Annotated in this window: 44 protein-coding genes, 1 tRNA gene, 3 rRNA genes and 1 pseudogene (2 of these 49 running past the window's edge); 12 read left to right on the top strand and 37 right to left on the bottom strand. The window is 62.7% G+C overall.

Features of this window, described 5'->3' with window-relative positions; genetic code table 11:
- From rrf to pheS, 18 genes are all read right to left on the bottom strand, one after another.
- Positions 1 to 63, bottom strand: a 5S ribosomal RNA gene (gene rrf, locus CFOUR_RS05460); it reaches 55 nt to the left of the window's first position.
- A 165-nt stretch (positions 64 to 228) separates the two neighbouring features.
- Positions 229 to 3,316: ribosomal RNA gene (locus CFOUR_RS05455) — 23S ribosomal RNA — on the bottom strand.
- A gap of 402 nt (positions 3,317 to 3,718) precedes the next feature.
- Positions 3,719 to 5,236, bottom strand: a 16S ribosomal RNA gene (locus CFOUR_RS05450).
- The 16S, 23S and 5S rRNA genes sit together here, the layout of an rRNA operon.
- Before the next feature lie 624 nt (positions 5,237 to 5,860).
- Entirely contained in the window at positions 5,861 to 7,123 is a 1,263-nt protein-coding gene (gene tyrS, locus CFOUR_RS05445) for a tyrosine--tRNA ligase (protein WP_085957915.1), read from the bottom strand.
- A 9-nt stretch (positions 7,124 to 7,132) separates the two neighbouring features.
- On the bottom strand, positions 7,133 to 7,312 hold the full coding sequence (locus tag CFOUR_RS05440; RefSeq protein ID WP_085957914.1) for a Trm112 family protein: 180 nt from the start codon (positions 7,310 to 7,312) through the stop codon (positions 7,133 to 7,135).
- Positions 7,309 to 7,947, bottom strand: coding sequence for a hypothetical protein (locus CFOUR_RS05435; RefSeq protein WP_230471836.1), 639 nt, complete (start codon positions 7,945 to 7,947; stop codon positions 7,309 to 7,311). The genes CFOUR_RS05440 and CFOUR_RS05435 overlap by 4 nt, the downstream gene beginning before the upstream one ends.
- Positions 7,934 to 9,520, bottom strand: coding sequence for a VWA domain-containing protein (locus tag CFOUR_RS05430; protein WP_085957912.1), 1,587 nt, complete (start codon positions 9,518 to 9,520; stop codon positions 7,934 to 7,936). The genes CFOUR_RS05435 and CFOUR_RS05430 overlap by 14 nt, the downstream gene beginning before the upstream one ends.
- Positions 9,517 to 10,695: a hypothetical protein gene (locus CFOUR_RS05425; RefSeq protein ID WP_085957911.1), complete on the bottom strand. Its 1,179-nt coding sequence runs from the start codon at positions 10,693 to 10,695 to the stop codon at positions 9,517 to 9,519. Before CFOUR_RS05425 ends, CFOUR_RS05430 begins: the two co-directional genes overlap by 4 nt.
- Before the next feature lie 49 nt (positions 10,696 to 10,744).
- Positions 10,745 to 12,181: an argininosuccinate lyase gene (gene argH / locus CFOUR_RS05420; RefSeq protein ID WP_085957910.1), complete on the bottom strand. Its 1,437-nt coding sequence runs from the start codon at positions 12,179 to 12,181 to the stop codon at positions 10,745 to 10,747.
- Positions 12,182 to 12,183: 2 nt separating this feature from the next.
- Entirely contained in the window at positions 12,184 to 13,398 is a 1,215-nt protein-coding gene (locus tag CFOUR_RS05415; RefSeq protein ID WP_085957909.1) for an argininosuccinate synthase, read from the bottom strand.
- Positions 13,399 to 13,449: 51 nt separating this feature from the next.
- On the bottom strand, positions 13,450 to 13,947 hold the full coding sequence (locus tag CFOUR_RS05410) for an arginine repressor (RefSeq protein ID WP_085957908.1): 498 nt from the start codon (positions 13,945 to 13,947) through the stop codon (positions 13,450 to 13,452).
- Positions 13,944 to 14,885: an ornithine carbamoyltransferase gene (argF, locus tag CFOUR_RS05405; protein ID WP_085957907.1), complete on the bottom strand. Its 942-nt coding sequence runs from the start codon at positions 14,883 to 14,885 to the stop codon at positions 13,944 to 13,946. The genes CFOUR_RS05410 and argF overlap by 4 nt, the downstream gene beginning before the upstream one ends.
- Positions 14,886 to 14,889: 4 nt before the next feature.
- Positions 14,890 to 16,068: an acetylornithine transaminase gene (locus CFOUR_RS05400; protein ID WP_085957906.1), complete on the bottom strand. Its 1,179-nt coding sequence runs from the start codon at positions 16,066 to 16,068 to the stop codon at positions 14,890 to 14,892.
- Positions 16,065 to 16,997: an acetylglutamate kinase gene (gene argB, locus CFOUR_RS05395; RefSeq protein WP_101706400.1), complete on the bottom strand. Its 933-nt coding sequence runs from the start codon at positions 16,995 to 16,997 to the stop codon at positions 16,065 to 16,067. Before argB ends, CFOUR_RS05400 begins: the two co-directional genes overlap by 4 nt.
- An 18-nt stretch (positions 16,998 to 17,015) precedes the next feature.
- Positions 17,016 to 18,176 carry a bifunctional glutamate N-acetyltransferase/amino-acid acetyltransferase ArgJ gene (argJ, locus tag CFOUR_RS05390; RefSeq protein WP_085957904.1) on the bottom strand — a complete coding sequence of 387 codons (1,161 nt, stop codon included), beginning with the start codon at positions 18,174 to 18,176 and terminating at the stop codon, positions 17,016 to 17,018.
- Positions 18,177 to 18,230: 54 nt separating this feature from the next.
- Positions 18,231 to 19,286, bottom strand: coding sequence for an N-acetyl-gamma-glutamyl-phosphate reductase (gene argC, locus CFOUR_RS05385; RefSeq protein ID WP_085957903.1), 1,056 nt, complete (start codon positions 19,284 to 19,286; stop codon positions 18,231 to 18,233).
- Between the two features lie 54 nt (positions 19,287 to 19,340).
- The gene (gene pheT / locus CFOUR_RS05380) at positions 19,341 to 21,848 is read right to left on the bottom strand and encodes a phenylalanine--tRNA ligase subunit beta (RefSeq protein WP_290180202.1); all 2,508 of its coding nucleotides are present in this window, start codon (positions 21,846 to 21,848) and stop codon (positions 19,341 to 19,343) included.
- 12 nt (positions 21,849 to 21,860) lie between these two features.
- On the bottom strand, positions 21,861 to 22,901 hold the full coding sequence (gene pheS / locus CFOUR_RS05375; RefSeq protein WP_085957901.1) for a phenylalanine--tRNA ligase subunit alpha: 1,041 nt from the start codon (positions 22,899 to 22,901) through the stop codon (positions 21,861 to 21,863).
- 371 nt (positions 22,902 to 23,272) lie between these two features.
- Between pheS and CFOUR_RS05370 the strand changes: the two are divergent.
- A pseudogene (locus tag CFOUR_RS05370) lies at positions 23,273 to 24,134 on the top strand (dioxygenase family protein).
- Here CFOUR_RS05370 and CFOUR_RS05365 read toward each other — a convergent pair.
- Entirely contained in the window at positions 24,131 to 24,943 is an 813-nt protein-coding gene (locus CFOUR_RS05365) for a TrmH family RNA methyltransferase (RefSeq protein ID WP_085957900.1), read from the bottom strand. The pseudogene CFOUR_RS05370 and the gene CFOUR_RS05365 overlap by 4 nt on opposite strands.
- Before the next feature lie 39 nt (positions 24,944 to 24,982).
- Here CFOUR_RS05365 and CFOUR_RS05360 point away from each other — a divergent pair, with 39 nt between their 5' ends.
- From CFOUR_RS05360 to CFOUR_RS05345, 4 genes are all read left to right on the top strand, one after another.
- Entirely contained in the window at positions 24,983 to 26,128 is a 1,146-nt protein-coding gene (locus tag CFOUR_RS05360; protein ID WP_085957899.1) for a histidine kinase, read from the top strand.
- 133 nt (positions 26,129 to 26,261) lie between these two features.
- A complete protein-coding gene (locus CFOUR_RS05355) occupies positions 26,262 to 26,426 on the top strand; it encodes a hypothetical protein (RefSeq protein ID WP_179154842.1) in 165 nt (54 codons plus the stop codon).
- Between the two features lie 26 nt (positions 26,427 to 26,452).
- Entirely contained in the window at positions 26,453 to 27,154 is a 702-nt protein-coding gene (locus CFOUR_RS05350) for a response regulator (protein ID WP_085957898.1), read from the top strand.
- Positions 27,155 to 27,325: 171 nt separating this feature from the next.
- The gene (locus CFOUR_RS05345) at positions 27,326 to 28,786 is read left to right on the top strand and encodes a hypothetical protein (protein ID WP_085957897.1); all 1,461 of its coding nucleotides are present in this window, start codon (positions 27,326 to 27,328) and stop codon (positions 28,784 to 28,786) included.
- An 83-nt stretch (positions 28,787 to 28,869) separates the two neighbouring features.
- On the opposite strand, the gene CFOUR_RS05340 is transcribed toward CFOUR_RS05345, so the two are convergent.
- From CFOUR_RS05340 to uvrA, 6 genes are all read right to left on the bottom strand, one after another.
- Positions 28,870 to 29,097: a hypothetical protein gene (locus CFOUR_RS05340; protein WP_290180197.1), complete on the bottom strand. Its 228-nt coding sequence runs from the start codon at positions 29,095 to 29,097 to the stop codon at positions 28,870 to 28,872.
- Positions 29,098 to 29,176: 79 nt separating this feature from the next.
- Positions 29,177 to 29,560: a 50S ribosomal protein L20 gene (gene rplT / locus CFOUR_RS05335; protein ID WP_085957895.1), complete on the bottom strand. Its 384-nt coding sequence runs from the start codon at positions 29,558 to 29,560 to the stop codon at positions 29,177 to 29,179.
- A gap of 51 nt (positions 29,561 to 29,611) precedes the next feature.
- Positions 29,612 to 29,806 carry a 50S ribosomal protein L35 gene (gene rpmI, locus CFOUR_RS05330; protein WP_085957894.1) on the bottom strand — a complete coding sequence of 65 codons (195 nt, stop codon included), beginning with the start codon at positions 29,804 to 29,806 and terminating at the stop codon, positions 29,612 to 29,614.
- 33 nt (positions 29,807 to 29,839) lie between these two features.
- On the bottom strand, positions 29,840 to 30,388 hold the full coding sequence (infC, locus tag CFOUR_RS05325; RefSeq protein ID WP_179154841.1) for a translation initiation factor IF-3: 549 nt from the start codon (positions 30,386 to 30,388) through the stop codon (positions 29,840 to 29,842).
- A gap of 112 nt (positions 30,389 to 30,500) precedes the next feature.
- A complete protein-coding gene (locus CFOUR_RS11390; RefSeq protein WP_435383891.1) occupies positions 30,501 to 30,587 on the bottom strand; it encodes a hypothetical protein in 87 nt (28 codons plus the stop codon).
- Positions 30,588 to 30,653: 66 nt separating this feature from the next.
- Positions 30,654 to 33,512 (bottom strand): excinuclease ABC subunit UvrA, encoded by a 2,859-nt coding sequence (gene uvrA, locus CFOUR_RS05320; protein WP_085957892.1) that lies wholly within the window; start codon positions 33,510 to 33,512, stop codon positions 30,654 to 30,656.
- Positions 33,513 to 33,597: 85 nt separating this feature from the next.
- Here uvrA and CFOUR_RS05315 point away from each other — a divergent pair, with 85 nt between their 5' ends.
- From CFOUR_RS05315 to CFOUR_RS05305, 3 genes are all read left to right on the top strand, one after another.
- The gene (locus tag CFOUR_RS05315) at positions 33,598 to 34,191 is read left to right on the top strand and encodes an MBL fold metallo-hydrolase (protein WP_101706449.1); all 594 of its coding nucleotides are present in this window, start codon (positions 33,598 to 33,600) and stop codon (positions 34,189 to 34,191) included.
- An 87-nt stretch (positions 34,192 to 34,278) separates the two neighbouring features.
- Complete coding sequence (locus CFOUR_RS05310; RefSeq protein WP_085957891.1) at positions 34,279 to 35,319, top strand: DoxX family membrane protein; 1,041 nt, start codon at positions 34,279 to 34,281, stop codon at positions 35,317 to 35,319.
- Positions 35,320 to 35,386: 67 nt separating this feature from the next.
- Positions 35,387 to 37,540: a HelD family protein gene (locus tag CFOUR_RS05305; protein WP_085957890.1), complete on the top strand. Its 2,154-nt coding sequence runs from the start codon at positions 35,387 to 35,389 to the stop codon at positions 37,538 to 37,540.
- Here CFOUR_RS05305 and CFOUR_RS05300 read toward each other — a convergent pair whose 3' ends face one another.
- From CFOUR_RS05300 to rpsA, 6 genes are all read right to left on the bottom strand, one after another.
- Positions 37,541 to 37,987: a universal stress protein gene (locus tag CFOUR_RS05300; RefSeq protein ID WP_085957889.1), complete on the bottom strand. Its 447-nt coding sequence runs from the start codon at positions 37,985 to 37,987 to the stop codon at positions 37,541 to 37,543. It abuts the gene before it with no gap.
- Between the two features lie 52 nt (positions 37,988 to 38,039).
- Positions 38,040 to 38,498 (bottom strand): universal stress protein, encoded by a 459-nt coding sequence (locus CFOUR_RS05295; protein ID WP_085957888.1) that lies wholly within the window; start codon positions 38,496 to 38,498, stop codon positions 38,040 to 38,042.
- A 13-nt stretch (positions 38,499 to 38,511) separates the two neighbouring features.
- Positions 38,512 to 40,611: an excinuclease ABC subunit UvrB gene (uvrB, locus tag CFOUR_RS05290; protein ID WP_085957887.1), complete on the bottom strand. Its 2,100-nt coding sequence runs from the start codon at positions 40,609 to 40,611 to the stop codon at positions 38,512 to 38,514.
- Positions 40,612 to 40,621: 10 nt separating this feature from the next.
- Entirely contained in the window at positions 40,622 to 41,002 is a 381-nt protein-coding gene (locus CFOUR_RS05285; RefSeq protein ID WP_085957886.1) for a DUF4259 domain-containing protein, read from the bottom strand.
- A 68-nt stretch (positions 41,003 to 41,070) separates the two neighbouring features.
- A complete protein-coding gene (coaE, locus tag CFOUR_RS05280; protein WP_085958471.1) occupies positions 41,071 to 41,664 on the bottom strand; it encodes a dephospho-CoA kinase in 594 nt (197 codons plus the stop codon).
- Between the two features lie 88 nt (positions 41,665 to 41,752).
- Positions 41,753 to 43,216 carry a 30S ribosomal protein S1 gene (rpsA, locus tag CFOUR_RS05275; RefSeq protein WP_085957885.1) on the bottom strand — a complete coding sequence of 488 codons (1,464 nt, stop codon included), beginning with the start codon at positions 43,214 to 43,216 and terminating at the stop codon, positions 41,753 to 41,755.
- A gap of 434 nt (positions 43,217 to 43,650) precedes the next feature.
- On the opposite strand from rpsA, the gene CFOUR_RS05270 reads away from it, so the two are divergent.
- Positions 43,651 to 44,883 carry a YkvI family membrane protein gene (locus CFOUR_RS05270; RefSeq protein WP_085957884.1) on the top strand — a complete coding sequence of 411 codons (1,233 nt, stop codon included), beginning with the start codon at positions 43,651 to 43,653 and terminating at the stop codon, positions 44,881 to 44,883.
- Positions 44,884 to 45,300: 417 nt separating this feature from the next.
- On the opposite strand, the gene polA is transcribed toward CFOUR_RS05270, so the two are convergent.
- Positions 45,301 to 47,904, bottom strand: coding sequence for a DNA polymerase I (gene polA / locus CFOUR_RS05265; protein ID WP_230471906.1), 2,604 nt, complete (start codon positions 47,902 to 47,904; stop codon positions 45,301 to 45,303).
- A 152-nt stretch (positions 47,905 to 48,056) separates the two neighbouring features.
- Here polA and CFOUR_RS05260 point away from each other — a divergent pair.
- The 3 genes from CFOUR_RS05260 (at position 48,057) to CFOUR_RS05250 (ending at position 50,346) form a co-directional block, all read left to right on the top strand.
- Positions 48,057 to 48,130 (top strand) — tRNA-Leu (locus CFOUR_RS05260).
- A gap of 1,510 nt (positions 48,131 to 49,640) precedes the next feature.
- Positions 49,641 to 49,850, top strand: coding sequence for a helix-turn-helix transcriptional regulator (locus CFOUR_RS05255; RefSeq protein ID WP_101706398.1), 210 nt, complete (start codon positions 49,641 to 49,643; stop codon positions 49,848 to 49,850).
- A complete protein-coding gene (locus tag CFOUR_RS05250; RefSeq protein WP_085957879.1) occupies positions 49,843 to 50,346 on the top strand; it encodes a hypothetical protein in 504 nt (167 codons plus the stop codon). The genes CFOUR_RS05255 and CFOUR_RS05250 overlap by 8 nt, the downstream gene beginning before the upstream one ends.
- A gap of 8 nt (positions 50,347 to 50,354) precedes the next feature.
- Here CFOUR_RS05250 and CFOUR_RS05245 read toward each other — a convergent pair whose 3' ends face one another.
- The 5 genes in view from CFOUR_RS05245 to kdpA are tightly spaced (at most 5 nt apart) and all read right to left on the bottom strand, a layout consistent with a single transcriptional unit that may run on beyond the window.
- Positions 50,355 to 51,041 (bottom strand): response regulator transcription factor, encoded by a 687-nt coding sequence (locus tag CFOUR_RS05245; RefSeq protein WP_085957878.1) that lies wholly within the window; start codon positions 51,039 to 51,041, stop codon positions 50,355 to 50,357.
- Positions 51,038 to 53,554, bottom strand: coding sequence for a DUF4118 domain-containing protein (locus CFOUR_RS05240; RefSeq protein WP_085957877.1), 2,517 nt, complete (start codon positions 53,552 to 53,554; stop codon positions 51,038 to 51,040). Before CFOUR_RS05240 ends, CFOUR_RS05245 begins: the two co-directional genes overlap by 4 nt.
- 4 nt (positions 53,555 to 53,558) lie before the next feature.
- Complete coding sequence (kdpC, locus tag CFOUR_RS05235; protein WP_085958470.1) at positions 53,559 to 54,122, bottom strand: potassium-transporting ATPase subunit KdpC; 564 nt, start codon at positions 54,120 to 54,122, stop codon at positions 53,559 to 53,561.
- A 5-nt stretch (positions 54,123 to 54,127) separates the two neighbouring features.
- Positions 54,128 to 56,209: a potassium-transporting ATPase subunit KdpB gene (gene kdpB, locus CFOUR_RS05230; protein ID WP_085957876.1), complete on the bottom strand. Its 2,082-nt coding sequence runs from the start codon at positions 56,207 to 56,209 to the stop codon at positions 54,128 to 54,130.
- Positions 56,206 to 57,671: the 3' portion of a potassium-transporting ATPase subunit KdpA gene (kdpA, locus tag CFOUR_RS05225; RefSeq protein WP_085957875.1), read on the bottom strand. The gene runs 172 nt beyond the window's last position; only the last 1,466 of its 1,638 coding nucleotides appear in the window; the start codon falls outside the window, past its right edge; it ends in the stop codon at positions 56,206 to 56,208. The genes kdpB and kdpA overlap by 4 nt, the downstream gene beginning before the upstream one ends.

The raw sequence follows: 57,671 nt of genomic DNA, 5'->3' as shown, positions 1-57,671 counted from the left end.
GCGGGCTTAGCTTCCGGGTTCGGAATGGGACCGGGCGTTTCCCCGCCGCTATCAACCACCGACACACCTTGGGGGGCATGCCTGGGTCGCGTGTGCGACTGGTGTATGCAGTTGTTCGGCCAACCAGCGTGGTGGTTGGTGTGTTGTGTCAGTGACTGCACAGTGGACGCGAGCACAACATTTGTGTTGTGTTTCGTGCGGTGTTTACAACCCTATGTTGGTTGTTTGGTGTTGGTGTTTATTGGTGTATTAGTACCGGTCGCCTCCACACATTGCTGTGCTTCCAGGTCCGGCCTATCAACCCAGTCGTCTTCTGGGAACCTCAAATGAAACCTCATCTTAAAACAGGCTTCCCGCTTAGATGCTTTCAGCGGTTATCCCTCCCGTACGTAGCCAACCAGCCGTGCTCCTGGCGGAACAACTGGCACACTAGAGGTACGTCCGTCCCGGTCCTCTCGTACTAGGGACAGCCTTCTTCAAGTTTCAACGCGCGCGGCGGATAGAGACCGAACTGTCTCACGACGTTCTGAACCCAGCTCGCGTGCCGCTTTAATGGGCGAACAGCCCAACCCTTGGGACCTACTCCAGCCCCAGGATGCGACGAGCCGACATCGAGGTGCCAAACCATCCCGTCGATATGGACTCTTGGGGAAGATCAGCCTGTTATCCCCGGGGTACCTTTTATCCGTTGAGCGACACCACATCCACAAGTAGGTGCCGGATCACTAGTCCCGACTTTCGTCCCTGCTCGACTTGTAAGTCTCGCAGTCAAGCTCCCTTGTGCACTTACACTCTAAACACCTGATTGCCAACCAGGCTGAGGGAACCTTTGGGCGCCTCCGTTACATTTTGGGAGGCAACCGCCCCAGTTAAACTACCCACCAGGCACTGTCCCCAACCCAGATCATGGGCCAAGGTTAGATATCCACTACGGTCAGAGTGGTATTTCAACAACGACTCCACACACACTGGCGTGCATGCTTCCAAGTCTCCCACCTATCCTACACAAACCGCACCGAATGCCAATACCAAGCTATAGTGAAGGTCCCGGGGTCTTTTCGTCCTGCCGCGCGAAACGAGCATCTTTACTCGTACTGCAATTTCACCGGGCCTGTGGTTGAGACAGCAGGGGAGTCGTTACGCCATTCGTGCAGGTCGGAACTTACCCGACAAGGAATTTCGCTACCTTAGGATGGTTATAGTTACCACCGCCGTTTACTGGGGCTTAAATTCTCCGCTTCGGACAAAAGTCCTAACGGGTCCTCTTAACCTTCCAGCACCGGGCAGGCGTCAGTCCGTATACATCAACTTAACCGTCTTCGCACGGACCTGTGTTTTTGATAAACAGTCGCTCCCCTCTCTTCTCTGCGACCCCAACACGCACACCAACCGTATGGAAGGCAACGCGTTGAGGTCCCCCTTCTCCCGAAGTTACGGGGGCATTTTGCCGAGTTCCTTAACCACAGTTCACCCGCTCGCCTGAGTATTTTCTACCTGACCACCTGTGTCGGTTATGGGTACGGGCCGTACACACACATCGCTAGAGGCTTTTCTCGGCAGTCCAGGATCACCAACTTCACCCATTCGGGTTTACGCATCACGCCTCACACTTATGACAGCCGGATTTGACCTAGCTGTCGTGCCACACGCTTGCACCGCAATCCAATCAGCGGCATAGGCTACCTCACTGCGTCACCCCATCACTGACCTACAACGGATCAGGCCCCACGCATCACCACCAACCATCCCACCACAAGGGTGGAACAACGTCGGCGGGTCAGGGTGGTTAGTATCACCGCTTCGATACTGGGCGCGTGCATACGGGTACGGGAATATCAACCCGTTGACCATCGACTACGCCTGTCGGCCTCGCCTTAGGACCCGACTCACCCTGGGAAGACGAACTTGACCCAGGAACCCTTAGTCATCCGGCGGGCAAGATTCTCACTTGCCATTCGTTACTCATGCCTGCATTCTCACTCGCATGCAGTCCACCGCTCCTTCCGGTACGGCTTCACCCCACACACGACGCTCCCCTACCCAAACAAAAAATGTTTGCCGCGGCTTCGGCGGTGTGCTTGAGCCCCACTACATTGTCGGCGCGGAACCACTCGACCAGTGAGCTATTACGCACTCTTTCAAGGATGGCTGCTTCTAAGCCAACCTCCTGGCTGTCTTCGCGATCCCACATCCTTTTCCACTTAGCACACCCTTAGGGGCCTTAACCGGCGATCTGGGCTGTTTCCCTCTCGACTATGAAGCTTATCCCCCACAGTCTCACTGCAATGCAACACTATAAACCGGTATTCGGAGTTTGGCTGACGTCGCTAAGATGATAGTCCCGCTCAACCAACCAGTAGCTCTACCTCCGGCAAGCTCACATCACGCTGCACCTAAATGCATTTCGGGGAGAACCAGCTATCACGGAGTTTGATTGGCCTTTCACCCCTACCCACAGCTCATCCCCTCAGTTTTCAACCTAAGTGGGTTCGCGCCTCCACAACCTCTTACAGCTGCTTCACACTGGCCATGGGTAGATCACCCCGCTTCGGGTCCAGGACATGCCACTTGCCACCCTCTTCGGATTCGCTTTCGCTACGGCTCCCCCACAGGCGGGTTAACCTCGCGACATGCCGCTGACTCGCAGGCTCATTCTTCAAAAGGCACGCCATCACACACGAAAAGGTGCTCTGACGGATTGTAAGCGCATGGTTTCAGGAACTCTTTCACTCCCCTCCCGGGGTACTTTTCACCATTCCCTCACGGTACTTAATTCACTATCGGTCACACTGAGTATTTAGGCTTACCGGGTGGTCCCGGCAGATTCACAGCAGATTCCACGAGCCCGCTGCTACTCGGGGAAAACATAAACAACACAACCACACATGCCTTCACGTACAGGACTCATCACCTACTCCGGTGCACCATCCCAGATGCTTCCGCTGACACGTATAAATCATGCTCACAGTCGACAGCCTGCAAACGTCTACGCCCCACAACACCGCACACGCAACCCCTGTCAGGTATCACACGCACACGGTTTAGCCTCATCCGCTATCGCTCGCCACTACACACGGAATCACAATTGTTTTCTTCTCCTACGGGTACTGAGATGTTTCACTTCCCCGCGTCAACCCCCACACAGACTATGTATTCACCTGCGGGTAACACCACACAACTGATGCTGGGTTTCCCCATTCGGACATCCTCGGATCAACGCTTTGTTGGCAACTCCCCGAGGCATAACGCAGCCTCACACGTCCTTCATCGGCTCAGCATGCCAAGGCATCCACCATACGCCCGTAACAAAACACACGGACACACAAACAATCAAGGTATAAACACCAAAACACAAAAAAGAAAGATACTCGCGTCCACTATACAGTTCTCACACAACACAACCCCACCCCACCAGCGCAAACACAAACATTCACACCAGCAGAAAAGCAGGGCCCAAAAGGACAAACCAATGCTGCCCCAGACACCCAACAGTGCACCAACTACATACTCTCATCACGCAAGCAATCAAGCCCACCAACACCATGCAGCACACACCCACAACCAGGCAGTCCAACCACCAACCACATTCTCGGCCGGCAACCAACCACCCACAGGTGCATGTCCACCCAGTGAACAATATTTAAAACAGTGGCAGTCACACACTCGGCGACTCAACCACCACACACCCACAACTGCGGGCAAACAAAAAACTCCTTAGAAAGGAGGTGATCCAGCCGCACCTTCCGGTACGGCTACCTTGTTACGACTTCGTCCCAATCGCCGATCCCACCTTCGACAGCTCCCATGACAGGCCACTGGCTTCGGGTGTTACCAACTTTCATGACGTGACGGGCGGTGTGTACAAGGCCCGGGAACGTATTCACCGCAGCGTTGCTGATCTGCGATTACTAGCGACTCCGACTTCATGGGGTCGAGTTGCAGACCCCAATCCGAACTACGACCGGCTTTCAGCGATTCGCTCACCCTCACAGGCTCGCACGCGCATTGTACCGACCATTGTAGCATGTGTGAAGCCCTGGACATAAGGGGCATGATGATTTGACGTCATCCCCACCTTCCTCCGAGTTAACCCCGGCAGTCTCTCACGAGTCCCCACCATAACGTGCTGGCAACATAAGACAAGGGTTGCGCTCGTTGCGGGACTTAACCCAACATCTCACGACACGAGCTGACGACAACCATGCACCACCTGTACACCAACCACAAAGGGAAACTACATCTCTGTAGCGATCTGGTGCATGTCAAGCCCAGGTAAGGTTCTTCGCGTTGCATCGAATTAATCCACATGCTCCGCCGCTTGTGCGGGCCCCCGTCAATTCCTTTGAGTTTTAGCCTTGCGGCCGTACTCCCCAGGCGGGGCGCTTAATGCGTTAGCTACGGCACGAACCCCGTGGAAGGGACTCACACCTAGCGCCCACCGTTTACGGCATGGACTACCAGGGTATCTAATCCTGTTCGCTACCCATGCTTTCGCTCCTCAGCGTCAGTTACTGCCCAGAGACCTGCCTTCGCCATCGGTGTTCCTCCTGATATCTGCGCATTCCACCGCTACACCAGGAATTCCAGTCTCCCCTACAGCACTCAAGTTATGCCCGTATCGCCTGCAGTCCCGCAGTTAAGCTGCGGGCTTACACAAACGACGCGACAAACCACCTACGAGCTCTTTACGCCCAGTAATTCCGGACAACGCTCGCACCCTACGTATTACCGCGGCTGCTGGCACGTAGTTAGCCGGTGCTTCTTCTCCAGGTACCGTCACAAAAACGCTTCGTCCCTAGCGAAAGGAGTTTACAACCCGAAGGCCGTCATCCCCCACGCGGCGTCGCTGCATCAGGCTTGCGCCCATTGTGCAATATTCCCCACTGCTGCCTCCCGTAGGAGTCTGGGCCGTATCTCAGTCCCAATGTGGCCGTACACCCTCTCAGGCCGGCTACCCGTCGACGCCTTGGTAGGCCATTACCCCACCAACAAGCTGATAGGCCGCGAGCTCATCCCACACCGAAAAAACTTTCCACCACACCATCCAAGAAGTGGTCCTATCCGGTATTAGACCCAGTTTCCCAGGCTTATCCCGAAGTGCAGGGCAGATCACCCACGTGTTACTCACCCGTTCGCCACTCGAGTACCCAAGCAAGCTTGGGCCTTTCCGTTCGACTTGCATGTGTTAAGCACGCCGCCAGCGTTCATCCTGAGCCAGGATCAAACTCTCCACAAAATATGTTTCAGCAGAAACAGGCCGTGAAAAGCCCAATACCCAACCAAAAACAAACCAAACCAACACCACAAAAAACGCAGCATCAGACTGGCACAATCCAAAAATTACAAAGGTTCAAACCACCGACCCCAACCCGACGGGGCAAAACAGGGCCGATGAAAACATACGTGAAACATGAAAACCACACCCCACGCACACCGAACCAAAACAATGACGCGATCCATCAATGGAATTCAACCACGCCACCACCGGCACACACCCAAACAGGCACACACCACACAGTGCACGAAAAGGCAGGCAAACACACCCACGCAACAAAAGTACATTGGCACACTATCGAGTTCTCAAACAACACCAGCACACCCACCAGCCAGAACCACAACACGATCCCAACCGAACAAGCGGCTTCACAAGAAGCTACACACCGAAGCAACCAAAAGTCAAACCCAAATTCAACTCCCGTTCACCTCAACGGCAACCCCTATTCACTTAAACCATTCCCCCTGACCGACCAAAGCCACTCAGAAGCAACGGATGGATATATAACCACGAACCATAAACCAACACAAACACCCAGGCAGGAAGGGGTTTCCGGCCTGGGTGTAGACGTCGTAAAGCGAATAGCTACACGCGTTTCGCCCCCGCGAAGTTCTTCTTGCCGCGGCGCAGCACGAGCCACTTGCCGTGCAGGAAGTCCTGCTCCGCCGGCGCCCATGCCTCGTCTTGGATGCGAACGTTGTTCACGTAGGCACCACCTTCCTTGATCGAGCGGCGGGCAGCGCCCTTGGAATCGGACAGACCAGCGCCGACCAGCAAATCCACGATGGTTTCCTCGCCGGAGAACTCGTACACCTCGGTCTCTGATACAGCACCAGCCAGGGTCGCCTCGTCCAGGTCCGCGAGTTCTGCGCGACCGAACAACGCCTGGGACGCGAGCTCGACGGCCTCGCGGGCCTCGCCACCGTGCACCAGATCGGTCATCTCCTGCGCCAGGCGGCGTTGCGCCTCTCGCTTGAACGGACGCTCTTCAACCTCAACCGCCAGGCGGTCCAGTTCTTCCTGGTCAAGGAAGGTGAACCAGCGCAGGTAGCGAATCACGTCTGCATCCGCAGTGTTTACGAAGTACTGGTACCAGGTGTACGGGCTGGTCATCTCCGGGTCGAGCCACAGCGAACCGCCGCCGGTGGATTTGCCGAACTTCTTGCCCTCAGAATCCGTCACCAAGGGCACGGTCAACGCGTGGGTCTGCGCCCCGTCGATGCGGCGGTTCAGGTCGACGCCGGCGACGAGGTTGCCCCACTGGTCGCCGCCGCCGATCTGCAGGATGCAGTCGTGTTCGCGACGAAGCTGCACAAAGTCGTTCGCCTGCAGCAGCATGTAGGAAAACTCGGTGTAGGAAATGCCGTCGTTTTCCAGTCGGCGCTTCACGGTCTCGCGGCCCAACATGGTGGACAGCGAGAAGTGCTTGCCAATGTCGCGAAGGAACTCGATGGCGGAGAGGTCCTTCGTCCAGTCGTTGTTGTTGACCAGCTTCGCAGCGTTGTCGCCGTCGAAGTGAACGAAGCGCTTGAGCTGCCCGGAGATGCGCTCCGCCCAGTCCTTGACGGTATCCGCGGAGTTCATGGAGCGCTCCCCCACGTCACGGGGGTCGCCGATCATGCCAGTGGCCCCGCCGGCAAGGACGATCGGGGTGTGGCCCGCCTCCTGGAAGCGGCGCAGCATCAACAGCGGCACGAGGTGTCCGGCGTGCAGCGAAGGGCCGGTCGGGTCGAAACCGCAGTACAAGGTGATCGTGTTTTGCGTTGCCTCGCGGAGGTTGTCCAGGTCGGTGGACTGGTTGATCAGTCCGCGCCAGGTCAGCTCGTCGATGATGTTGGGGGTAGTCATGGTCACTTTCTACTTCGCCGGGGTGTAGGGCTCTGCTTCGTCGATGAGCAGGACCGGGATGCCGTCGTCAATGCGATAGGCGATGCCGAGGCGCTCGTTGACCAGCAGCTGCCGCTCCTGGTCGTACTCCAGCGGGCCCTTGTCCTTGGGGCACGCGAGAACTGCGAGAAGCTTCGGATCAAGACTCATGGTTTCGGATCGTACCCGTTTCCGTCGCGGTAACTGTCGTCGAGTCCGGGCAAGTCCCCCAGCTCCTGGCGCAAGAACTGGGCCTGGGAGTCCATTGCGCGCAGATTGTCGTCGAGAATGCCTTGCCGCACTCGACCGGCCGCGCGCGTGAGCGTGCTCAGCGAATCCACGACCACACGCACCGCGGCGTCGTCGCGGTACTGCGGCGCGTCAAGATACGTATCGACGACCTCCGGGTAGTACACCTGGACCAGGTTCCAAATGGTCTGCCGGTGTTCCGGCGTGGGTTCGAGGTGGTCCCACTCGGCGAGCACGAACCGGACGTTTTCCTCCATCGCCCACGCCTGCGACGAAACCTCTCGCGGGGGCCGAGCCTTGCTGAGTTTGACGGAGGTTTGCCGCAGCGCTTTATCCAGCACCACCTGGGTCGGCTCAGCTGGCGCCGGCGGCAGTTGCTCCGCCTTGCGCGCAGGGGTCAGTGCCGCTCCGGCGCCGTACGCCGCCAGCGCTGCCACCGGCCAGTACAGGCCCAGGCCGACAATGATGTGCAGCACCACCACGAGGATGGCAAGCACTAGCCCCACCTGGTTCTTGCGCGAGGCGAAATACCTGCTCACGGGGTTATTGGAATCCACGGATCTCCTTAAACGCCTGGTCCAAGTCGCCGCCGAGGGCATCGAAGACCTCGCCGCCGGTAAGTTCCGCCAGCTCGCGCATCTCGCTTTCGCTCGCGTCGCCGTACAAGATCACGAACACTGGGATGGACCGTTGCGCGGCCGGCAGCTGCTCGTACTGCTCGCGGAACTGGGAAAAGCGGGGGCCGGCGGTATCTTGCCCGTCGCTGAGCAGGACTATCGACGGGATTCCTCCGGCGGGATCCGTGCTCTTCAACGCCTCAAGCAGTGTCTGGTACATCGCAGTTGAACCGCTCGCGCGCAGCTCATCCACGTACGCGTTCAATTCCGCGGCGCTGGATGGGTCTTCGCGGGAAAAGCGCACTGTGACGGGGTCGTTGGGTCTGCTGTCGAAGGATTGCAGCGAGACGTTTTCCCTGTCACGCAGTGAGACGTCTCCGGTGAGGGTGGACGCGGAGCCGTCGATAAGCGAATGCATGATGGCTTTAAGCGATGCCAGACGCTCGCCTTCCATCGAGCCGGAAGTGTCCAGCACAAACGTCGTGGTGCCGGGCTGGCGGTAGGAGTTGTCGTAGGCGTAAAGCAGCTCGTTGACCACGCCCTCGTTCGCGGGAAACGGCAGCTCGATGACGTGCTGGGCGGCAATTTCCGCAGGCAGGTTGTCCACCGGCGCCACTGGCCTGCGGAACGTTTGCGCAAGCTCTTCTTGGTGCCCGAGCAGCCAGTCTGCAAGCTTTGCGACGCGATCCCGTGCCTGCGCATCGGCCGGCTGCGCGAGAGCGGACAGCGGGTAGTCAGCGGAGATCACGCCGTCGGCGGGCACCACAACCTCAATGGGTTTGCCCTGGTCCCGCAGCTGGTGCAAGGTGGATTCGTAGTTGATAATCGCGTCCGCACGCCCCGGGTCGTTGACAAATGCCTCCGCGAGCCAGCCCGATGATCCGGAGACCATAGACTGCGCCTGGAACAGCTGTGCCAGGCGCGGGCCAACGAGTTCCAAGTCCTGGGCGCTGATGGCGTTGCCTGTGTCCGCCAGCGCAGTGGCAACCGAGACGAGCGCAGAGAACCCGGAGTTTGACGCCTGCGGGTTGGTCATGCCGAAGGTGAACTCGCCCGCTTCCGCGGCCTGGGCGAACTCTGCCCACGTGGGCTGCTTTGAGTCCCAACCGAGGCGCTTCGCGCTTTCCTCCCAGACGCCGAACGCGACGGGGCTGGTGGCTATTTTCGTCTCCCCGTCGAGCTTGTCCGTCGCCCCGATCAGGTTGACGTAGCGATTGGTGGCAAACCAGGTGGCGTCTACTTCCCCGTCGAACTCGCCGCGTTTGAGCGCTTGCGAATTGTCCAAGGTGCCGCCGGGAAACTGCATGTCGATGGAAAACCCGAGGTCCTGCGCCGCGCGTTCGACGAGGCCTTCAAGGTCCTTGAGCTCGGTGGCAGCGACGATGGTCAAATCGGCCTGCTCACCGGGTGCTGCAGTCGAACCTGTGGCATCTTTATCGTCGCTGCCCAGCGAGACGCAGGATGCGAGCGCCAACGTTAAAAGAGCGGCGAGCGCCGCGAAGAGCCGCTTCACTGTTCGTCCCCTTTCGCCGGAGCGGGTGCGCCGGCGTAGCGTTGCCCGACGCTATCGATGAGTTGTTCAAGCCTGTCGTAGGAAGGCGGGTCGATGGAATTGACATAGTCCGCGGGCGCGTCCAGCCCATGGTCTTGCATCTCCTGCGCCAGGCTGCCGGAGTTGGCAGGGCGGAATCCGTGGCGGGCGGCGAGTTGCTGCAGCTGCTCGTCGTTGGCCAGCAGGCGGGCCAGTTCCTTGCCGTTATCGCTGATGCCGACGACACCATGGTTCGCCAGCACGGTCGGGCTCAGGTGCAGCAGGACCATGTCGTCGCGGATGCGCGAGTTTGGTCGCATCTGCTCGCCCAGAAACTGCGACTCGTAGATCATCACCATCGGCGCTGCGCCCATGCCCTGGCTGAGGTAGTCCGCAAACGGCCCGGACGAGGAGGACTCGCTGTAGCCCTGGTTGGTGAAAAACGGGGCGAGTTCGTCGACGAGGAATCCAGTGTCGTTGCCCCGGTCGGGTTCGCGCTGCGCCACCTCCCACGCCAGCAGCGACAGGTACATCGCTGCGGAGTTCGAGGTGCGGATGTCGGTGGAGCGGATTTGCACATTGCGTGGCGACGGGTAGGCCTCGCTCAGGTCGCGCCACCGCTTGCCGGAGCGCGCCAGGTCCATGTACGCGTTCACATCCAGGGTGTATGCGCCGTTTTGTTCGGTCACAACCCCCTCTGCGGCGAGGATATCGGCGATCGGCTTCCAGCTCGCCACCGCCATCGGGGTGAAAAACGGGTACTCCACCGAGTAGCCGCTGCCCTGTTCGCGCACTTTTTGGGTCGCCGGCGCCGAGGACGGGAAGACGAAGTCCTGCTCCGCGGTATCTGTGGTGGTGGCAATCTGGCGGGAACCGGCTGTAGTCACATCCACGCGGTAGCCGAGCTCCGCTAACCGGGCGGTGACGTCCGGGTCCTCGAAGTAGCCGCGTTTTTCGGAGCCGATCACCCCGTGCAGCTGCGTCAGTCTCCCACCGGCGGCGAAATCGGATCCGTCACTGTCCTCGCCGCCGAACGGCAGCAGCATGCCCCGTCCGATGGCCACGGCGGCGAGAACCACCCCAACAAGAATGACGCCAAGCACCACGGAGAGTTTCCGTCCCCGGGGCTTGGCGTCGTGGCTGCTTGGCACGCTCATATCTCACATGCTAAACGGTGGAGCCGACATGCGCGCCGCAAATGCGCAACTACTCCCCGCGCACCGGCGTTTGAGCCCACTTCCGGTACGCCGCGTTCGCCTCGCGCACCCGCTCGCGCTGCTCTTCCACGCGCGGTCGAGCGGTGCCGCCGCGGGTGTCGCGGGAGGCGACTGCGCCGTCGACGGTGAGCACTTCGCGCACTTCCGGGCGCAGGCGCTTATCGACGCTTGCCAGTTCCTCATCCGTCAAGTCAACGAGATCTACGCCACGGGATTCTGCGATGCGGACACAGGCGCCGGATGCCTCGTGCGCCTCACGGAACGGCACGCCTTCGCGCACCATCCACTCCGCGAGGTCGGTCGCCAGCGTGAAGCCGGCCGGGGCGAGCTCGCGCATCCGGTCCTCGTGGAATGAAAGCGTCGAGACGAGGCCGGTGAAGGCCGGCAGCAGGATGGACAGCTGAGTGACGGAGTCCACCAGCGGCTCCTTGTCCTCCTGCAGGTCGCGGTTGTACGCCAGCGGCATCGCCTTGAGCGTGGCCAACAGGCCGGTGAGGTTACCGATGAGGCGCCCGGCCTTGCCGCGAGCGAGCTCGGGCACGTCCGGGTTCTTCTTCTGCGGCATAATTGACGACCCTGTGGACCACGCATCGTGCAAAGTGACGTAGCCGAATTCCGGGGTGGACCAGGCGATGATCTCCTCAGCGAAACGGGACACGTCGATGGCGATCTGCGCCAGCACGTAGGCCGCCTCGGCGGCGAAATCCCGCGAGGCGGTGCCGTCGAGGGAGTTGTCCGTGGCGGAGTCGAAACCGAGCTCCTCCGCGATCGCCTCCGGGTCTAAGTGCAGCGACGAGCCTGCCAGCGCACCGGAGCCGTACGGCGAGACCGCGAGGCGCTTGTCCGCGTCCTGGATGCGCTCGAGGTCGCGCAGCAGCGGCTGGGCGTGAGCCAGCAGCGAGTGCGCCAGCAGGATCGGCTGCGCCGCCTGGAAGTGGGTCTTGCCCGGCATGATCGCGTCCGGGTGCGCCTCGGCCTGCTCCACAATCGCGTCGACCAGGTCGGACACGTCCTGCGCAACACCGCGAAGTGCATCGCGAAGCCACATGCGGAACATCGCGGCGACCTGGTCGTTGCGGGAGCGTCCCGCGCGCAGACGACCGCCGACTTCCGGGCCGACGCGGTCGATCAGGCCGCGTTCCATCGCGCCGTGGACGTCCTCGTCGGTGGGCTCGGGGCGAAACGTGCCGTCGGCGACGTCGCGGCCCAGCTGGTCCAGGCCGTCGAGCATGACCGTCAGGTCTTCGTCGCTAAGCAGCCCTGCCCTATTGAGCACCTTGGCGTGCGCCTTGGAAGCGAGCACGTCGTAGGGGGCGAGCACCCAGTCGAAGTGGGTGGAGACCGAAAGGGCGAACATGGCTTCGGACGGCCCGCCCGCAAACCGGCCGCCCCACAGCGCGCCCTCGTTGGTTTTGTGCTGTTGCATTCCTACTTCTCCTGGTCGGTGGCAGCCGCCCGGTCGCGCTTGTTGGCGATCTGAGAGGACAGGCCGTGCAGGCGCACAAAGCCCTTGGCCAGGGTCTGGTCGAAGGAATCGCCGGTGTCGTAGGTGGCCAGGTTGAAGTCGTAGAGCGAGTGGTTGGAACGACGCCCGTTGACGGTGCACGTACCCGCGTGCAGCACCATGCGGATGTCGCCGGTGACGTGCTCCTGGGTGGATTCGATGAACGCGTCCAGGGAGCGCTTCAGCGGACCGAACCACAGGCCGTCGTAGACCTCCTCGGACCAGCGTGCATCGATGAGGCGCTTGTAGCGGGCCAGCTCGCGCTCGACAGTGACGTCCTCCAGAGCCTTGTGCGCGGTGATCAGCGCGACCGCGCCCGGGGCCTCGTACACCTCGCGGGACTTGATGCCCACGAGGCGGTCCTCCACCATGTCCAGGCGGCCGATGCCCTGGGCGCCGGCGCGGCGGTTCATCTCCTCGATTGCTTCCAGGACGCTGACCTTGCGGCCGTCGATGGCCACCGGCTTGCCCGCCTCAAACGAGATGATCACCTCGTCCGGCGCGTTGCCCAGCGCCGGATCCTCGGTGTAGGCGTAGAGGTCCTTTGTCGGCGGGTTCCACAGGTCCTCCAAGAAGCCGGTCTCAACCGCGCGGCCCCAGACGTTCTGGTCGATGGAAAACGGCGACGCCGCAGACTGCTCGATGGGCAGGTCCTTGCCCTCGGCGTACTCGATGGCCTTGTCGCGGGTCCAGGCGTAATCGCGCGCCGGGGCGATGATCTCCAGATCCGGGTCCTGGTTGAGGAAGCCGACCTCGAAGCGCACCTGGTCGTTGCCCTTGCCGGTGCAGCCGTGGGCGACGTGGGTGCCGCCGTACTTGTGGCCGGCCTCCACCAGGTGCTTGACAATCAACGGGCGGGAAATCGCGGAGACCAGCGGGTATTCACCCTGGTACATGCCGTTGGCCTTGATGGTGGGCAGGCAGTAGTCCTCGGCGAACTCGTCCTTGGCGTCCACCACGATGGACTCCACGGCGCCGCAGTCCAGGGCGCGCTGACGCACGGACTCCATGTCCTCGCCGCCCTGCCCCAGGTCGAGCGAGACGGCGATAACCTCGCCGCCGGTCATCTCGCCGAGGTAAGGGATAGCCACGGAGGTGTCCAGGCCGCCCGAGTACGCGAGCACAACGCGGTTAGTCATGAGAAAAACTCCTTCAAAATTTCGTTTGAGTTATTTGGGGGTGTTCAACGGCTATTCGCCGAGGGATTCCTTCAGACCGAACAGCTGGTGCGCCAGGTCCTTGCCCGTGAGCGGCTCGCGTGCAAGCACGAACACGGTGTCGTCGCCGGCGATGCAGCCGACAACCTGGTCGAGGCCTACTCGGTCAATGTAGCTGGCCAAGTATTGCGCCGCCCCTGGCGGAGTGCGCAGCACTACGGTGTTGCCGGAGTGGTCCACCGACACAACCAGCTCCTCAATCATCCGGCGCAGCTTCTCGCGCGGGCCCGAGTGCGCCGCTTCGAGCGATTCCGCCTCGCCGCCGACGGTGTAGTAGGCGCGTCCGCCGGCGCGAGGCCGGACCTTCTTCGCGCCGAGTTCGTCCAGGTCGCGCGAAAGCGTGGCCTGGGTGATGTCGATGCCCTCGTCCAACAGGAGCTCTGAGAGCTGCACCTGGGAGGACACGCGGGTGTGTTCGAGCAGCTCGAGGATTCTCGCCTGCCGCGCGGTGCGGGATACAGGTTGGGTCATGCTTGGTGCTCCAAAAGCCAGGCCAGCAACGCTTTTTGGGCGTGCAGGCGGTTTTCCGCTTCGTCGAAGACGCGTGAGCGCGGGCCGTCGATGACCTCCGCTGCGACTTCGTTCCCGCGGTACGCGGGAAGGCAATGCAAGAATATGGCATCCTCCGCCGCGCGCGACATCAGGTCCGCGTCCACCTGGTACGGCAGAAATGGCGTCCGACGGTCCTTGCCGTCTTCCTCCATGCCCATCGAAACCCAGGTGTCCGTAATGACCACGTGCGCGCCTTCCGCGGCCGAAACGTCGGCCGTCACCTCAACCGTCGCCCCAGTTTCTTCGGCGCGGCTGCGGGCGCGGGCGACGAACTCTTCGCGCGGCTGGAAGCCCTCCGGCGCGATGACGGTGATGTCCACCCCGGCGGTTGCAAAGCCGATCAGGTAGGAGTTGGCCATGTTGTTGTCGCCGTCGCCGAGGTAGACGGCTTTCAGCCCCTTCAGCCCGTCCGGGCCCTGCTCCGGGCAGAAGTTCTCCACCACGGTTTGCAGGTCAGCCAGGATCTGGCAGGGGTGCAAATCGTCCGAAAGCGCGTTGATGATCGGCACCGTGGCGGTCTGCGCCATGTCCAGAAAGTTCTGGTGTTCGTAGGTGCGCCACACGATCGCTTCGACGAAGCGCGACAGCACCGCCCCGGTGTCCTGGTAGCTCTCCTTCGCTCCCATCTGCGAGTTGCCGCTTTCCGTGACAATCGCGTGTCCGCCGAGCTGGGCGATGCCCGCGTCGAAGGAATAGCGGGTGCGGGTGGAGGTTTTGTCGAACAAGACGGCCACCGATTTCGGCCCCTCCAGCGGCCGGTGTGAGAACGGGTCGCGCTTGAGCTCGGCCGCGAGCGCGAGGACCTCGGCTTGCTCGGCAGGGGTCAGGTCGTCGTCCGCGAGGAAGTGTCGGACCATGCTGCTAGCTCCTTTCTTTCGCTGCTTCAATCGCACCGCCGAGACGCTCGACCGCCTGGGCGATCTCATCATCGCTGATCACCAGCGGCGGCGTGAGGCGGATGACGTTGTCGGACGGGGCGTTGAGGATCACGTGCCGCTCGAGCCCCTGCTTGACGACGAGCTTCGCTACCGCCGCGTCCAACACCACGCCCACCATCAGGCCGCGCCCGCGCACTTCCTGGACGCCGGGCAGGCGCGAAGCTGCGTCGCAAAGCAATTGACCCTTGCGCCGCACCTCGGCGAGAAACGCCTCGTCGATGGTGCCGAGCACAGCGCGGGCAGCGGCGCAGGCGACCGGGTTGCCGCCGAAGGTGGTGCCGTGGCTGCCCGGGGTGAACAGTGTGGCCGCCTTACCCCGGGCGATGGTTGCGCCGATGGGCAGGCCCCCGCCGAGACCTTTCGCCATAGTGATCACATCCGGCACGACGCCTTCGTGTTGGAACGCGAAGAAGTCTCCGGTGCGGCCGACGCCGGTCTGGACCTCGTCGACGACCATGAGGATGCCGTGCTCGTCGCACAGCTCGCGCACCGCCCGGAGGACGCCCTCCGGCGCGGGGATCACGCCCGTTTCGCCCTGGATGGGCTCCACGATGATCGCGGCGGTGTTGCCCGGGTCGTGCTGCACAAGCGCGCGCAGTGCCTCGGTGTCGCCGTAGGGGAAGTACTCCACGCCAGCTGGCAGCGGTTCAAACGGCGCGCGCTTGTCGGGCTGGCCGGTCAGCGCGAGCGAACCCATCGTGCGGCCGTGGAACCCGCGCTCGGCGGCGAGGATGCGGCGCCGTCCTGTCAGCCGGGCCAGCTTGAACGCGGCCTCGTTGGCCTCGGAACCGGAGTTGCAGAAAAACACCCGTGCGGTCTCGTCGCCGACACGCTCGCGCAGCGCTTCCGCGACGTCGACCACGGGCTGGGAGCCGAATAGGTTGGACACGTGCCCGAGGGTGCCCACCTGCGCACTCACCGCTTCCACTATCGCCGGGTGCGCGTGCCCCAGCGCGTTAACCGCGATGCCGGCGAGCATGTCGATGTAGGTGGTGCCGTCGGTGTCGGTCACGGTGGCGCCGGAGCCGGAGACCAGTTCCACCGGCGGCACCGGGTATGTCTCTAACAGTGCGCTGGACCAGCGCGAGGAAAAGTCGCTCATGCGTCGTCCTTTCTAAAGATTGTGCCGTCCGGGTACTGCGCTCGGTCGTAATCGTCCGGCAGCACCATGGTGCCCACTCCGCCCATGGTCAAAAGCTCGAGCAGCACAGAGTGGGCAACCCGGCCGTCGATCACGTGCGCCGCTTTCACCCCGCCTTCAACCGCCTGCAGGCACGCCTGCATCTTCGGGATCATTCCGGAGTCCAGCCCGGGCAGCATCTTGGCCAGCTCTCCCGCCTCGATCTTGGACAGCAGGGAGTCCTTGTTCGGCCAATCCGTGTACAGGCCCTCCACGTTGGTGAGCACGACTAGGCGCTCAGCCCCGATCGCCGCCGCGAGTGCGCCGGCGGCCTCGTCGGCGTTGATGTTGTAGACCTCGCCGTTTGTCCCCGGCGCAATGCCGGAGACCACCGGGATGCGCCCGGCCTCGATGATGTCCATCACCGCCGCTGGATTGACGTCTGTGATCGTGCCCACCAGGCCGATGTCCTGGGGCTGCCCATCGACTTCGACGGTGCGGCGGCGGGCGGTAAACAGCCCGGCGTCCTCGCCCGAGGTACCCACGGCATACGGCCCGTGGGAATTGATTTTGCCCAGCAGGTCGCGGCCCACCTGGCCGAAGAGCACCATACGCACCACGTCGAGGATCTCCGGGGTAGTCACCCGGAACCCGCCGACGAACTCGCCGCCATCCAAGCCCAAACGCGCCAGCATGGCGCTGATCTGCGGCCCGCCGCCATGTACGACCACCGGCTTGGCGCCGACGGTGCGCAGAAACACCATGTCGGCGGCGAAAGCGGCCTTCAAGCCCTCATCGACCATGGCGTTGCCGCCGTATTTGACCACCACGATCTTGTCGCGGTAGTGCTGCAACCACGGCAGCGCCTCCGCCAGGACGGTGGCACGCTGCTCGCTGTTCAGATTCGCCATCACGGTTCAGACACCTCCCTAGCTTGTGTAGGCCGAGTTGATCTCGACGTAGGCGTGGGACAGGTCGGTGGTGCGCACCGTCGCTCTCCCCTCCCCGCCGGTGCCGAGGTCGACGACAACCTCGATGTCCGCGCCGGTGAGGTCCACCTCCCGCGCGCCTGGTGCGCCCGTAGAGCTTTCGCAGACCGTCTGGCCGTTGAAGGTCACCGAGATGTTGTCCGCATCCATTTCCGCCTCGGCCATGCCCACGGCTGCAAGCACGCGGCCCCAGTTCGCGTCGGAGCCGAACATCGCAGTTTTGACCAGGCTGTCGCGCCCGATCGTGCGTGCGGCGTTGAGTGCCTGTGCATTATCCGCGGCGCCTTCGACGCTGATGGACACGCGTTTGGTCACGCCCTCCGCGTCGGATTGCATCATCGCGGCGAGCTCGGCACACGCCTGGTGCACTGCAGCGTCCAATTCGTCTTGGTCCGGTGTCACGCCGCTTGCTCCGCTGGCCATCAGGATGACGGTGTCGTTGGTTGAGGTCGAGCCGTCGATGTCGAGGGTGTCGAAGGTGGTTGCGGTGGCCCGCTCAAGCGCAGTCTGCAGCGCTGTGCTGTCTACCTTCGCGTCCGTGGTCAGGCAGACCAGCATCGTCGCCAGCGACGGCGCCATCATGCCGACGCCCTTCCCCATCCCTCCGAGTGTCCAGCCTTCGCCCTTGACCAACACTTCCTTGGTGACGGTGTCGGTGGTCATGATGGCCGTTGCGGCGTCCGCGCCGAAGTCGCCGAGATGCTTGACCACGTCTTCGATTCCGTTTTGCACCGTTTCCATCGGCAGCGCATCACCGATGATGCCGGTGGAGCACACCGCCACTTCAGCCGGGGCAGCCCCAATGCCTTCGGCGGTCAACCGCTGCATAGTTTGCGCGTCATGCAGCCCCTGCTGACCAGTGCAGGCGTTGGCGTTGCCGGAGTTGAACACCACGGCCTTGAGCGCACCGTCAGCCACGGCTGCGCGGCTGACCTTCACCGGCGCGGCGAAGACTTTATTGCGGGTGAACACGGCCGCGGCGCTGGAGTCCGGTCCTTCGTTGACTACCACGGCGAGATCCGGTTTGCCCGATGGTTTGATGCCCGCCTTCGTTGCGGCGGCAGTAAAGCCTTGGGGGGCGGTGACTCCAATTGTGCTCATGTTGAGTGGTCCTTCCAGGAAATGAGGGGGTTGCGTGGGATGTCGAGCTGGCGGTTACGGAGCCACCGCGGCTCGAGGCAGTCCCGCCCCCTCATCCAGACCAAGCGCGAGGTTCATGCACTGCACCGCCGCCCCGCCGGTGCCCTTAGTCAGGTTGTCGATGGCGCTGATGGCCACCACCTTGCGGGCTGCCTCATCCACCTCCACTTGGAGGTGGCACATGTTTGAGCCCACCACGTGTTGGGTTTGCGGCTGCTGGCCGGCGGGCAACAGGTGCACGAACTGCTCGTCCGCGTACGCCTGTTCATAGGCGGCGCGCACGTCTTGCGCCGAGACCCCCTCAACCAGCGGTGCGGTGACCGTGGTGAGGATGCCGCGCGGCAGCGGAGCCAGCACCGGGCTAAAGCTCACGGTGACCTCACCGGCCGCGACCTCTTCGAGGTTCTGCTTGATTTCCGGGGTGTGCCGGTGGGCGCCAGCGACGCTATAGGCCTTCAGCGAGCCCATCGTCTCCGCGCCGAGCATGTCCACCTTGGCCTTCTTGCCGGCCCCGGATACGCCGGTGACGGCCACGACGGTCAAGTCCGGTTCGACCACGCCGGCCTGCAGCGCGGGCCATGCGGCAAGTGTTGCACCCGTTGGAAAGCACCCGGGTACGGCGATGCGGTTGGACTGCGCCACGGCCGCGCGGTGCCCCGGCAATTCAGGCAGGCCGTACGGCCAGGCACCGGCATGGTCGGTGCCGTAGTAGTGCTGCCACGCCATGGCGCTGCGCAGCCGAAAATCCGCGGCGCAGTCGATCACGGTGACGCTGTCGGGCAGCGCCGCACCGATGGCCGCGGAGTGTCCGTGCGGCAAGCCGAGGAAGACGACGTCGTGACCCTCGAGCACCTCGATTGTGGTGGGCTGGATAGTGCGCTGCGCAAGCTCCGGCAGGTGCGGCATGAGCTCGCCGACGCTCTGCCCAGCATTGGATGCGCCCGTGAGCGCGCCAATTTCCAGCTCGCCCGCCTGGTAGCACGGGTGGCCGAGCAGCAGGCGGAGGATCTCACCGCCTGCGTACCCGGTGGCTCCCGCCACTGCGACCTTGACAACTTTGCCGACTGACATAGCTGTCAGTGTAACAGTTATGCAGTCGGCTGGAAGTTATTCATGCAAAAAATTTTAGCCGCGCATTTCTGCCCCGAAGCGTTCCTTGGCCAACTCCGCCGCCTTCATGCGCGCCTCGGAGGCTTCCTCCTCGGTCAGCGTGCGGTCCGGTGCGCGGAAGGCCAGGCCGAAAGCAAGCGACTTCTTGCCTTCACCCAAGGCGTCGGAACGGTAGACGTCGAAAAGCGTCACTGCCTCAACGAGCTCACCCGCGCCTTCCTGGACCACGCGGCGCACGTCCTCGGCCGCCACAGCCTCGTCCACCACCAACGCGATGTCCTGGTTCAGCAGCGGGAACGCAGACAGGCGGGGCGCCGGCAGCCGTTCAGCCAGCGGGATGGCGGTGAGGTCGATCTCCATCGCGCAGGTGCGCGCCGGCAGGCCCAGCTTCTCCAAGATCTGCGGGTGCAGCTCGCCGGCGTGGCCGACAACCTCACCATCCAACTTCAGCGCTGCGCAGCGGCCCGGGTGCCACGGGAGGTATTCGGCGGACTCGACATCCAAGTCCACGCCGCACGCACGAGCGACGGTCTGGGCGGCCTCGATGGCATCCGACCACTCGTATGCGCGGCCCTTGCCCCACGGGCCTTCCAGCTCGGCGTTGCCCAGGGCCACGGTCGCTGCGTGCAGGTGCTGCGTGGGCAGCGACTCGATCAGCTCGGTGATGACCTCGTCCGCCGGACGCTGCGCCACGTCTGGAAGCGGCGAGACGTCCGCGCGCTTCTCCGACGTCTGGGCCACCGAGTAGATCGCTACGTCGCCGCGCCCGCGCGCAACGTTGCGGCCAACTGCCTCGAGCATCGGCGGCAGGAGCGTCGTACCCAGGATGGCGTAGTCCGCATCCAGCGGGTTTTGCACCTTGACGGTGTTGCGGCGAGCGTCGTCCGCGTCCAGGCCCCAGGTATCGAAGGTGTCGTTGGCGATAAACGGCGTGGGGATGATCTCCGCGTATCCGGAGTACGCCAACGCGTGGGTCACCGCACGTCGGCGACGCTGCAGCGGGCTCAAACCGCGGCCGCCGCGCGGGGTGGGCAGGATCGACGGGATGGCGTCCAGACCTTCCAGGCGCACGACCTCTTCAACCAGTTCCACCGGAACGGTGATGTCCGTGCGCCACGTCGGCGGCGTGACCTGCAGCTCGTCGCCGTCGCCGGCGACCTCGCAACCGACCTCCTGCAGGCGGCGCAGCACCGTCTCGCGCGCGTAGTCCACGCCTATGAGCTCAGACGGACGGGATGCGCGCATCGCAATCGCGTCAGGCTTGACGATGCCACCGACAAGCGTCCTGCCCGCGCTGATCGTGCCACCGGCGATGCTGACCAGCAGCGCACACGCGATATCGAGCGCGGCTTCCACCAGCTGCGGGTCCACGCCGCGCTCGAAGCGGCGGGAGGCCTCGGAGCTGAGCTTCAGCCGGCGAGCAGTGCGCGCCACGGTCAGCTGGTCCCAGGTGGCAGCCTCAAAGTGGACGGTGACCGTCTCGTCGGAGATCTCGGAGGTGGTTCCGCCCATCACACCGGCCAGGGACTGGATGCCGTTGTCGTCGCTGATGACAACATCTTGCGCGCTCAGCGTGCGCTCGACGTGGTCCAGCGTCTCAAACTTCTCGCCCTCGGCGGCGGTGTGCACGCGCAGCCCGCCAGTGATCTTGTCGGCGTCGAAAGCGTGCATCGGCTGGCCGGTGAGCAGCATGACGTAGTTGGTCACGTCCGTTGCGGCGTTGACGGAGCGCACGCCCGCCAGCATGAGTTCGCGCTGCATCCAGAACGGCGTGCTCGCCTTCGGGTCGATGCCCTCGACGGTGCGCACGCCGAAACGCTTCGCCTTGGTGGATTCCTCCACGGTCACCGCAATGGTCTCCCCCTCTGCCGCGGGAACGCCGGAGACGTCGATGCTGGCGATGGACGGCTCTTGGGCGACATCGGTGAATTCGAGGTCGAACGCGGAGGCGATCTCGCGCGTCAGGCCGCGGGCCGACAGGGCGTAGCCGCGGTCCGGGGTGACGTTGACGTCGAAGACGGTGTCATCCGAGCCCAGAATTTCGCGCGCGTCCTGGCCGGGGGTGGCAGCCCCGCTGTGCAGTGTGATGATGCCGTCGCTCTTTGCGGCGAGCCCCAGCTCGGCAGCAGACGCCATCATGCCGTTGGAGATGTGGTCGTAGGTCTTTCGCGCCGAGATTTCGAAACCGCCCGGCAGCACGGCACCGGGCAGGGAGACAACCACCAGGTCGCCTTCTTCGAAGTTGCGGGCGCCGCAGATGATGCCCTGCGGCTCGCCGGTGCCGTTGGCGTCTCCCACATCTACCTGGCAGTACCGAATCGGCTTCTTATACCCGGTCAGCTCTTCGATCTCGGCCACGCGGCCGATGACCAGCGGGCCAGTGATCTCCGGCAGCGGCTGGTAGCCCTCGGTTTCGAAACCGACGCGCACAAAGCCCGCGTCCAGCTCCTCGTCCGTGGGGTTGAAGTCTGCGTTGCCTGCGTTCTGCAGCAGACGGACGATCCAATTTTTAGAAATAAGCATTGCTGGTCCTCCCTATGCCTGCACGCCGAACGGAATGGTGAAACGGACGTCGCCTTCGACCATGTCGCGCATGTCCGAAAGGCCGTTGCGAAACTGCAAGGTGCGCTCCAGGCCCATGCCGAAGGCGAAACCGGAGTACTCCTCCGGATCGATACCGACGGCACGCAGCACGTTCGGGTTGACCATGCCGCAGCCGCCCCACTCGATCCAGCCAGCGCCGCCCTTCTTGTTGGGGAACCAGACGTCCACCTCCGCGGACGGCTCCGTAAACGGGAAGTAGTTGGTGCGCATGCGCGTCTTCGTCTCAGGGCCGAAGAGCACCTTGGCCAGGTGGTCGAGCGTGCCGCGCAGGTGCGCCATGGTCAGCCCCTTATCCACGGCGAGGCCCTCTACCTGGTGGAACACCGGGGTGTGGGTGGCATCCAGCTCATCGGTGCGGAACACGCGCCCCGGGCAGGCAATGTAGATCGGCACATCGCGCTCGAGCATCGTGCGCACCTGCACCGGCGAGGTGTGGGTGCGCATGACCTGCTTCGAGCCCTCCTCGCCGATGTAGAAGGTGTCCTGCAGCGTGCGGGCCGGGTGGTCCGGGATGAAATTCAGCGCGTCGAAGTTGAAGTACTCCGCCTCCACCTCCGGGCCTTCGGCGACTTCCCAGCCCATGCCGATGAAGATGTCCGCAATGTGCTCGGACAGCGTGGTAATCGGGTGCATCGCACCGGCCTGGGTGCGGGCAGTCGGCAGCGTGACGTCGACCTTTTCCTCGCGCAGCTGGCGCTCACGATGCTCGGCTTCGCGCTGCACGCGAAGCTGGCTGTACGCCTTTTCCGCGCGCCCGCGGGCCATGTTCACAAACCGGCCGGCATCCTTTCGCTGATCTTTCGGCAGCGATCCCAGCGCACGACGGGCCTGCAGAATCGGCGCCTTTTCCCCGAGATGCGCGCGGTGCGCTTCCTCCAGCGCGGCGAGGTCTTCGGCTGCCTCAAAAGCGGCGATCGCCTCGTCTGCAGCCTTGTTCAGGGCTTCTTCGGTCAGTTCAATTTCGGTGCTCACTGCACACCCGCACCTTTCTTTACCGGCAGCGACATAAAACGGTGACAAGCATACCTGCGCGCCCCCGCGCCCCCTGAAGCGATCTCACACAGCCGCCTCACAGCTAAAGCGATGCCGAACCTTGGTCATCTCATACGTGTTGCGGGGCCGAAAGGTGCCGCCAATCCAGGTTCGTTTCTTATCGTGCTTTTGCCGGTATCCCGCAAGGGACAAGACATTCCCGGCACCGCCCAAATCAGAGAAGGACATTGCAAGTGGGCACCCGTGACAACAACACAGTGAATGGTGCGAACGAAGCGCCGAAATCATTCGAGGGCCGTGTGCTGCCAAACCAGGCAGAGGATCCCGAAGACCAAGGCCTGATCTTCGACATGGCCACGATTGAAAATCGCCTCTCCAGGCGCAAGCTGCTGGGAATTTTCGGGCTGGGTGTCGGAACCGCTGCCCTTGCGGCATGCGCCCCGAGCACGTCATCCACGACAAGCGCGTCATCCGCAGCGCCGAGCAGCAGAACCGAGCAGCTCACAGAGATGAACACAGAGACGGCCGGACCGTACCCGGGCGACGGCTCCAACGGGCCCGACGTGTTGGAAAAAGTTGGCGTTGAGCGCAGCGACATCCGTGGCTCTATCGGTGGCGGCTCCACGGCAAGCGGTGTGCCGTTGAAGTTGAAAATGAACATCGTCGACATGGTCGAAAACAACTCCCCGATGGTGGGCGCAGCCGTCTACATCTGGCATTGCGACGCTGCTGGCCGCTACTCCATGTATTCATCCGGTCTGGAAAACGAGACGTACCTGCGCGGCGTGCAGGTCACTGGCGATGACGGGTCCGTGGAGTTCACGACGATCATCCCCGGGTGCTACGAAGGTCGCTGGCCCCACATCCACTTCGAGGTATTCCCCTCCGTGGACGTGCGACGCGGTGTACCAAACCGACAATTACACCGACTCCGTGACGCCGTTTGGCCGAATCACGCTAGATACCGACAACATCTTCAGCGACGGCTGGGAGCAGCAGACCCCTGAGGTGTCCGGCGACATCCAATCTGGCTACAACGCGACCCTCTCCGTGCCCATCGACACCACGACGCCGAACTCTGGCGGCGGCGCTGCGCCCGGCATGGGCAGTGGACCTGACGGCCCTGGGGGACCTGGCGGCCCTGGCGGCCCGGGAGGCACTCCTCCCGAGGGAAACCCGCCGAACGGTGCGCCCGTCCCGCCGGGTGCCTAATCCTCGGCAAGCGCCTTCGACGACTCCCACAGACAAATCGACGCCGCAGTAGCGAGGTTCAGCGATTCCGCGCTGCCCTGGATGGGGATGGACACGCGATGGTCGGCGGCCGCAAGGATATCGTCGTCAAGCCCGTGCGCCTCGTTGCCAAACAGCCAGGCGGTCGGCTGCGCGAGCGTCTCCCCCGGCTGCGCCAGGGTCACCTCGCCGTTCATCGTGGTGGCGAAGGTGGACAGCCCGGCGTCTTCGAGCTGGCCAATCACCCGGCGGACGTCGCGGTCGCGCGCCACGGGGATGTGAAACAACGAGCCCGCAGTCGAGCGCACCACTTTCGGCGCCTCCGGGTCGACGGTGTCGCCCGCGAAGATCACGGCGTCCGCCCCCACTGCGTCCGCAATGCGGATGATCGTGCCAGCGTTGCCCGGATCGTTCGTTTCCACGCACACCGCCACCAACTTCGGCCGGCCTTTCATGATCTTCGGCACCGTCCACAGCACCGGGCGGCAGACTGCAAAGATGCCGGTGGAGGTCACCGCGTCCGCGAGCGACTCAGCCGCCCGCTGGGTGATCGCGTGCGTGTAGACGTCCATGTAGCCCGCCGCCCGCACGATCTCCTCGAAGCGCTCGGCAGCAGCTTCGGTAACGAAGAGGTCGGTTGCCGCGCCTGTTGCGACGGCGGCTTCCACAGCGTTCTCTCCTTCCGCCAAGAAAGCCTTTGCTTTACGACGAGCTTGTGCCCGCTTCAATTTCCCCGCATTGACCACGCGCGGAGTGCGCTCCGTAAACGGCTGCTCGAAATCCAACGCCATGGAATACAGAGTACGTGGCTGGCGGGCTAGTCTGTTCACGTGCCTACGTTTCCGGAGCTTGTACGCGCTCGCCTGTTGTCGCCGGCGGCGCGTGGTTGGCGCACCGGTTTCGCCGCAGCTGTCGCGCTGTACGCAATCTTGCTTGCTGCACTGCCGGGCCTTCCGCTTGCGATCGAATGGGCCAGGTTCGCTGTTGCGCTCAACGCAGTGTTCCTCATCGCCGCAGCGTTTTTCTCCCCCATCGCGGCGGGCCTCGGGTATGGGTTCTTGCTGCAGCTGTCCGCGTTAGAGACGGAATACAGAAGCGCCATTTTGATCATCGGCATGTTTGCCGTGGCCGCCGTCGTGGGGTTGCGTTTGCCAACTCGGTTGAGTCTGCCGATCGTCTTCTACCTTTGGTACTTGGCGCAGACTGACTTTCCCTCAGGAATCTATTTCCCCATCGCGCTTGGAACGGCAGCCTTTCTCGCGGTTCTTCTTCTTGCTGCTTGGGCAGCAGGATGGATTTTGAGGGCGTTCCTCCTAACCCGCGAACGCCAGGCAGAGCGCCTGAAGGAGGAGCTGGAACGGGAGCGGGACAGAACGGTTAAGGCCCTACACGGATCCGTCGCCGCATCCTTGACCTCCGTTGTTCTGCGCAGCGAGGCGCTAGCGATGGTTGGTGATGAAAAGACCGCCCAAGCCGCCCGCCTCATCGCAGACGATGCGCGACGCTCCATGCAAGAAGTGCGTCAGCTCATCCGCTTTATGCGTTCTGAATCTCCCGAGGAATCGACAGCCAGCGATGCGTTTGCACCGCCGGCATTGAACGTCACACTTCGGACGTTTACAGAATCCTTGCGCAGCCACGGATACTCCGTGACGGAAACCGGCCTCAATGGTGCCGGCCTCCGCGCGATCGCACTCCGCCATGCCCCGAGCGCGTTCCGCGAGATTGAAACCAACGTGATCAAATACGCCGACAAGAACCGCCCCGTCATCGTCGCCGCCGTCGAGGATGACGCTGAAATCGAAATCGTGGTGCAAAACTACGGCACCGGTGAAGACCGAGCCGTTGAGATGAGCACCGGCGTAGGATTGGGAGAGATTTCCTCCCTCCTCCGGGAGGACGGGGCTTCCTTCGATGCTGGCTACCGAGGCGACGCGTTCCGCTATCACCTGACAGTTCCGAAGGAACGAAAGTAGCTTTGCCCGCGTTGCGGCGGCACTTTCGTATCGTCTTTATGAGACACCGCCCGATATAATTGCCCGCAGCCCAGTTGGGCAACCATAATCCGATATAGCGTCTTGCAGCTTTAACATACGAAAGGACAAGCAAATGCGTAAGTTTGCTCGCCTCACCGCCTCCGCCCTGGCCGCAGTCAGCCTGATCACTTCCGCCCCCGCGGTCGCACAGGCTCAGCCGGTTGCAGCTCCCTACGCAGCAGGCGCCATTGGAGACACCTTCGAGTGCGGCGGCCTGCTCGGCCGTCTCTGGTGCTAAACCGATTGCAACATCAATCCGTTGCAATGAGCTCATCTGACCACCCCATCCGGGTTTTCCTCGTCGATGACGATCCCCTTGTCCGCGAGGTGCTGAAAAGTTACCTGGACAGCGCCGAGGGCATCACGGTGGTAGAAACCGCGTCGGATGGGTCCGAAGCTTTAGAGCGCATCCCCGAGGCAGATGTCGATGTCGTGTTGTCCGACGTCTACATGCAGCACATGGGCGGTGCAGAACTATTGCGCAACCTGGCCAAGCGGGGGCCGGTCCCTTCGTTTTTGGCCATCAGTTCGCTGGACAATGACTCCGCGATGCTGGACATCCTCGAGCACGGCGGGCGAGGCTACATTCTAAAAAGCCAGCCCCGCGAGGAAATCATTCTTTCGGTGCGGCAAGCGGTCGCAGGCGGCACCGTCATCTCCCCTGCTGCAATGAACAAGCTGCTGCCCCACCTTTCTGGCCAGCAACAGCAAAGCAACCCAGCCCGCGCTGCCAGGCCCCAGCCCCAGAAGCGGATCGTCGTGCCTGCCGGGCTGTCCGACACTGAGCGCCAGGTGCTGGAGCTGCTTTGCGACGGCTTAAGCAACGCCGACATTGCAAAACGCCTGAGCTACGCGGAATCCACCGTAAAGAAGATGGTGTCAAAGCTGATTTCCGTCTACGGTGTCTCCTCCCGCCTCGACCTGGTGGTAACCGTGCTCAACGGCCGCGGACCCCAGCAGCACTAGTTTTCTTCGACTCTGCGCGAGGCGGAACGAAAGTATGCGATCGGGGAACGAATGTACCGAGACCCCGAATATTCCTTGTCATGTGGCTTCTACACCCCTACCTTGACCCCTGTAAGCAATCGAACCGACTGCTAGCACCGCTGGCGGAAGCTTTACAGGAAAGGACAACGCATGACCCGCAAGACCCGGCGCATCACCACCGCGCTTCTGAGCACCCTGATGGCAGGCGCTGCCATCGTTCCCGCAAACGCAGCCACCCTCGAGGAGTCCGCTCCCGAAACCCCGGCGAACAACGACAAGCTGCCGATCGTTCACACCTACCGCGGCTCCGACCACCTCAAGGCAAACGTGGTCAACCCGCGCCCGGTGTGCAACTCCACCGAGGACTACCGCACCGTGGTGTACAAGGTGAAGGACAACTTCCTGCCGGTGGGCACGATCTCCACGACCAACCTGTCCGACGAGGCCATCCCGCTGCAGCAGGATCTCTCGCGCACCCAGACCATCTCCGCTTCCGTCAACGGTTCCAAGACCGAGACGCTGAACCTGGGCGGCTCCGGCTCCAAGAAGGGCATCGAGGGCAACATCGGCTACTCCCTGGCGAAGAGCCTGGGCTGGGACGTCTCCGCTGAACTGTCCTGGAACGTCGGCCAGACTGTCGGCCCGTACGACGTGCCGGCCGGCAACACCGGCGAGGCCACCTACGGCTTCCGCACCGTGACCATGACCGGCACCCAGCAGCGCTGCCTGCCCAACGGCACCTGGGCTACCCCGACCGCATGGGTCGCCAACATGCCGGTGAAGAACGAGGTGCGCGTAAAGAACTTCGACTCCCCGGCCGACTCCTGGGCGCCGAACAAGGACGCGCAGACCACCGAGGTCAAGGACGAGCCGAACGCGGAGTACGACAAGGACGTCGACACCCTGAACAAGGGCGACAACATCGACGATGTGGAAAAGGTCGACGACAACACCACCGCCGACATCAGCAACAAGGATGTCAACCTCGCCGCCGAGAACGAGAAGAAGGCGAAGGAGGAGTCCGAAAAGGCTGACGAAAACACCACCGACAAGACCGAGGGCGCTATCGAGGTCGACGCTGTCTCCGACAAGAAGGAAGCGGCTGTCGACGACGAGGCCACCGAGAACGCAGAGCACGACCTCGACCTGGAGCCGTACTTCACTGTCTCTTCCGCGAAGGCAGAGGGCTTTGCAGGTTCCACCGCACTGCGCGTGCGCAACGTCGGTTCCGAGCGTTACTGGGGCGAGTTCCCGGCAGTGACCTTCCGTGTTGCGGTCCACACCGAGGATGGCCCGGAGGACGTTGACCGCCTGATCACCACCACCACCCGTAAGGGCGCCTACGCGCGCGACCTTGGCTGGAACGACGAGGAGCAGGCACGCATCTTCGAGGTGACCCTGTCCAACCCGATCAACGCTGGCGAGGAGGCGGACCTGGTCTCCTTCTCCTTCGGTGACGGCGACACCAAGGAAGGCCGTCTGACCAACTACATCACGGTCACCCAGACCGGCCGTCTCGACGGCGATGACTCCGAGTACAACGACCAGGACGTCGATTCCCGCGACGTCACTGTCGACGACTTCGGCCGCGAGCACAACGGCATCTTCTAGTCACAAACGGCTGGGATACCGAATACTCCCGCCCTTCCCCGCTGTGGGGAAAGGCGGGAGTTTTCGTCGTCAAGCAGAAGTGCCTACGCGGCCTTCGCAGCGCCTGGGTCCTCCGGCAGAGCGTTCTTGGCAGGGTCGGCGAGGATCTTGCGTTCCCCTCTGAGGAAGACCGTCTGACCAACTACATCACGGTCACCCAGACCGGCCGCCTCGACGGCGACGGCTCCGAGTACAACGACCAGGACGTCGACTCCCGCGACGTTACTGCCGACGACTGCGGCCGCGAGCACAACGGCATCTTCTAGCCACAAACAGGCAGAGACACCGAAAAAGCTCCCGCCCTTCCCGATTCGGGGAAGGGCGGGAGCTTTCGTCGTCAAGCGAAAGTGCTTACGCGACCTTCGGAGCGTTGACGTCCTCCGGCAGAGCGTTCTTGGCAATCTCGCAGATCGCGGAGAACGCAGCGAAGTCGTTGACGGCAAGGTCAGCGAGGATCTTGCGGTCAACCTCGACCTCGGCCAGCTTCAGGCCGTGGATGAGGCGGTTGTAGGTGATGTCGTTCATGCGGGCAGCGGCGTTGATGCGTTGGATCCACAGCTTACGGAACTCACCCTTGCGCTTGCGGCGGTCGCGGTACGCGTAGGTCTGGGAGTGGAGCCACTGCTCCTTCGCCTTGCGGTACAGGCGGGAGCGCTGGCCACGGTAGCCCTTCGCGGACTTGAGAATAGCGCGGCGCTTCTTCTTAGCATTGACTGAACGCTTCACACGTGCCATGAGTCAAACTTCCTTTTCTTATCTCGTGTCGGTTGATTGATCGGGCAGTGCTTAGGACATGCCGAGGAGGCGCTTAGCGCGCTTGACGTCGGACTTGGCAACGTCGGTGGAGCCGGACAGCTTGCGGCGGCGCTTCGACGAGAGCTTCTCGTTCAGGTGGCGCTTACCAGCCTGCTCGCGGCGCAGCTTGCCCTTGCCATTGACCTTGATGCGCTTTGCGGTGCCCTTGTGGGTCTTCTGCTTCATGGTGAAAGCCCTTCAGAGTGTCGATTGTTGGAACTACTTTTTGCCCTTGCGAGCCGGTCCGAAGACCATCGTCATGTTTCGGCCGTCCTGCTTCGGACGGGACTCGACAACGCCGAGCTCCCCGATGTCCTCGGCGAGACGCTCAAGCAGGCGGTAGCCCAGCTCGGGGCGAGACTGCTCGCGGCCGCGGAACATGATGGTGACCTTGACCTTGTTGCCCTTCTCCAGGAAGCGCTCAACATTGCCCTTCTTGGTCTGGTAGTCGTGCTCATCAATCTTCGGGCGGAACTTCTGTTCCTTGACCACGGTCTGCTGCTGGTTCTTTCGGGCCTCGCGGGCCTTCTGATCCTGCTCGTACTTGAACTTGCCGTAGTCCATGATCTTGGCCACGGGCGGCTTGGCCTTCGGGGCTACCTCAACCAGGTCGAGGTCCGCCTCGTACGCCAGCTTGCGGGCGTCGTCCGTGCGGACGATGCCCACCTGCTCGCCGGACGGGCCGACGAGGCGAACTTCAGGGACGCGGATTCGTTCATTGATCCGAGCTTCAGCGCTGATGAGAACTCCTAGAGACTTAAGAAACAATGTGTGCCGCACTCGGCCGCATTCGGTCTCATCCCACACGAAAAACCCGCTCACCCTGACAGGTGGCGGGAGATCGTCCAAAGCAAGCCAAGCAGCAAGTAACTGCCTCGGCTCACCGTTTGACCCGTATCCAACTCACTTGCGCGAGCGGCTTGGGGTGGGATTCACTCCTCTTGCGGCCCCCGCACCCGCATGACACGGGCGCGCTGGGCGGTGTGAAACGAACTGTACACGCATGTGCCTGCACAAACCAAATCGGCGCGCCTTAGTTCTTCTCCAAAATGTCCGCGATGAACTGGCCGGTGTACGAGCCTTGCACCTTGGCGACGTCCTCCGGCGTGCCCTGCGCCACCACCGTGCCGCCGCCGGAGCCACCCTCCGGGCCCATGTCGATGATCCAGTCGGCGGATTTGATCACGTCGAGGTTGTGCTCGATCACCAGCACCGTGTTGCCCTTGTCCACCAGCCCGTTGAGCACCAGCATGAGCTTGCGGATGTCCTCGAAGTGCAGGCCGGTGGTCGGCTCGTCCAGGATGTAGATGGTGCGGCCGTTGGAGCGCTTCTGCAGCTCGGAAGCGAGCTTGACGCGCTGCGCTTCGCCGCCGGACAGGGTGGTCGCGCTTTGTCCGAGGCGGACGTAACCCAGGCCGACGTCGACAAGCGTCTGCAGGTAGCGGTGGATCGAGGTGATGGGCTCGAAGAACTCAGCGGCTTCGGAGATGGGCATCTCCAGCACCTCGGCAATGTTCTTGCCCTTGTAGCGGACCTCAAGCGTTTCCCGGTTGTAACGGGCGCCGTGGCACACCTCGCAGGGCACGTACACGTCGGGCAGGAAGTTCATCTCGATTTTGATGGTGCCGTCGCCGTGGCACGCCTCGCAGCGCCCGCCCTTGACGTTGAAGGAGAAGCGCCCGGCCTTGTAGCCGCGCACCTTCGCTTCTTGGGTCTCCGCGAACAGGTTGCGGATTTTGTCGAACACGCCCGTGTACGTCGCCGGGTTCGAGCGCGGGGTGCGCCCGATTGGGCTCTGGTCCACCTGCACGAGTTTGTCTAGGTGGTCGAGCCCCTCCACCTTCTTCACCCGTCCGGGCACCTGGCGTGCGCCGTTGAGCTGGTTCTGCAGCGTCTTGGCCAAAATCTGGTTCACCAGGGTGGATTTGCCGGAGCCGGACACGCCGGTGACTGCCACCAGCACGCCCAGCGGGACGTCCACGCTGACGTTGTCCAGGTTGTTCTCGCGCGCGCCGACGACGGTGAGCTGGCGCTTTTTGTCTACTTCCCGACGGTGCTGCGGCACCTCAATGACCTTCCGGCCTGACAGGTAGTCACCGGTCAGCGACCCCTTGGCCTTCAAGATCCCCTCGGGCTTGCCCTGGTAGACCACTTCCCCGCCGTACTCGCCGGCGCGCGGCCCGATGTCGATGAGCCAGTCCGCTTCGCGGATGGTGTCCTCGTCGTGCTCCACCACCACGAGCGTGTTGCCCAAATCGCGCAGCTTCTTCAGGGTGGTGATCAAGCGCTGGTTGTCGCGCTGGTGCAGGCCGATGGAGGGCTCGTCCAGCACGTAGAGCACGCCGGCCAGGCCGGAGCCGATCTGGGTGGCCAAGCGGATGCGCTGCGCCTCGCCGCCGGACAAGGTGCCGGCGGAGCGGGCCAGGGTGAGGTAGTTCAGCCCGACGTCCAGCAGGAAGTGCAGGCGAGCCTGGATTTCGCGCAGCACTGCACCCGCGATCATCTCTTCGCGGTATCCCAGCACGAGGTTGTCCAGGTACTCGGAGGCGTCCTCAATGGAAAGCTCCGTCAACCCCGCGATGGATTTTTCCCCGTGCGTGGTCGAGGCCAGGCGCACAGCCAGAATTTCCGGCTTCAGGCGGGCACCATTACACGTTGGGCACGGCACCTCGCGGGTGTAGGCCAACAGGCGTTCCTTTTGGGTGTCGGATTCCGTCTGCTCCAACTTGCGTTCCAAGTAGCCCACGATGCCCTCGTAGGCCGCGGTGTAGGAACGCTGCCGGCCGTAGCGGTTTTTGTACTTGACGTTGACCTTGGTCGCCGATCCGTGGATGAGGTGCTTCTGCTGCGTCTTGGTCAGCGAGCTCAGCGGCGCGTTTGCGTCGAAGCCTTCTTCTTTGGCCAGCGCCTCAACGAGTTTGGCAAAGTACTTCTTGTTCGGGCTGGAGTTCCACGGTTGAAAGGCGTCCACTGCCGGGGCGTCCGGATCCGGGATGACCAGGTCCACGTCGATTTCTTTGCGCACGCCCAGGCCGTCGCAGGCTGGGCAGGCTCCGAAGGGCGAGTTGAAGGAAAAGGCGCGAGGTTCGTACTCCTCCACGTTGAGCTTGTGGCCGTTCGGGCACGCCATCTTTTCGGAGAAGATCTGCACCCGCTCCGGGTCGTCCGCGTCCAGCTCCACAAAGTCGAAGCCGACCAAGCCGTCGGCAAGCTTGAGCGCGGTTTCAACCGAATCCGTCAGACGCTGCTTCTGGCTGGCCTTGACGGTCAGGCGGTCAACCACCACGTCGATGTTGTGCTTGATCTGCTTTTCCAGCTTGGGCGGCTCGGACAGCTGGTAGGTCTCCCCGTCCACGTTCACGCGCGAGTAGCCCTGGGAGGCAAGGTCGGCGAAGAGGTCCTGGAACTCTCCTTTTCGCTTGCGCACGATCGGCGCGAGCACCTGGAACTTGGTGCGCTCTTCCAGCTCGAGCACGCGGTCGACGATCTGCTGCGGCGTCTGGCGTTCAATCACGGCGTCGCACACCGGGCAGTGCGGAGTGCCCGCGCGCGAGAACAGGAGACGCAGGTAGTCGTAGATCTCGGTGATCGTGCCCACGGTGGAGCGGGGGTTGCGGTTAGTGGACTTCTGGTCGATGGACACCGCGGGGCTGAGCCCGTCGATGTAGTCCACGTCTGGCTTGTCCATTTGCCCCAGGAACATGCGCGCGTAGGAGGACAGCGACTCCACGTAGCGGCGCTGCCCCTCCGCGAAAATCGTGTCGAATGCGAGCGAGGACTTGCCGGAGCCGGACAGCCCGGTAAACACCGCCATCTTGTCGCGGGGCAGTTCGATGTCCACGCCCTTGAGGTTGTGCTCGCGCGCGCCGCGCACAGTCAGCTTTTCGGCCACGTCACTCTCGCTTTCGTTCGTTGGTACTCCCAAGACGCTACCAACGCCGCCGACAGCTGAAACATTCCTGACTAACGTGGACCTCATGCTTGAATTGCGCCGCATCTCCGTTTCCGACATGGACAACAACTGTTACCTGCTGTGCGATCAGGGGCAGGGGCTGCTTATCGACGCAGCTTCGCACGCCCCCGACCTGCTCTCGCTCTCCGACGACGCAGGTGTGAAAATCACGGCGGTGGTGACCACCCACCGCCACCACGACCACACCCGCGCCCTCGTGGAGGTACTCGAGGCCACTGGCGCGAAGCACTACGCCCCCTTCTTGGACGCGCCTGCTCTTCCGGCGCCCGCCGATGTGGAGTTGCGCGACGGCGACACCATCGAGTTCGTCGGCCACCGCCTGCCGGTGACCATCCTGCGCGGCCACACCCCGGGCGGGGCTTGCGTCACGGCAGAGCTCGACGGCACGCCAAACCTTTTCGTGGGTGACTCGTTGTTTCCCGGCGGGTTGGGCAAGACCCAATCCGAAGGCGACTTCGTGCGGTTGTTCAACGACGTCAAGGAGAAGATCTTCGACGTCTACCCTGACGAGGCGGTTGTCTGGCCCGGCCACGGCGCTCCCACCACGCTCGGGCAGGAGCGTCCGCACCTGGGCGACTGGTGGGATCGGCGCTGGTAAATCAGAACCGTGCTACCGGGCAGGTGCAAAATCGCTACACTCGGCAGGAGCACATTCAGCTACAAAAAGTAAGGATTGGGTAAGAGTATGATCCGGAAAATCGCACGCCCGATGCTCGCTTCGGTCTACGTGATCGACGGTGTCGAGACCCTGCTGAACCCGGCTGGCCACAAGGACAGCTCGGACAGCGTTCTGAAGAAGTTGCGCGCGGTCACCCCGCGCGAATACCGCGGCTTTTTGCCGAAGAGCCCGGAGACCGCCGCTCAGATTGTCGGCGCCACCAAGGCCGGTGCTGGCGCATCCTTCGCCATCGGCAAGTTCCCGCGCCTGTCCGCTGCCCTGCTCGCGGCGACCGCGCTGCCGACCATCGCTGGCCGCCACGCTTTCTGGGAGGCCGAGGACGATGACGAGAAGGCTCGCCGCCGCACCGGCGCGCTGACGGACCTCGGCCTGGCCGGCGGCGTGCTGCTGGCCACGGTTGACACCGCCGGCAAGCCGGACATGAAGTGGCGCGCCCAGCACGCGGCACAGACTGCGCAGAAGAACGTCAAGCAGGCGCTGCCGACCAAGTCCGAGACCGAGAAGGCCTGGAACAAGGCGTCTGACTGGTTCTCCGACACCACCGACCAGGTCACCGACTACGTTGACGACAACAAGGGCGACTGGAAGAAGAAGGCCTCCAAGGCGGGCGACGCTGCCAACGACTGGTTGGGCGACGCCAAGAAGCAGGCTTCCCACTTCCTGTCCGACGCGGGTGACTGGCTGGACGACGCAGCTGAAAAGGCCTCCGAGAAGGCCGAGGACACCTACGACGACCTGAAGCCGTCCAAGATCCAGCAGTTCAAGGCCAAGCGCAAGGTCAACGGCGTCGTCGGCGACCTGCAGGGCCAGCTGGATGATCTTCAGCCGTCCGCGCTGGATAAGTTCAAGGCGAAGCGCAAGGTGAACAAGGCTTCCGCCAAGGCTCAGGGCAAGGCCCAGGACGCGATCGACTCCCTGCAGGATGCATGGGACAAGCTCGACGCCAACCCGTCCTGGATTACCAAGCTGAAGTGGAAGCGCAAGGCCAAGAAGGCTGAGAAGAAGGCGCAGAAGCTGGTGAAGAAGGCGCAGAAGAAGTTTAAGTAAGCGCTGACTTTTGAAGGCGGCCCCGAGGCTGGGAATATTCCCGGCCGCGGGGCCGTTTGGTGTTGGGATGCAGGAAACAGAGCAAACATACGTAGATCAGCTTTTCGCGCACCTCGATGCGGAGGTTGCGCGCGCTCAGGCTCGCTTGGACGAGGTGCAGCGCGACGTTGATCCGGATAACCCCGATTCGGACGCGCTGGTGCGCCGCGAAACGGAGTACCACGGCCTGAACGCGAAGCTCGACGCGCTCAATGTCGCGGAAACCGGTTTGGTCTTCGGCCGGATCGACGTCGCCGACGACGACCCGGAAAACGCGGTGCCGGGACGGCCGGACTTGGAGCGTCGCTACATCGGGCGCATGGGCATGGACGACCGCTCGGACAATTACCGCACGCTTTTACTGGACTGGCGCGCTCCCCTGGCGCGTCCGTTTTACCTTGCCACTACGGCGCACCCGGAAGGAGTAGAAACGCGGCGCAACATTCGCATGCGCGGCCGCACGGTCACTGCGGTCGACGACGAGGTGCTCTCCGGCGACGGCGCGGAGACTTCCACTGCGGGTGTGGGTTCTGAGGCTGCGCTGCGGCGCGCGATGAATGAGGCCCGCACGGGGCACATGCGATCCATCGTGGAGACGATCCAGCGCGAGCAAGACGAGATCATTCGCGACTCCACACGCGGCGTCATGGTGGTCCAGAGCGGGCCAGGCACCGGCAAGACCGCAGTGGCGCTGCACCGCATCGCTTACCTTTTGTACACCTGGCGCGAGCAGCTCACCCGCACCGGCGTGCTTGTGGTTGGGCCGAACGCGACGTTTTTGGAGTACATCTCCCGCGTGCTGCCGGAGCTCGGCGAGACGGGTGTGGTGCTCAGCACCATCGAGCAGCTCGTGCCGGGCTTCGCTCCGACGGGCGAGGACACCATCGCCGCACGCGAGGTGAAGGGATCCGCCGAGATGGTGACCATACTGAAACGGGCCGTCCAGGCGTACGAGACGCTGCCTGAGGCGCCGGTGCGCCTGACGTTCGACGCTGTTCCTGTGGAGGCCACCCCGCAGATGATCAAGGCTGCGCGCACGCGGGCGCGCCGCTCCCGCCGGCCGCACAACCAGGCCCGGGCGCACTTTGCGGAGCACCTCACACAGCTGCTCGCCGAGGCGCTCGCACGCCGCATCGGTGAAGACCCGTTGGGCGGGGCGAACCTGCTCTCCGACGCGGACGTTGACCAGCTTCACGACGACCTCGCGGACGACCCGCAAGTGGTCAAACTCATCGACACGCATTTCCCCGAGCTCGACCCGGTGGAGGTGCTGGACGCGCTGCTGACGGACCGCGACGCCATCGCCGACGTGGCCCGCGACTACGACGACTACACCCGCGCCGCGCTCTACCGCGAACCCGGCTCGCCGTTCACCAGCGCGGATACCGCGCTCGTCGATGAGCTGGCCGTGCTCGTCGGCACTGTCGACACAGAGGAACAGCGCCGGAAGGAAGAGCAGGAGTGGCGCGAGCTCGTCGCCGAGGCTGAAGGGGCGCTCGACGTCCTGGCATCGTCCGAATCCACCGACAACGACGACGACCAGTTTGAGGCCGAGATCCTTTCCGCCGCCGACGTGATCGACGCGGAAACGCTGGCCAGCCGCCAGCGGGAAACGGACACCCGCTCGACCGCCCAGCGCGCACGATCAGACCAGACATGGGCCTACGGGCACGTGATCGTGGACGAGGCACAGGAGCTCTCACCGATGGAGTGGCGCATGGTGTTCCGCCGCTGTCCCTCGCGCTGGATGACGCTGGTGGGCGATACCGCCCAAACCTCCTCCCCCGCCGGCGTGGACGATTGGACCGGTGCCCTCGAGCCGTTTGTGGGCGAGCGCTTCCGCCTCCACGAACTCACCGTGAACTACCGCACTCCGAAGGAGATCGCGGACTACGCCGCGGAGATCCTCGCGGAGATCGACCCGGACGCCACAGTCCCGGAGGCCATCCGTGAATCGGGTGTGCCGGTGGAGTTTGTGGACGGACCGGAGGACGTCGTCAAGTGGGACGGCTTGACCGCGGTGATCGACGCGGACAACGTCGGCGAGATGAAGGGCCTCGAGTTCGACAACGTGGTTGTGGTCAGCCCCGGCAAAATTAAAGAGGCCTCGCCACAGGGGTGGCAAGACCTCTACGTTGCCGTCACCCGCGCCACGCAGACGCTGACGGTGGTCGGCGACTAATTAGCTCACGGTGTGGACGATCATGACGTCGCAGTCGGACTGACGCGCGACGTCCGCCGGCACGGAGCCCAGCAGGCGGCCGGTCAGGGAGTTGATGCCGCGGTTGCCCACGACGAGCAGGTCGGCCTTGTTGTCGTTGACGATCGCCATCAGTGCCTGCACCGGGGTGCCCGGGCGGGTTGCGGTCTGCACATCCGGAGCGCCAGCGGCACGTGCGTGATCCGCAGCGCCTTCGAGGTTCTCCAGCGCCTTCTGGTCGCCCAGGATGGTCACGGAGTCCTGGCGCAGGGTCTTCGCGGCCTCCTCCTCGTTCTCGTAGTAGGCAGTACCAATGACGAGGGTGGAGCCGAACGCGGCCGCCAGCTTCGCGGCGCGCTCAACAGCCAGCAGCGAGGACTTGGAGCCGTCGGAGCCGACGACGATGGTCTTGTACGGAGTATCCGCCATGATGATCACCTTTCAAAGCGTTTGGGGCAAAGTTAGTGTACCCCCGGGTATTTTAGTCGTGCCCCTCTGCCCGGGTATCCACCAGCATCACGTCCACCGGAGCCTTCTTGGCCACGTTGCCGGGGATGTTGCCGAAGATGCGGCCGGCCATCGAGCGCATGCCCTTGTTGCCCACGACAAGCAGGTCCACGCCGTACTCTGTGACGGCCTCGACCAGCACGTTCGCAGGCTGGCCGCCCTTGGACACCAAGTTGACCTTGCTTGCCTGCTCCTCCTTGGCAATCTCGTCGGCCTTGCGCAGAATCTCGCGCGCATTGGTCGCGGTGACGATGTCCACGCGGGACAGCTCGGCGTTGGTGGAGTTCAGCATCGACCCGGACGCGGTGTAGTGCGCACAGATAATCGTCAGCTCGGCGCCGTAGACGCGGGCCAAGCTAGCAGCGGCGCGCACAGCGACCATGGAGGTAGCGGAGCCGTCGGTGCCGACAGCGATCGACTTGTAGGTGTGCAAGGCAGGTTCCTTTCTAATTCCCTGTGTCTTTAATACCACGCAGCTCGCGCTTCAGATCAGCAATCTCGTCTCTGAGTCGCCCGGCCAGCTCAAATTTGAGCTCTCCAGCGGCTTCGCGCATTTGGACCGTCAGGTCGTCGATAAGCTTTTGCACCTCGTCGGAGGCCATGTTGGACACGTCGGGCCGCTGCGCGACCGCAGTGTCGGAGCTGAGACTCGTCTGCGCGTCGGCGTCAGCGTCCTCGTAGACCTGGTCCAAGATATCGGCGATGGCCTTGCGCAGCGGCTGCGGGTCGATGCCGTGCTCCTCGTTGTACGCGATCTGCTTCTCGCGGCGGCGCTCGGTCTCATCGATGGCCTCCTGCATGGACTCGGTGACCTGGTCGGCGTACATGATGACCTCGCCGGAGACGTTTCGCGCCGCGCGGCCGATGGTCTGGATGAGCGACTTTGTGGAGCGCAAAAAGCCCTCTTTGTCCGCGTCCAAGATGGCCACCAAAGAGACCTCGGGCAGGTCGAGGCCCTCGCGCAGCAGGTTGATGCCCACCAGCACGTCGTACTCGCCCAGGCGCAGCTGGCGCAACAACTCCACGCGCTGCAGGGTGTCAATGTCGGAGTGCAGGTAGCGCACCTTAATGCCGTTATCGAGCAGGTAGTCCGTCAAGTCCTCCGCCATGCGCTTGGTCAGCGTGGTCACCAGCACACGCTCGTCCTTGGCGGTGCGGGTACGGATCTCGTCGATCAGGTCATCGATCTGGCCCTTCGTCGGCTTGACGGTCACCTTCGGGTCCACCAGGCCAGTCGGGCGGATCACCTGCTCCACAAACTCGCCTTGCGCAGCCTCCAGCTCGTAGTCGCCGGGGGTGGCGGACATGTACACGCTCTGCCCCACGCGCGACTCGAACTCGTCGAAAGTCAGCGGGCGGTTGTCCACGGCCGAGGGGAGGCGGAATCCGAACTCCACAAGGTTGCGTTTGCGGGACATGTCGCCTTCGAACATGCCGCCGATCTGCGGCACGGTGACGTGGGACTCGTCAATGATGGTGAGGAAGTCTTCCGGGAAGTAGTCGATCAGCGTCGCCGGCGCCGAACCGGCCGGGCGCCCGTCCATGTGGCGCGAGTAGTTCTCGATGCCGGAGCAGAAGCCGACCTGCTGGATCATCTCCAGGTCGTATTCGGTGCGCATGCGCAGCCGCTGCGCCTCGAGCAGCTTGCCCTTGCTCTCCAGCTCCTCCAAGCGGTCCGCGAGCTCTTCCTTGATGGCCTCGATCGCCTTTTCCATGCGCTCGTCCGTGGCCACGTAGTGGGTCGCCGGGAAGATCCGGACCTCGTCTTCCTGGCTGATCACGTCACCGGTCAGCGGGTGGATGTAGTACAGCGAATCCACCTCGTCGCCGAAAAACTCCACGCGCACAGCGACCTCTTCGTAGGCGGGGATGATATCTACGGTGTCGCCCTTGACGCGGAACGTGCCGCGCTTGAAGTCGATGTCGTTGCGCTCGTACTGCACATCCACCAGCAGGCGCAGAAAGCGGTCGCGCTCCACCTCCTCACCGGTGCGCAAGACGATGGAGCGGTCCAGGTAGGACTGCGGCGTGCCCAAACCGTAGATGCAGGACACCGAGGAGACCACCACGACGTCGCGGCGGCTCAAAAGCGCGGACGTGGCGGAGTGGCGCAGGCGCTCCACGTCGTCGTTGATGGACGAGTCCTTCTCAATGTAGGTGTCCGTCTGCGCGATGTAGGCCTCCGGTTGGTAGTAGTCGTAATACGACACGAAGTACTCCACCGCGTTGTTGGGCAGCAGCTGGCGCAGCTCGTTGGCCAACTGCGCGGCCAGCGTCTTGTTCGGCGCCATGACCAGCGTGGGGCGCTGCTGCTTTTCAATCAGCCACGCCGCGGTGGCGGACTTGCCGGTGCCGGTCGCGCCCATGAGGACCACGTCGCGCTCGCCGCGGTTGAGCCGCTCGTCCAGCTCGGCGATCGCGTGAGGCTGGTCGCCGGACGGGTTGTACTCGGAGACGACCTCGAAAGGCTTCTCGCGCCGCTCGATCTCGCCGACTGGGCGGAATTCGGATTGGGCGAGGACTGGGTGTTCAGCAGCAAAAGCCATGCGTGCCAGTCTACGCGTCGGCCACGATTCTGAACCGAGGCTTCGAGGTGTACTTCCTCGCCGCGGCGAGCCACTGCTCAAGCTCGCCCGCGTCCTCCCACATGGAGTACAGCGCGGATCCGCCCGGGCGCAGTGCGGCTTGGGCGCGGCGGCGGATCCAGCGCTTGTCGTCGAGAGTAAAGGGATAATTCACCGCACCCTCGAACTCGGCGGGCGAGTAGCCGTTGATCACGGCGGCAAGGGCGATGACGGACTGCGCTTCGTCGGTGCCCAGTGATCCGAGTCCGCACTCGAAGCGGAACTGGTCCATGCGGAACGTGCCGTTGACCAGTGCGGTCACGGCGTCGTACGCAGGGTCGTTGTCGAACGGCCCCGTATCCCACGTTCCCATGCCAGGAAAACTAGCCACGGAAGGTAAATGGTACGTGTCACACCGGTAAATTTCCCCGGTACAGTTCACTAACCCCTGATGCGCTCGACTAAGGCGGCGACCTGAGGCTCAAGCGCGTCCAGCGAGCCGCTGTTGTCTATCACCACATCCGCGGCTGCTAACCGAGTCGCGTCGTCGATCTGCTGGCCCATCCTCGCGCGTGCGTCAGCCTCATCGAGCCCCCGCTTCTCGACGAGCCTTCGGACCCTCTCCTCAACGTCCACATCCACCACAACGGTCAAATCCATCCCGGAGTGCAACCCGAGATCCACCAGCAGCGGCATGTCATAGATCACCGCGGTCTCCCCCGCCGTCTCCGCCGCGGCGAACCGGCGTTCCGACTCCGCGCGGATCGCCGGGTGTGTAATGGCGTTGAGCCGCTCCGTGGCCTCCTTCGACGCAAACGCCCGCCGGGCCAGCTCCGAGCGGTCGAGCACGCCTTCGTCGTCGAGGATGTCGGCGCCGAACTCTTCGGCGACCCTCTCCAGCACTGGGGAGCCGGGTTCCATGATCTCGCGCGCGATCTGGTCCGCGTCCACGACCGGAAATCCGGCGTTGGCAAGCAACCTCGCAACCGTCGATTTCCCGCTGCCGATGCCGCCCGTGAGGCCTACTTTCTTCATGCGGCCGAACATAGCAAAACGCCCCGCACACCGGGGCGGTGTGCGGGACGCTTAGGCTATTTCGCTGCAGGCGCGAGCCTGTGAGCGACTAGTTGCCAGCGAGCTTATCGCGCAGAGCGGCGAGCTGCTCGTCGGAAGCCAGCGAGCCGATGTTCTCCTCAGCCTGGTCAGCTGCCGGAGCCGCAGCTGCAGACTCGGAGGAGTAGTTAGCCTGGTCGCCCTCGCGCTCCGCAGCCTCGGCGGCAGCGGCGCGGTGACGCTCGATCTGAGCGGTGTGAGCCTGGTGGCGACGCTCCGCCTCGGCGTAGCGTGCCTCCCACTGCTGACGAGCCTCGTCGTAGCCCTCCATCCACTCGTTGGTCTCCGGGTCAAAGCCCTCCGGGAAGATGTAGTTGCCCTGCTCGTCGTAGGAGTCGGCCATGCCGTAACGGGACGGATCGAACTCTTCGACGTAGTCCTCGTCAGCCTGCTTGAGGGACAGGGAGATGCGACGACGGTCCAGGTCGATGTCGATGACCTTGACCATGACCTCTTCGCCGACGTTGACAACCTGGTCCGGGACCTCCACGTGGCGCTGCGCCAGCTCGGAGATGTGGACGAGGCCCTCGATGCCCTCCTCGACGCGGACGAACGCGCCGAACGGAACCAGCTTGGTGACCTTGCCCGGGACGATCTGGCCCACAGCGTGGGTGCGGGCGAACACGCGCCACGGATCCTCCTGGGTCGCCTTCAGCGACAGGGAGACACGCTCGCGGTCGAGATCGACGTCGAGCACCTCGACGGTGACCTCGTCGCCGACAGCGACAACCTCGGACGGGTGGTCGATGTGCTTCCAGGACAGCTCGGAGACGTGCACCAGGCCGTCGACGCCGCCGAGATCGACGAACGCACCGAAGTTGACGATGGAGGACACGACGCCCTTGCGGACCTGACCCTTCTGCAGCTGGTGCAGGAAGTCGGAGCGGACCGCGGACTGGGTCTCCTCCAGGTAAGCGCGGCGGGACAGGACCACGTTGTTGCGGTGCTTGTCCAGCTCGATGATCTTCGCCTCGAGCTCCTGGCCGATGTACGGATCCAGGTCGCGCACGCGGCGCATCTCAACCAGCGATGCCGGCAGGAAGCCGCGCAGGCCGATGTCGAGGATGAGGCCGCCCTTGACGACCTCGATGACCGTACCGGTAACCGGCTGGTCGTTGGCCTGCAGTTCCTCGATGGTGCCCCAAGCGCGCTCGTACTGCGCACGCTTCTTGGACAGCATCAGGCGGCCTTCCTTGTCCTCCTTGGTCAGGACAAGCGCGTCGATCTCATCGCCGACCTCGACCACGTCTTCCGGGTCGACGTCGTGCTTGATGGACAGCTCGCGGGTCAGGATGACGCCCTCGGTCTTGTAACCGATGTCGAGCAGGACCTCATCGTGGTCAACCTTGACCACGGTGCCGGTGACAATGTCGCCATCGTTGAAGTACTTGATGGACGCGTCAACTGCGGCGAGGAATTCCTCAGGGCCACCGATGTCGTTGATGGCAACCTGGGGTGCGTTGGAAGTGCGCATAAGTTCTATGTGCTCCGAAAAATAGGAGATCGTGATTGGACAGAAGCGTCTCTCTCGGTGACGTAAGCCCAGCTCAAACACATGGACTCGCGTGCGCCGATCTCGCGCTGGGCCGGCCGCCGCACCCTCCTATTACGATGGACGCCGTGCTCGCGCGTAGACACGCCCGCACGAGTTTAGACACTTTGCCCAGCTAGGGCAAATGATTCTCCGTCTATTCCCCGCCGGTGTTACCCGGCCGATCGGGAGCGGGTCGCGGCAAGTGCGCACGATTTAACATGCATGAAGAGCAATATATCCCTGACCTGCAGTGCCATACCTGAACAGGCGTCAGGATTGTCAGATCATGCGCGTGCGGGAGCGCCCACCCCACGGACTACCATGTGGCCTCACTGGTAAGTCAGACCAAACATTACCTTTTGGGAGAAAATTCTATGTGGAAACGCAGCCTCGCAGTCGCTGCATCGTTTGTTGGCATCGTCGTCGGTGCCGGGTTCGCCTCGGGCATGGAGGCACTGCAGTACTTTGTCGCGTACGGCACCAACGGCTTCTACGGCGTGATCCTGGCAAGCGTGACCATGCTGCTTGCAGCCACCGCCTTCATGACCTTCGGCTCATACTTCCTCGCACGAGAACACAACGAGGTCTTCTACAGCGTCGCCTCCAAGCCGGCGGCGTTCATCATGGACTGGTCCGCAGTTGCCTGCATGTTCTCCGTCGGGTTTGTCATGTTCGCCGGAGCGGGCTCCAACCTCCAGCAATCCTTCGGATGGCAGATCTGGGTCGGCGCGGTTGCCATGCTGACACTGATGCTGATCGTGGGCAGGTTCGATGTGGACAAGGTCTCTTCGGTCATCGGGTGGGCCACTCCCCTGTTGGTTGTGTTTGTGCTGATCGGCAGCATCTACTCCTTCACGCAAGTGGATGTCAGCTGGGGCGAAGTCAACGACTACGCGCAGCGTGAAGTGACACGCGCAGACGGCACCCCGTACTGGTGGCTGGGCGCGCTAAACCACACCGGCCTCAACGCCCTGTGCGGCGTGTCGATGGCGCTGGTTATGGCTGGCGATGAATTCGACACGAAAAGCTCGCGCTTCGGCGGGCTGATCGGCGGCGTGATCTACGCGGTCATGCTGGCCCTGCTTGTCGCCTCCCTGCTTCTCCAGGTCGAGTCCGTCAACGGGGCGGACATGCCGTTGCTCGCAGTGATCGACAATGTGGATCCCGTCCTCGGCTTCATCATGACGTGGGTCATCTTCCTGATGGTGTTCAACACCTGCCTGGGCATGCTCTACGCGCTGGCAAAGCGGTTGACCCGCAGTAAGCCGGAGCGCTTCTACCCCGTCTACGCCATCGCTTGCGTCGTCGGCTTCGGGCTTTCTTTCGCGGGCTTCCAGCCGCTGGTCAACAGCCTGTACCCCGTGTTGGGATACCTCGGCCTGTTCGTGATGGCCGTGATGACGGTGGTGTATCTCCGACACCGCGACGAACTCAAGGACGAAGGCGAGCGCCGCGCCCAAGCAGTCGAAGCGGACACCGACAAAGAGGTCGACGAGCTGGCGGACGAATCCAACCTTGAAGATGACGAATTCAAAGACGCCGTCCAAGAAGAAGCGGATGCCGCGGAAGAGAAGGAGAAGAACCGCTCGCTCAATGACCTGCTGTAGGCGATTCTCCAAATCGGGGGTGCTCACCGGGGGAGAAATATCCGGTTACGGCAAGGTAAACACGCCGTAACCGGAATCCTTTTTTACTGGCCAGCCGTCCAACTCTTAAAGGTTTTCGACCAGCATCGGACAGCACACTGAAACAATGCTGTGCGAGCATTGAGCATTCCCTTAGACGCCGGTAAGGTACGGCTTGGCTTCGGGGGATGACCCGGCCAGGGGTGAAATCTAAGCCCCAGCCCGGTCAAGGCCAACCCCTGCGGCCCCTTTCCCTCGGTGGGAAGGTGCACAACTGAATACGCACTGGGGTTGCAGGGGGGAGGCCCCGCGGGGGGCACGGCCCAGGGAGGGGAGCCGTGGGCGAGGCGGGTAGGAATCGATATCGTTCCTACCCGCCTCTGCGCGTCGAGGGCTTCGTTAGTGCGCCGCCTCGTCCCAGTTCTTCCCGGTTCCGGCGGAGACTTCCAGGGGCACGAGCAGCTCGATGGCGCCGTCCATCTCGCGCTCCACAATCTCTCGTACCTCGTCGAGTTCACCCGGGGCGATTTCGACCACCAGCTCGTCGTGGACCTGCAGCAGCACGCGCGACTGCTTGCCCTCCAGCGCCGAGTCGACCCGGAGCATAGCCACCTTGATGATGTCGGCCGCCGTGCCCTGGATCGGCGCGTTGAGCGCGGCACGCTCCGCGTTCTCGCGCGCGACTCGGTTGTCGCTGGTCAACTCAGGCAGGTAGCGGCGGCGGCCGAACACGGTGGAGGTGTAGCCGTCGCGGCGAGCCTGCTCGACTACCTCGTCCAGGTAGCGCTTCACACCGCCGAAGCGCTCGAAATAGCTTTCCATGATGTCTTTGGCCTCGCCGGCGGAGATGGAAAGTTGGTTGGACAGCCCGTAGGCGGACAGGCCGTAAACCAGACCGTAAGACATTGCCTTCACGCGCCGGCGCAGCTCCGGGGTGACTTGGTCGATGGGCACGTCGAACACGCGCGAGCCGACGAAGTTGTGCAGATCCTCCCCTGCCCGGTATGCCTCGATGAGCCCTTCGTCCTGGCTGAGGTGCGCCATCACGCGCATCTCAATCTGCGAGTAGTCGGCAGTGAGCAAGCACTCGTAGCCCTCACCCACCACAAACGCCGAGCGGATCTTGCGCCCGGCTTCCGTGCGCACCGGAATGTTTTGCAGGTTCGGCTCCGCTGAGCTGAGACGGCCGGTGGAGGCGACGGTCTGGTTGAACGTGGTGTGAATGCGTCCGTCCGGCTGCACCGTCTTGATCAAGCCTTCGATGGTGGACTTGAGTTTCTGCAGCTCGCGGTGCGCCAGGAGGTGATCCAGGAAGGGGTGAGGGTGCTTTTCCGCCAGCGCTTCAATCTCACCTGCGGCGGTGGAATAGCCGGTCTTGGTCTTTTTCGTCTTCGGCAGCTCCAGCTTGTCAAAGAGCACGGCCGACAGCTGCTTGGGGCTGGAGAGGTTGAGCGAAGGCTCGTCCACAAGCTTGCGCGCCTCTTCTTCGATCTGCTCGACCTTCAGCGTGAACTCTTTGCGCTGGTCTTCCAGCACGTCCAAGTCCACGGCGATGCCGGTGTACTCCATTTCCGCGAGCACGGTCACCAGCGGCAGCTCCAGGTCCGCGTAGAGCTCGTAGGAGTTGATCTCGCGCAACTCCTTCGCCAGCTCGGCCGCCAGCTCCAGAATTGCGGCAGCAGCGTCCACGTCCGCGGTGTCGCCCAGCAGGCTCATCTGGTCGGAGCCGATGTCGAGCTGGCGCTGCAGGTGGCGCTGGTAGATATCCTCCAAAGCGTAGGTGCGCTGGCCTGGACGCAGCAGGTACGCGGCAATCGCGGTGTCGTGCGCGATGCCCCGCAGCTCAATACCTCGCCCGCGCAGCATGTGGTACGCCGCCTTGGCCTCATGCATGTACTTCGGCGCGTCCGATTCCAGCCAGCGCTTCAGCGCAGCGTCCTCTTCGGCGCTCAAGTCCGCGGCAAGCTTGGATACTCCGTGCCTTTGCTTATCGACGATCGCAAGCGCCACCACGTCACCCTGACCAGGCGCGGCGTTGCCGGTGATGTACACAGCCAGGCCGTCGGCCTCTCGCGCGGAAAGCCAGACGTCCAAAGGTTCGTCGTCAAGCGTGATGTCCTCGAGCTCGACCACCTGGGACTCGGGCGCAGCGCCGTCAGTGGGCACAGCGGCGAGGACGCGCTCGCGGAGGTTCACGCCGAATTCGAGGTCGTCGAAGCGCGCGGCTACCTGGGGGATCTCGGCCGGCTTGAGCTCCAGATCGTTCGGGGCGACCGGCAGCTCCACATCGGTAACCATCTGGGTGAGCTCGCGGTTGAGGCGGACCTGGTCGATGCGCTCGCGGAAGTTGTTCGCGGCCACGCCCTTGAGCTCGTCGGCGTTTTCGATGAGCCCTTCGAGGCTGCCGTACTGCGTGATCCATTTGGTGGCGGTCTTCTCCCCCACTTTCGGCACGCTGGGCAGGTTGTCCGACGGATCGCCGCGCAGCGCCGCGAAGTCCGGATACTGCGCAGGCGTTAGACCGTACTTGTTCTCTACTTCTTCGGGCGTAAACCGGGTCATTGTTGACACGCCGCGGGTGGGATACATCAGGGTGGTCGTGCCGTCCACAAGCTGGATGTAGTCGCGGTCGCCGCTGACCAGCACGATCTCGAAGTCGCCCTCCGCACGCGCCTGGGTCACCAGCGTGGCGACAATGTCGTCCGCCTCGAAGTTCTCCTTGCTCAAGGTGGTGATGCCAAGGTCACCCAGCACGTCCTCGATGATCGGCACCTGGCCTTTGAACTCCGGCGGCGCGGACTCGCGCTGCGCCTTGTACTCCGGGAAACGCTCCGTGCGGAAGGTCTTACGGCCCACGTCGAAGGCGACGGCGGCGTGCGTCGGCTTCTCGTCCGCCAGGATGTTGGCGAACATGGATAGAAACCCGTAGACCGCATTCGTGTGCTGGCCGCCGGAGGTGGAGAAGTTCTCCGCGGGCAGCGCGTAGAAGGCGCGGAAGGCCATCGAGTGGCCGTCGATAAGCAATAGTCGCTTCGTGTTCTCGGGTGTATCGCTCACGGTTGGCCAGTCTAGCGGGCAGCCCGACGTGGCCCGGATCGCCCATTAGCGAGGTGATTTCGTGACAGAGACTTCGCTGGGATAAACTTTCGCCCGAAGCCCCAGTAGCCCAATTGGCAGAGGCAACGGATTCAAAACCCGTCCAGTGTGAGTTCGAGTCTCACCTGGGGCACCGCGTGTTGTTGTCTCGAGACATCGTTCCTACGGTGTCTTGAGATTTTTCTTTTTCGGTGTGAGCTGGGGTTGGGTGATTAGTGGGGGTATTGAGGGCGTTGTAGCGCCGGAGCTGGGTCTGTTGAAGCGGAGGGAAGATCGCCCCGAGGCGCGGTGGGGGTAGCTCCAGGTGGGCTGATACGGAAGCAGCCTAGGGATCGCGGCGTTCGGCGCCTCGAGGTGCAGAGGCAGGGTCTACTGCCTATCGACGAGCGTTCCGTCTACGCGAGACGAAGCGTTTTAGTCACTATGGTCGAGACATCAACGATGCGAATTCGACCGAACTGATGAAGGACCGGGGCCACTCCTCATCGTCGGTTAGGAGCATGTCCTCCCAAAGCCTGGACACCGCCGCTCCAGGCTCGATGGGTTCTTCGATTGAACCCAACGCTGTGCAGTAACTGTAGAGACCCCATTCGTCCTCGTTGAGCGAATCATCGCTCTGAGCCCGAAGATCATGCAACAAGTTCTCTCTCACGAGAGCATTGGATTCGACATGCTCTGTGTCTGCGATCAGATAGACGGCGGTGAATTGCTTAACTCTTTCGACTCGCTCGAGGTAGCGCGTATAACACTTAGGTAGATCCTCTTTGCGGGAAAGAATGTAGGTCCGCGTGAGAGTAACTTCGCTGGTGGTCATTGCGGGTTCCAATTCATGTCGTAGGCTCCCGCTAAAGAGACTCAGCGGGGGTAACCGAATACCAGCTTACAGAGACATAAACGGCATAAGCGAAGACAAGAACGAGCGGAACGAAGGCACTTAAAGCAATACAGATCGCAAGCAAGCCTAAGACCTCAAGCCCACCTTTCAGCTCTGTAGATGACTTGACTAGTAGTGCCGTCGGGATGGAAGCGATGAAAAGAAGAGCTATTAGCAGAGGAAAAGGGACTCCGTTCAAATACCCCGCAAGCAGAGTCTCGATGCCCGCGCAAATCCACAAGGATTTTTGAAGGCTCACAAATTCCACCTCCAGCTGCTTGTTAGACGCATTCGCAACCGGGCAAGGGTAGCCCGGGTATCGCCGCTGCGCGACTGAAAGTGGTCTCTCTAGCAGCTGAGTTGACAGGTGCATCGCTTTTACCCCTGTTTTGCCACTCACGTTGACCTTCTACGTGAGGGCTCCGTTCTGGTGTCGCCCAGGGTCAGTTTGGAACCAAACACGGAAGACCATGGAACTGGGCTCAGAACCTGCCAGCGTTGGCAGTTGTCAAAGAGTTTTCCGAAACCCCCAATTGGTTGGCTGGGCATTTTTGGGAGGAAACCGCGCCAAACTGGGAAGACACAAAAGTTCCGCTCGATTGAGCGCCATACATCTACCAGTTCACCGGCAACCCTGACGAACAACTCCTTATCCGGCGCCTCCTCACCATGTAGCTCACCATCAGGCGCAAACAGAGCCAACATAATGTAAAGCTATCTTGACACACTGACGCGAACCTTTTATATTTTGTAAATGGAAGGAGGTGCAATGAACACAGTCCGCAAATGGAGGCGCTGGTTTGAAATGTCGCAGCAAGAGCTCGCAGACCGCGTCGGTGTTTCGCGGCAGACCATCGCCAACATCGAGCGGGGCAACTACTCGCCTTCCGTGTACCTCGCCCTCGACATCTGCCGTGAATTTGGAAAGTCAGTTGAGGATGTCTTTGGGCAATCGAAGGAGAAGGAAGAGGATGTTTAAGCGATACGGAGACACCGTTGTCAACTACGTCGATGGCACCGCCACCGACGAGTTCGAGGCCGCCGTCTACCACAAGGCAAACACAGTTGGGATGATCACTTCCCTGCTCGCAGCGGCAGCTATCGGCGCCGTACTCGCCTGGGTCCTTCCCAGTCGCGAGTCAATCTTGTCGGCGCTCGTGTTTCTCATTCCGGCAGTCAGCAGCGCTGTGGGCACAACGTGGATGCGCAACTACGTCGCATCGCCGATAATCCGCTTGCGCGACATGCCACGCACAGTCGTCGTCACGTATTCCGTGCTGTGCGCGATTGGGTTGGTGGGCATCATCGTTGCCGGTGGCTTCGGCCAATCTGATGGTGTGGACAGCGCGGGAGCAAGCGGCGCAGTTATCGGTGCCGTAGTCGGCGCGCTGACCGCAGGTGCGCTGACCTACAGCACCACAAAGCGCCGGCGCCGCCGGGACTTGGAACGCCTCGACGCTCAGGCTGAAGATTAGCGCCGCACTCAGGCACCGCCGCGCACAAGTCTATATCCCACACCTGGCTCGGTAATCAAGTATGTCGGCCGGGTGTGGTCGTCTTCTATTTTCCGGCGAATTTGGTGGGCGTACACGCGCAGGTAGTTCAATTCCCGCCCGTAGCCGGGCCCCCAGATGGAGCCCAACAGATCATCGTGACGCACGAGCACTCCGTTCGCCTTCGCCAACGTGGACAGCATCCGCCACTCGGTTGGCGTGAGGTGCAATTCGCGGCCAGCCTTTGTTGCGCGGGACTCGGCAAAGTCGAGGACCACATCCCCCGCGACAAACGGTGGAATCGCCGAGGTTGCTACCCCACTGCTTCGCAAGGATGCCCGCACGCGGGCCATCAGCTCTTCCACACCGAACGGTTTAGTCACAAAGTCGTTGGCGCCGTCGTCGAGCGCCTCGACTATGTCTTCCGGCTGGTCCCGTGCAGACAGCACGATAATTGGCACGTGGGACGTCTGCCTCACACGGTGAAGGATCTCCGTGCCATCGATGTCTGGCAAGCCGAGATCAAGAATGACCAGTTGTGGCGGGTCCTCCTCCAGCTCGTCCAACGCATCCATGCCGCAGCCGACGCACACGGACTCGTACCCACGGGCGCGAAGGTTGATTCGCAGCGTTCTCAGCAACGTGGCATCGTCGTCTACGACGAGGATCTTGGTCATACGTCTGCTTCCCTCTCTTCACGTGGATTGGGCTTCACCGGTACGCGCACTGTCATAGTCAGCCCGCCACCCGGTGTCTCCGACGGAGCGACCTCGCCGTGCATAGCCTCTGCCAATCCGCGGGCTACGGCGAGACCGAGTCCCACCCCATCAGTGGTCTGCGTGTCGCCTTTACGTTGGAAAGGAAGGAAAATTGCTTCCCTGTCCTTGCGCTTCACGCCCGGTCCGGAGTCCACAATTTTGATCGCCACTGCCCCACTTTGCGGTTCAGTGCTGACCCGCACCTCGCCCTGCTGTTGGTAGTGCAACGAGTTCTCCAAGAGGTTGGTCACCACTCTTTCCAACAACCCCGCGTCCACGCACGCCAGCACAGGTTCGGCGGCGGCGATAAAACGCACCCGGTTCGGCTCGCTCACCTGGGCAATATATTCCGGAAGCAATTCCCGCAGATCGTAAACATCCGGTTTAGCTATAAGGGCCCCCACCTGCAGCCGCGACATGCCGAGGAGGTTCGTGATCAACCTGTCCAATTTGTCCGCGCTCAGTTCGATGGACTCCATAAGTTCCCCGCGCTCTTCGGCGGTGAACGACACCGATGTGCTGCGCAAGCTTTCTATCGAGGCTTTGATGCCCGAAAGCGGCGTTCGAAGATCATGGGAAACTGCGGAGAGCAACGCAGTTCGCGCCCTGTTGTCCGACGCAAGTTCAGCCGCGCTAGAAGCGGAGCGCTCAAGTTCATCGCGCTGCAGTATGGCCTGGGCGTAGACAACGCAGGCGCTGATCAGCCGCCGCTTCTCGGCAGAGATGTCCGCGGGCTGCAGCACCAGGTCGTGCGTGCCGTCAATGGCGTCGCGCTCGCTGTCCTCAATGTTGGCTGGGTCAAAGGCGTCCGTGCACTCTAACGTTGTAAAGCTGCCGAGTTGTGAGCGCCGCTCTACCACCGCCGCAGCAGTCAATCCGCACATCTCAACGATCCGGTCGAGCAAGAGCCGCAACTGTTGATTCGATCCGAGCAGCACGTTGGTCATGTCGGCCATGGCAGTGGCCTCGGCCTGGGCGACACGTGCCTGGTGCAGCCGCATCGCATAGCGGTTGACTAACGAGGCGACAATGATCGCCACCGCCACCGAAAACAGCAGAGCGACGGTGTTAGCCAAGTGGCCGATCGTCAATGTGCCGTACGGCGGCGTGAAAAACCAGTCAGCGAGCAAGCTGCCCAGCACAGCTGCGACGACGGACGGCCACAATCCGCCGACGAGCGCGACCACCACTGCCGCGAGCAGGAAAACGGGTGAGACCAGCGCGAGATTCGGGTGGTCCCGAAAGCAGAGGAACAACCCGCTGATCACGGCTGGCAGGGCAACGGCGAGCAGGAATCCCGCGTTCCGGCGTTCCCCGGGGAGGGCTTGCGCGCGTTTCCGGCGCATCGCTGTCCCACCGTCCGCGAGCGCAACGACGTGGGTGTCAATCTCGTGCGAAGATTCGATGATTTCCTCACTAAACCCGCGCGACCACAGACGCCGCCACAGGGGACGACGGCTGGTGCCGATCACGATCTGCGTCGCGTTGCATCCGCGTGCGAATTCCAGCACCGATTGCGCCGGACTTTCGCCGGTGACGGTGTGGAAGGTTCCGCCGAGCTCTTCTGTCAGCCGGCGCAGTCGCGCTATATCCGGCAGGGTCGCACCTGACAGGCCGTCGGAGCGCGTCGCGAACACTGCGAGAAGTTCCCCGCCGACGCCGCGCTTAGCTATTCGGGCGCCGCGTCGCAGCAACGCCTCACCTTCGCGCCCCCCGGACAGAGCCACGACAACCCTTTCGCGGGTGGGCCAAGATTTCTCAATGCTGTTGTCTTCGCGGTAGCGGGCGAGCGCTTCGTCGACCCGGTCAGCCAGCCACAGCAGCGCCAGCTCGCGCAGCGCGGAGAGGTTTCCTTCCCTGAAGTAGTTCGCCAATGCGGCGTCGATATTCTCGGGTTTGTAAATATCGCCGTATGCCATGCGTTGTCGCAGTGCCTCCGGTGACAGGTCGACGAGGTCGATTTGGTCGGCTGCACGCAGCGCTGCATCCGGAATCGTCTCGTTTTGCACCACCCCGGTGATTGATTCCACCACGTCGTTGAGGGATTCGAGGTGCTGGACGTTGACGGTGGAAATCACGTCGATGCCGGCATCGAGCAGCACTTCGATGTCCTGCCAACGTTTGGAGTTTTGCCTGCCTGGGGGATTGGTGTGCGCCATTTCGTCCACCAGCGCAACGTCTGGCTTTCTCGCCAGCACTGCGTTGAGGTCCATCTCGGCAATCGTTGCGCCTTTGTACGACACGTCCTTGCGCGGCACCACCTCAAGCCCGTCGACCTGCTTCAGAGTGAACGGGCGGCCGTGTGTTTCCACGAGTGCGACCACCACGTCTTCGCCGGCAGCAGCAAGGCGGTGGCCTTCCGTGAGCATCGCGACTGTTTTGCCCACACCGGGCGCGCCGCCGAGAAAGACGCGGAGCCGTCCTCGTGTCATAGTGTCAGCCTTCGTACTCGAGCGAGTAGTTCAATTCGTTGACGTTCACCGTATCCTGTCCGAAGAAGCCCAGGAGTGCTTTTTTCGTGTGAGCTTCAATCAGCTTGTCGACGTCCTGACGGTCCATTCCCCGCTCCCCCGCGATCCGCGGCGCCTGCCAGTGCGCGTACTCCGGAGAGATGTGTGGATCGAGGCCACTGGAAGATGCCGTCAGCGCCTCTGCAGGAACCTCGCCGGCGTCCGGGTTTTCCTGTTCCAATGCCTGCCTGCGCTCATCCATTCGGTCGCGCAGCTCCCGCGATGCCGGAGAGAGGTTGCTGCCTCCGGACGCCTCGCCGTCCCAGTCGCCAGCGGACGGCCGCGGCCGGAAGAATTCCGGTCCTCCCGCTGGTTGCGCGATGAGTTTGGAGCCGACGACATCCTCGCCGTTGCGTTGCAGTGAGCCGTCCGCCTGGGCTGGCATGAGGCGGCCGATTCCGACCATGAGAAGCGGATAGGCGATGCCGAGGATGACAGTGAGAACGAGAAGGGCGCGGAAGGCTGCCCCTGTTTGCCGCAAAGTATTCATGAGAGTCACATCCCTGGGAGGAGTTGAATGATCAGGTCGATGGCTTTGATGCCGATGAACGGGGCGATAATTCCGCCGAGTCCGTAGATGAGCAGGTTGCGGTTGAGCAGCGCGCCGGCGGACATCGACCGGTACTTCACGCCCTTGAGCGAAAGCGGGATGAGTGCGACGATGACCAGCGCGTTGAAGATCACTGCGCTGAGCATGGCGGATTCGGACGAGTGCAGGCGCATGACGTTGAGCATTTCCAGCCCGGGGAAGATCGGCACGAACATCGCGGGAATGATGGCGAAGTACTTGGCCAGGTCATTCGCGATGGAGAACGTAGTCAACGCGCCGCGAGTGATCAGCAGCTGTTTGCCAATGCCCACGATGTCGATGAGCTTTGTCGGATCCGAGTCGAGGTCAACCATGTTTCCGGCTTCCTTCGCCGCAGAGGTACCCGAATTCATGGCCACGCCCACGTCGGCTTGAGCCAGCGCAGGTGCGTCGTTCGTGCCGTCGCCAGTCATCGCGACGAGGTGGCCGCCGGCCTGCTCCTTCTTGATCAGGCGCATCTTGTCTTCCGGCGTGGCCTCCGCCAGGAAGTCGTCGACCCCTGCTTCCTTCGCGATCGCTGCCGCGGTAACAGCATTGTCACCGGTGATCATGATCGTTTTGATGCCCATCTCCCGCAGTTGCGCGAAGCGTTCAGTCAGCCCCGGCTTGACAACGTCTTTCAGATGGAGCACACCGACGATTCGCGGTGACTGTCCCGAGGATCTCTTGGCCACCACGAGCGGCGTGCCGCCGGATGCAGAGATATCTTCGACGACCTGGTCGACATCGCTGGGCAGACGGCCCCCTTCGGCTGCGACCCAGGATTTCACTGCAGAGCTCGCGCCTTTGCGCACCTGCGTTCCATCGGGGAAATCCACTCCCGACATGCGGGTGTTTGCGGAAAACGGCACGAACTCAGCGCCTTGCCTGTTCAGCGTGGTGGCGTCGTCGCGTACGACATCGTTTGCTGAATCGAGACCGTCAATGAACTCGATGATGGAGCGGCCTTCAGGTGTTTCGTCGGCAAGCGAGCTTTGCCACGCAGCGGCAATCATTTCCTTGGAGTCGGTGCCTTCGACCGTGACGATGTCGGATGCCCGCCGGTTGCCGTACGTAATAGTGCCGGTCTTGTCCAGCAGCAACGTCGATACGTCGCCGGCTGCCTCCACCGCACGCCCGGACATGGCAAGCACGTTGTGCTGCACGAGGCGATCCATGCCTGCGATCCCGATGGCGCTGAGCAGCGCGCCGATTGTCGTCGGAATCAGGCACACGAGCAGAGCTACCAGAGCAATGAGCGAGAGCTTGTGCCCGGAGTAGATCGCCATTGGTTGAATAGCGGTGACTGCCATCACGAACAGGATGCTCAGCGTGATCAGGAGAATGTTCAGAGCGAGCTCGTTCGGAGTCTTCTTTCGCTCGGCGCCCTCGACGAGGGAAATCATTCGGTCGATGAATGTTTCGCCCGGCTTGGACGTAATTTTGACCACGATACGGTCGGAGAGCACTGTGGTGCCACCTGTGACTGCGCTGCGGTCGCCGCCGGACTCGCGGATCACAGGTGCGGATTCGCCTGTGATCGCAGACTCATCCACGGTGGCAACGCCTTCGACGACGTCGCCGTCGCCCGGGATCTGCTGGCCGGCTTCCACCACGACCAAATCTCCGATGGAGAGATCGGATCCCGACACTTCGGTTTCGGTACCGTCGTCGCAAAGCAATCGCGCCCTGGCATCGGTGCGAGTTTGCCGCAGCGCCGAGGCTTGTGCCTTGCCGCGGCCCTCCGCGACCGCTTCAGCCAGGTTGGCGAAGATGATCGTCGCCCACAGCCACAGCGTGACGCTGACGGAAAACAGGGTGGGATGGAAGACGGTGAGCACGGTGGTGAGCACCGCTCCGAGCCACACCACGAAAATCACGGGCTGCTGCACGAGGTTGGCGGGGTTGAGCTTTTTCAACGCCTCGACGACATTGCCGTTCAATTGGCTGCTGAGCGAGCTCGATTGGCGTTTGGAAACGGGTGCGGGTGCTTGAGTTGCAGTGGTCATGAAAGTGCCTCCGCGATAGGGCCGAGCGCAAGCGACGGCAGGAATGTCAGGCCCGCGACGATGAGAATCACGCAGAGCAAGAGAATGGTGAAAGTGGCGTTGTGGGTAGGCATCGAGCCGGCGGTGTCTTGGCGGCCGCGCTGCGCCGCAAGCGACCCAGCCAGAGCGACCATGAGTGCGATCGGCGCGAAGCGCCCTACGAACATGGCAAACGCGATAGTGAGGTTGAGATACGGCGTTCCAGCGCTGAGTCCGGCGAACGCGGAACCGTTGTTGTTCGCGCCGGAGGTGTATGCGTAAAGCACCTCACTTAAGCCGTGGGAACCGGTGTTGTTCATCGATTCGCGCACGCCCGGGAGCAGCACTGCCCCCGCCGTCAGCAGCAGGACCAGCGCGGGCATCACGATGGCGGCCAGCGCGGCGAGTGTGATCTCACGGCGCCCAATGGTCTTTCCGAGCACCTCGGGCGTGCGCCCGATCATCAACCCCGCGATGAACACTGAGAGCACTACGAAGGTGAGCATGTTGTACATGCCGGTGCCCACACCGCCGGGCGAAACCTCGCCGAGCATCATGTTGAACATGACCAGTCCGCCGCCGAGCGGACTGTATGAGTCGTGCATCGAGTTGACTGCGCCGGTCGAGGTGCCGGTGGTGGTCGTAGCGAAAATGGCCGACCACAGCACGCCGAAACGGCTTTCTTTACCTTCCAACGCAGTCGCGGGCATAGAGCTTTCAGCCCAGACCAGCAGCGCGGCAGACCCAGCCCACAAGATCGCCATGGCCGCAGTCAGCGCGAGGCCTTGGCGGCGATCTTTCACGAACAGCCCGTAGGTGACCGGCAGTGAGAACGGTATGAGCAGAACAAGCAGAATCTCCAGCAAGTTCGTCCACGCGTTCGGGTTTTCAAACGGGTGCGCGGAGTTTGCGTTGAAGATACCGCCGCCGTTCGTGCCGAGCATCTTGATTGCCTCCTCCGACGCCACAGGGCCGGTGAGGATTGTCTGGGACTGCCCTGTCACCGTCGTGACCTGCAGGGGCGCGGCCAAGTTTTGGGCCACTCCGCCTGCGATGAGAAGAAGCGCGCCGAGAACGGAAATAGGAAGCAGCACGCGCAGCGAGGCACGAACAAGATCGACCCAGAAGTTGCCTACCGTCCCCGAGTTCGATCGTGCGAGACCACGGAACAGTGCCACGGCGACGGCGATGCCGGTGGCCGCAGACACGAAGTTCTGCACGGTCAGACCAGCCATACCAACGACGTACCCCGCCCCGGTTTCACCCGAATAACTTTGCCAGTTCGTGTTCGTGGTGAAGGAGACTGCAGTGTTCAACGCCGTGTGCCAGTCTTGAGAGCGGCCAAAGCCCCATGGCAGCATGCCTTGGACCATGATGATGAGCCACAAGACGAGCACCGACGCCACACCGAAAGCGACGGACGCGATTGCGTAGGAGGTCCACC

It is taken from the genome of Corynebacterium fournieri (genome assembly GCF_030408775.1).
Taxonomy (GTDB): domain Bacteria; phylum Actinomycetota; class Actinomycetes; order Mycobacteriales; family Mycobacteriaceae; genus Corynebacterium; species Corynebacterium fournieri.
This window is presented reverse-complemented; position numbering and strand designations above follow the sequence as displayed.

Excerpts from the sequence above, each read along its gene's own strand:
- tyrS (WP_085957915.1), bottom strand. The coding sequence starts at position 7,123 with ATGACTACCCCCAACATCATCGACGAGCTGACCTGGCGCGGACTGATC.
- CFOUR_RS05440 (WP_085957914.1), bottom strand. The coding sequence starts at position 7,312 with ATGAGTCTTGATCCGAAGCTTCTCGCAGTTCTCGCGTGCCCCAAGGAC.
- CFOUR_RS05425 (WP_085957911.1), bottom strand. The coding sequence starts at position 10,695 with ATGAGCGTGCCAAGCAGCCACGACGCCAAGCCCCGGGGACGGAAACTC.
- argH (WP_085957910.1), bottom strand. The coding sequence starts at position 12,181 with ATGCAACAGCACAAAACCAACGAGGGCGCGCTGTGGGGCGGCCGGTTT.
- CFOUR_RS05415 (WP_085957909.1), bottom strand. The coding sequence starts at position 13,398 with ATGACTAACCGCGTTGTGCTCGCGTACTCGGGCGGCCTGGACACCTCC.
- CFOUR_RS05410 (WP_085957908.1), bottom strand. The coding sequence starts at position 13,947 with ATGACCCAACCTGTATCCCGCACCGCGCGGCAGGCGAGAATCCTCGAG.
- argF (WP_085957907.1), bottom strand. The coding sequence starts at position 14,885 with ATGGTCCGACACTTCCTCGCGGACGACGACCTGACCCCTGCCGAGCAA.
- CFOUR_RS05400 (WP_085957906.1), bottom strand. The coding sequence starts at position 16,068 with ATGAGCGACTTTTCCTCGCGCTGGTCCAGCGCACTGTTAGAGACATAC.
- argB (WP_101706400.1), bottom strand. The coding sequence starts at position 16,997 with ATGGCGAATCTGAACAGCGAGCAGCGTGCCACCGTCCTGGCGGAGGCG.
- argJ (WP_085957904.1), bottom strand. The coding sequence starts at position 18,176 with ATGAGCACAATTGGAGTCACCGCCCCCCAAGGCTTTACTGCCGCCGCA.
- argC (WP_085957903.1), bottom strand. The coding sequence starts at position 19,286 with ATGTCAGTCGGCAAAGTTGTCAAGGTCGCAGTGGCGGGAGCCACCGGG.
- pheT (WP_290180202.1), bottom strand. The coding sequence starts at position 21,848 with ATGCTTATTTCTAAAAATTGGATCGTCCGTCTGCTGCAGAACGCAGGC.
- CFOUR_RS05365 (WP_085957900.1), bottom strand. The coding sequence starts at position 24,943 with ATGGCGTTGGATTTCGAGCAGCCGTTTACGGAGCGCACTCCGCGCGTG.
- CFOUR_RS05355 (WP_179154842.1), top strand. The coding sequence starts at position 26,262 with ATGCGTAAGTTTGCTCGCCTCACCGCCTCCGCCCTGGCCGCAGTCAGC.
- CFOUR_RS05350 (WP_085957898.1), top strand. The coding sequence starts at position 26,453 with ATGAGCTCATCTGACCACCCCATCCGGGTTTTCCTCGTCGATGACGAT.
- CFOUR_RS05345 (WP_085957897.1), top strand. The coding sequence starts at position 27,326 with ATGACCCGCAAGACCCGGCGCATCACCACCGCGCTTCTGAGCACCCTG.
- rplT (WP_085957895.1), bottom strand. The coding sequence starts at position 29,560 with ATGGCACGTGTGAAGCGTTCAGTCAATGCTAAGAAGAAGCGCCGCGCT.
- rpmI (WP_085957894.1), bottom strand. The coding sequence starts at position 29,806 with ATGAAGCAGAAGACCCACAAGGGCACCGCAAAGCGCATCAAGGTCAAT.
- CFOUR_RS05315 (WP_101706449.1), top strand. The coding sequence starts at position 33,598 with ATGCTTGAATTGCGCCGCATCTCCGTTTCCGACATGGACAACAACTGT.
- CFOUR_RS05310 (WP_085957891.1), top strand. The coding sequence starts at position 34,279 with ATGATCCGGAAAATCGCACGCCCGATGCTCGCTTCGGTCTACGTGATC.
- CFOUR_RS05305 (WP_085957890.1), top strand. The coding sequence starts at position 35,387 with ATGCAGGAAACAGAGCAAACATACGTAGATCAGCTTTTCGCGCACCTC.
- CFOUR_RS05300 (WP_085957889.1), bottom strand. The coding sequence starts at position 37,987 with ATGGCGGATACTCCGTACAAGACCATCGTCGTCGGCTCCGACGGCTCC.
- uvrB (WP_085957887.1), bottom strand. The coding sequence starts at position 40,611 with ATGGCTTTTGCTGCTGAACACCCAGTCCTCGCCCAATCCGAATTCCGC.
- CFOUR_RS05285 (WP_085957886.1), bottom strand. The coding sequence starts at position 41,002 with ATGGGAACGTGGGATACGGGGCCGTTCGACAACGACCCTGCGTACGAC.
- coaE (WP_085958471.1), bottom strand. The coding sequence starts at position 41,664 with ATGAAGAAAGTAGGCCTCACGGGCGGCATCGGCAGCGGGAAATCGACG.
- rpsA (WP_085957885.1), bottom strand. The coding sequence starts at position 43,216 with ATGCGCACTTCCAACGCACCCCAGGTTGCCATCAACGACATCGGTGGC.
- CFOUR_RS05270 (WP_085957884.1), top strand. The coding sequence starts at position 43,651 with ATGTGGAAACGCAGCCTCGCAGTCGCTGCATCGTTTGTTGGCATCGTC.
- polA (WP_230471906.1), bottom strand. The coding sequence starts at position 47,904 with ATGGCCTTCCGCGCCTTCTACGCGCTGCCCGCGGAGAACTTCTCCACC.
- CFOUR_RS05255 (WP_101706398.1), top strand. The coding sequence starts at position 49,641 with ATGAACACAGTCCGCAAATGGAGGCGCTGGTTTGAAATGTCGCAGCAA.
- CFOUR_RS05250 (WP_085957879.1), top strand. The coding sequence starts at position 49,843 with ATGTTTAAGCGATACGGAGACACCGTTGTCAACTACGTCGATGGCACC.
- CFOUR_RS05245 (WP_085957878.1), bottom strand. The coding sequence starts at position 51,041 with ATGACCAAGATCCTCGTCGTAGACGACGATGCCACGTTGCTGAGAACG.
- CFOUR_RS05240 (WP_085957877.1), bottom strand. The coding sequence starts at position 53,554 with ATGACACGAGGACGGCTCCGCGTCTTTCTCGGCGGCGCGCCCGGTGTG.
- kdpC (WP_085958470.1), bottom strand. The coding sequence starts at position 54,122 with ATGAATACTTTGCGGCAAACAGGGGCAGCCTTCCGCGCCCTTCTCGTT.
- kdpB (WP_085957876.1), bottom strand. The coding sequence starts at position 56,209 with ATGACCACTGCAACTCAAGCACCCGCACCCGTTTCCAAACGCCAATCG.